The 55,770-nt window shown below is 61.7% G+C and carries 53 protein-coding genes, 2 tRNA genes and 2 pseudogenes (1 of these 57 only partly in view); 27 read left to right on the forward strand and 30 right to left on the reverse strand.

Annotation, left to right across the window (positions count from 1 at the left end; genetic code table 11):
* Positions 1–55: 55 nt before the first annotated feature.
* On the reverse strand, positions 56–1,705 hold the full coding sequence (locus H0482_RS09330; protein ID WP_193729791.1) for a DUF6119 family protein: 1,650 nt from the start codon (positions 1,703–1,705) through the stop codon (positions 56–58).
* 137 nt (positions 1,706–1,842) lie between these two features.
* On the opposite strand from H0482_RS09330, the gene H0482_RS09335 reads away from it, so the two are divergent.
* The 4 genes from H0482_RS09335 (at position 1,843) to H0482_RS09350 (ending at position 8,779) form a co-directional block, all read left to right on the forward strand.
* Positions 1,843–4,209, forward strand: coding sequence for a DEAD/DEAH box helicase family protein (locus tag H0482_RS09335; protein WP_330998249.1), 2,367 nt, complete (start codon positions 1,843–1,845; stop codon positions 4,207–4,209).
* Between the two features lie 177 nt (positions 4,210–4,386).
* Positions 4,387–6,996, forward strand: a complete 2,610-nt coding sequence (locus tag H0482_RS09340; RefSeq protein ID WP_193729792.1) for an N-6 DNA methylase — start codon at positions 4,387–4,389, stop codon at positions 6,994–6,996.
* Positions 6,996–7,742, forward strand: coding sequence for a hypothetical protein (locus tag H0482_RS09345; RefSeq protein ID WP_193729793.1), 747 nt, complete (start codon positions 6,996–6,998; stop codon positions 7,740–7,742). Before H0482_RS09340 ends, H0482_RS09345 begins: the two co-directional genes overlap by 1 nt.
* The gene (locus tag H0482_RS09350; protein WP_193729794.1) at positions 7,739–8,779 is read left to right on the forward strand and encodes a PDDEXK family nuclease; all 1,041 of its coding nucleotides are present in this window, start codon (positions 7,739–7,741) and stop codon (positions 8,777–8,779) included. Before H0482_RS09345 ends, H0482_RS09350 begins: the two co-directional genes overlap by 4 nt.
* 211 nt (positions 8,780–8,990) lie before the next feature.
* Here the strand turns inward: H0482_RS09350 and H0482_RS09355 are convergent, their stop codons facing one another.
* Together H0482_RS09355 and H0482_RS09360 are read right to left on the reverse strand one after the other, a co-directional pair.
* Entirely contained in the window at positions 8,991–10,685 is a 1,695-nt protein-coding gene (locus H0482_RS09355; protein WP_193729795.1) for a DUF6538 domain-containing protein, read from the reverse strand.
* A gap of 67 nt (positions 10,686–10,752) precedes the next feature.
* Positions 10,753–10,842 (reverse strand) — tRNA-Ser (locus tag H0482_RS09360).
* 239 nt (positions 10,843–11,081) lie between these two features.
* Here H0482_RS09360 and H0482_RS09365 point away from each other — a divergent pair.
* Complete coding sequence (locus H0482_RS09365; RefSeq protein ID WP_193729796.1) at positions 11,082–11,405, forward strand: hypothetical protein; 324 nt, start codon at positions 11,082–11,084, stop codon at positions 11,403–11,405.
* Between the two features lie 111 nt (positions 11,406–11,516).
* Here H0482_RS09365 and gyrB read toward each other — a convergent pair whose 3' ends face one another.
* The 6 genes from gyrB to mutM all read right to left on the reverse strand — a co-directional run bounded on the left by gyrB (position 11,517) and on the right by mutM (position 20,413).
* Positions 11,517–13,943, reverse strand: a complete 2,427-nt coding sequence (gene gyrB, locus H0482_RS09370) for a DNA topoisomerase (ATP-hydrolyzing) subunit B (RefSeq protein WP_193729797.1) — start codon at positions 13,941–13,943, stop codon at positions 11,517–11,519.
* Positions 13,944–14,042: 99 nt separating this feature from the next.
* Positions 14,043–15,158 carry a DNA replication/repair protein RecF gene (recF, locus tag H0482_RS09375; protein WP_193729798.1) on the reverse strand — a complete coding sequence of 372 codons (1,116 nt, stop codon included), beginning with the start codon at positions 15,156–15,158 and terminating at the stop codon, positions 14,043–14,045.
* 198 nt (positions 15,159–15,356) lie between these two features.
* Positions 15,357–16,478 (reverse strand): DNA polymerase III subunit beta, encoded by a 1,122-nt coding sequence (dnaN, locus tag H0482_RS09380; RefSeq protein WP_193729799.1) that lies wholly within the window; start codon positions 16,476–16,478, stop codon positions 15,357–15,359.
* A 126-nt stretch (positions 16,479–16,604) separates the two neighbouring features.
* Entirely contained in the window at positions 16,605–18,056 is a 1,452-nt protein-coding gene (dnaA, locus tag H0482_RS09385; RefSeq protein WP_193729800.1) for a chromosomal replication initiator protein DnaA, read from the reverse strand.
* Between the two features lie 897 nt (positions 18,057–18,953).
* On the reverse strand, positions 18,954–19,220 hold the full coding sequence (gene rpsT, locus H0482_RS09390) for a 30S ribosomal protein S20 (RefSeq protein ID WP_193729801.1): 267 nt from the start codon (positions 19,218–19,220) through the stop codon (positions 18,954–18,956).
* A 308-nt stretch (positions 19,221–19,528) separates the two neighbouring features.
* Positions 19,529–20,413 carry a bifunctional DNA-formamidopyrimidine glycosylase/DNA-(apurinic or apyrimidinic site) lyase gene (mutM, locus tag H0482_RS09395; protein ID WP_193729802.1) on the reverse strand — a complete coding sequence of 295 codons (885 nt, stop codon included), beginning with the start codon at positions 20,411–20,413 and terminating at the stop codon, positions 19,529–19,531.
* Between the two features lie 98 nt (positions 20,414–20,511).
* On the opposite strand from mutM, the gene ubiE reads away from it, so the two are divergent.
* The 6 genes from ubiE (at position 20,512) to H0482_RS09425 (ending at position 25,446) form a co-directional block, all read left to right on the forward strand.
* Positions 20,512–21,276 carry a bifunctional demethylmenaquinone methyltransferase/2-methoxy-6-polyprenyl-1,4-benzoquinol methylase UbiE gene (ubiE, locus tag H0482_RS09400; RefSeq protein WP_193729803.1) on the forward strand — a complete coding sequence of 255 codons (765 nt, stop codon included), beginning with the start codon at positions 20,512–20,514 and terminating at the stop codon, positions 21,274–21,276.
* A gap of 3 nt (positions 21,277–21,279) precedes the next feature.
* The gene (gene ubiB, locus H0482_RS09405; RefSeq protein WP_193729804.1) at positions 21,280–22,833 is read left to right on the forward strand and encodes a 2-polyprenylphenol 6-hydroxylase; all 1,554 of its coding nucleotides are present in this window, start codon (positions 21,280–21,282) and stop codon (positions 22,831–22,833) included.
* Positions 22,834–22,922: 89 nt separating this feature from the next.
* Entirely contained in the window at positions 22,923–23,522 is a 600-nt protein-coding gene (locus tag H0482_RS09410) for a hypothetical protein (RefSeq protein ID WP_193729805.1), read from the forward strand.
* Positions 23,522–23,983, forward strand: a complete 462-nt coding sequence (gene dut / locus H0482_RS09415) for a dUTP diphosphatase (RefSeq protein WP_193729806.1) — start codon at positions 23,522–23,524, stop codon at positions 23,981–23,983. The genes H0482_RS09410 and dut overlap by 1 nt, the downstream gene beginning before the upstream one ends.
* Positions 23,934–24,725: a DUF2259 domain-containing protein gene (locus H0482_RS09420; RefSeq protein ID WP_193729807.1), complete on the forward strand. Its 792-nt coding sequence runs from the start codon at positions 23,934–23,936 to the stop codon at positions 24,723–24,725. The genes dut and H0482_RS09420 overlap by 50 nt, the downstream gene beginning before the upstream one ends.
* On the forward strand, positions 24,715–25,446 hold the full coding sequence (locus H0482_RS09425) for a HesA/MoeB/ThiF family protein (RefSeq protein ID WP_230989556.1): 732 nt from the start codon (positions 24,715–24,717) through the stop codon (positions 25,444–25,446). The genes H0482_RS09420 and H0482_RS09425 overlap by 11 nt, the downstream gene beginning before the upstream one ends.
* Before the next feature lie 98 nt (positions 25,447–25,544).
* Here the strand turns inward: H0482_RS09425 and fabB are convergent, their stop codons facing one another.
* Both fabB and fabA read right to left on the reverse strand, forming a co-directional pair.
* Positions 25,545–26,771 (reverse strand): beta-ketoacyl-ACP synthase I, encoded by a 1,227-nt coding sequence (fabB, locus tag H0482_RS09430; protein WP_193729809.1) that lies wholly within the window; start codon positions 26,769–26,771, stop codon positions 25,545–25,547.
* Positions 26,772–26,878: 107 nt separating this feature from the next.
* Complete coding sequence (fabA, locus tag H0482_RS09435) at positions 26,879–27,385, reverse strand: 3-hydroxyacyl-[acyl-carrier-protein] dehydratase FabA (protein WP_193729810.1); 507 nt, start codon at positions 27,383–27,385, stop codon at positions 26,879–26,881.
* A 172-nt stretch (positions 27,386–27,557) separates the two neighbouring features.
* Here fabA and irrA point away from each other — a divergent pair, with 172 nt between their 5' ends.
* The 6 genes from irrA (at position 27,558) to H0482_RS09465 (ending at position 31,427) form a co-directional block, all read left to right on the forward strand.
* Entirely contained in the window at positions 27,558–28,004 is a 447-nt protein-coding gene (gene irrA, locus H0482_RS09440) for an iron response transcriptional regulator IrrA (RefSeq protein WP_193729811.1), read from the forward strand.
* Positions 28,005–28,114: 110 nt separating this feature from the next.
* Positions 28,115–28,948, forward strand: a complete 834-nt coding sequence (locus H0482_RS09445; RefSeq protein ID WP_193729812.1) for an arylamine N-acetyltransferase family protein — start codon at positions 28,115–28,117, stop codon at positions 28,946–28,948.
* 3 nt (positions 28,949–28,951) lie between these two features.
* On the forward strand, positions 28,952–29,551 hold the full coding sequence (locus tag H0482_RS09450; protein WP_193729813.1) for a YdeI/OmpD-associated family protein: 600 nt from the start codon (positions 28,952–28,954) through the stop codon (positions 29,549–29,551).
* Positions 29,548–30,090, forward strand: a complete 543-nt coding sequence (locus H0482_RS09455) for a DUF1697 domain-containing protein (protein ID WP_193729814.1) — start codon at positions 29,548–29,550, stop codon at positions 30,088–30,090. The genes H0482_RS09450 and H0482_RS09455 overlap by 4 nt, the downstream gene beginning before the upstream one ends.
* Positions 30,087–30,983: a ribokinase gene (locus H0482_RS09460; protein ID WP_193729815.1), complete on the forward strand. Its 897-nt coding sequence runs from the start codon at positions 30,087–30,089 to the stop codon at positions 30,981–30,983. The genes H0482_RS09455 and H0482_RS09460 overlap by 4 nt, the downstream gene beginning before the upstream one ends.
* Positions 30,984–31,061: 78 nt before the next feature.
* Positions 31,062–31,427, forward strand: coding sequence for a YciI family protein (locus H0482_RS09465; RefSeq protein WP_193729816.1), 366 nt, complete (start codon positions 31,062–31,064; stop codon positions 31,425–31,427).
* Positions 31,428–31,476: 49 nt separating this feature from the next.
* Here the strand turns inward: H0482_RS09465 and infC are convergent, their stop codons facing one another.
* Positions 31,477–32,013 carry a translation initiation factor IF-3 gene (gene infC, locus H0482_RS09470; RefSeq protein ID WP_193730022.1) on the reverse strand — a complete coding sequence of 179 codons (537 nt, stop codon included), beginning with the start codon at positions 32,011–32,013 and terminating at the stop codon, positions 31,477–31,479.
* A gap of 154 nt (positions 32,014–32,167) precedes the next feature.
* On the opposite strand from infC, the gene H0482_RS09475 reads away from it, so the two are divergent.
* On the forward strand, positions 32,168–32,938 hold the full coding sequence (locus tag H0482_RS09475) for an alpha/beta hydrolase (RefSeq protein WP_193729817.1): 771 nt from the start codon (positions 32,168–32,170) through the stop codon (positions 32,936–32,938).
* A gap of 41 nt (positions 32,939–32,979) precedes the next feature.
* On the opposite strand, the gene H0482_RS09480 is transcribed toward H0482_RS09475, so the two are convergent.
* The 4 genes from H0482_RS09480 to H0482_RS09495 all read right to left on the reverse strand — a co-directional run bounded on the left by H0482_RS09480 (position 32,980) and on the right by H0482_RS09495 (position 36,427).
* Positions 32,980–33,636 carry a GNAT family N-acetyltransferase gene (locus H0482_RS09480; RefSeq protein ID WP_193729818.1) on the reverse strand — a complete coding sequence of 219 codons (657 nt, stop codon included), beginning with the start codon at positions 33,634–33,636 and terminating at the stop codon, positions 32,980–32,982.
* Positions 33,633–34,505 carry an SDR family oxidoreductase gene (locus H0482_RS09485; protein WP_193729819.1) on the reverse strand — a complete coding sequence of 291 codons (873 nt, stop codon included), beginning with the start codon at positions 34,503–34,505 and terminating at the stop codon, positions 33,633–33,635. Before H0482_RS09485 ends, H0482_RS09480 begins: the two co-directional genes overlap by 4 nt.
* Positions 34,505–35,632, reverse strand: coding sequence for a tRNA epoxyqueuosine(34) reductase QueG (gene queG / locus H0482_RS09490; protein WP_193729820.1), 1,128 nt, complete (start codon positions 35,630–35,632; stop codon positions 34,505–34,507). Before queG ends, H0482_RS09485 begins: the two co-directional genes overlap by 1 nt.
* A 114-nt stretch (positions 35,633–35,746) precedes the next feature.
* A complete protein-coding gene (locus tag H0482_RS09495; protein ID WP_193729821.1) occupies positions 35,747–36,427 on the reverse strand; it encodes a glutathione S-transferase family protein in 681 nt (226 codons plus the stop codon).
* 111 nt (positions 36,428–36,538) lie between these two features.
* Here H0482_RS09495 and H0482_RS09500 point away from each other — a divergent pair, with 111 nt between their 5' ends.
* Positions 36,539–37,351 carry an undecaprenyl-diphosphate phosphatase gene (locus tag H0482_RS09500; RefSeq protein WP_193729822.1) on the forward strand — a complete coding sequence of 271 codons (813 nt, stop codon included), beginning with the start codon at positions 36,539–36,541 and terminating at the stop codon, positions 37,349–37,351.
* A 110-nt stretch (positions 37,352–37,461) separates the two neighbouring features.
* Here the strand turns inward: H0482_RS09500 and H0482_RS09505 are convergent, their stop codons facing one another.
* Complete coding sequence (locus H0482_RS09505) at positions 37,462–38,094, reverse strand: LolA family protein (protein ID WP_193729823.1); 633 nt, start codon at positions 38,092–38,094, stop codon at positions 37,462–37,464.
* Positions 38,095–38,197: 103 nt separating this feature from the next.
* Between H0482_RS09505 and H0482_RS09510 the strand changes: the two genes are divergently transcribed.
* Positions 38,198–38,500 (forward strand): hypothetical protein, encoded by a 303-nt coding sequence (locus tag H0482_RS09510; RefSeq protein WP_193729824.1) that lies wholly within the window; start codon positions 38,198–38,200, stop codon positions 38,498–38,500.
* A gap of 44 nt (positions 38,501–38,544) precedes the next feature.
* On the opposite strand, the gene H0482_RS09515 is transcribed toward H0482_RS09510, so the two are convergent.
* The 3 genes from H0482_RS09515 to H0482_RS16560 form a co-directional block, all read right to left on the reverse strand.
* Complete coding sequence (locus H0482_RS09515) at positions 38,545–41,271, reverse strand: DNA translocase FtsK (protein WP_230989569.1); 2,727 nt, start codon at positions 41,269–41,271, stop codon at positions 38,545–38,547.
* A gap of 137 nt (positions 41,272–41,408) precedes the next feature.
* On the reverse strand, positions 41,409–42,755 hold the full coding sequence (locus H0482_RS09520; protein WP_193729825.1) for an ammonium transporter: 1,347 nt from the start codon (positions 42,753–42,755) through the stop codon (positions 41,409–41,411).
* Between the two features lie 25 nt (positions 42,756–42,780).
* Entirely contained in the window at positions 42,781–43,119 is a 339-nt protein-coding gene (locus H0482_RS16560; protein ID WP_193729826.1) for a P-II family nitrogen regulator, read from the reverse strand.
* Between the two features lie 2 nt (positions 43,120–43,121).
* On the opposite strand from H0482_RS16560, the gene H0482_RS09530 reads away from it, so the two are divergent.
* The gene (locus tag H0482_RS09530) at positions 43,122–43,319 is read left to right on the forward strand and encodes a hypothetical protein (protein WP_193729827.1); all 198 of its coding nucleotides are present in this window, start codon (positions 43,122–43,124) and stop codon (positions 43,317–43,319) included.
* Positions 43,320–43,399: 80 nt separating this feature from the next.
* Positions 43,400–44,620, forward strand: a complete 1,221-nt coding sequence (locus H0482_RS09535; protein WP_193729828.1) for an FAD-dependent monooxygenase — start codon at positions 43,400–43,402, stop codon at positions 44,618–44,620.
* Here H0482_RS09535 and H0482_RS09540 read toward each other — a convergent pair.
* The 3 genes from H0482_RS09540 to H0482_RS09550 are packed head-to-tail and all read right to left on the reverse strand — an operon-like array spanning position 44,617 to position 46,467.
* Positions 44,617–44,850 carry a Trm112 family protein gene (locus tag H0482_RS09540; protein WP_193729829.1) on the reverse strand — a complete coding sequence of 78 codons (234 nt, stop codon included), beginning with the start codon at positions 44,848–44,850 and terminating at the stop codon, positions 44,617–44,619. The genes H0482_RS09535 and H0482_RS09540 overlap by 4 nt on opposite strands.
* Complete coding sequence (locus H0482_RS09545; RefSeq protein ID WP_193729830.1) at positions 44,850–45,509, reverse strand: LON peptidase substrate-binding domain-containing protein; 660 nt, start codon at positions 45,507–45,509, stop codon at positions 44,850–44,852. The genes H0482_RS09540 and H0482_RS09545 overlap by 1 nt, the downstream gene beginning before the upstream one ends.
* A gap of 16 nt (positions 45,510–45,525) precedes the next feature.
* On the reverse strand, positions 45,526–46,467 hold the full coding sequence (locus tag H0482_RS09550; protein ID WP_193729831.1) for a thioredoxin family protein: 942 nt from the start codon (positions 46,465–46,467) through the stop codon (positions 45,526–45,528).
* Between the two features lie 194 nt (positions 46,468–46,661).
* Here H0482_RS09550 and H0482_RS09555 point away from each other — a divergent pair.
* The 4 genes and pseudogenes from H0482_RS09555 to H0482_RS09570 all read left to right on the forward strand — a co-directional run bounded on the left by H0482_RS09555 (position 46,662) and on the right by H0482_RS09570 (position 48,697).
* Positions 46,662–46,736, forward strand: a tRNA-Gly gene (locus H0482_RS09555).
* A gap of 431 nt (positions 46,737–47,167) precedes the next feature.
* Positions 47,168–47,497, forward strand: a complete 330-nt coding sequence (locus H0482_RS09560; protein ID WP_193729832.1) for a DNA polymerase Y subunit UmuC family protein — start codon at positions 47,168–47,170, stop codon at positions 47,495–47,497.
* Positions 47,498–47,541: 44 nt separating this feature from the next.
* Positions 47,542–47,688 (forward strand): annotated as a pseudogene (locus tag H0482_RS09565) (IS3 family transposase); the annotation flags it as partial.
* 35 nt (positions 47,689–47,723) lie between these two features.
* Positions 47,724–48,697 (forward strand): annotated as a pseudogene (locus H0482_RS09570) (IS3 family transposase).
* Positions 48,698–48,787: 90 nt separating this feature from the next.
* Here the strand turns inward: H0482_RS09570 and H0482_RS09575 are convergent.
* From H0482_RS09575 to H0482_RS09600, 7 genes are all read right to left on the reverse strand, one after another.
* On the reverse strand, positions 48,788–49,534 hold the full coding sequence (locus H0482_RS09575) for an SDR family NAD(P)-dependent oxidoreductase (RefSeq protein WP_193729833.1): 747 nt from the start codon (positions 49,532–49,534) through the stop codon (positions 48,788–48,790).
* A 65-nt stretch (positions 49,535–49,599) separates the two neighbouring features.
* Entirely contained in the window at positions 49,600–50,652 is a 1,053-nt protein-coding gene (locus tag H0482_RS09580; RefSeq protein ID WP_193729834.1) for an Ldh family oxidoreductase, read from the reverse strand.
* The gene (locus tag H0482_RS09585) at positions 50,652–51,713 is read right to left on the reverse strand and encodes an Ldh family oxidoreductase (RefSeq protein WP_330998250.1); all 1,062 of its coding nucleotides are present in this window, start codon (positions 51,711–51,713) and stop codon (positions 50,652–50,654) included. The genes H0482_RS09580 and H0482_RS09585 overlap by 1 nt, the downstream gene beginning before the upstream one ends.
* Positions 51,714–51,715: 2 nt before the next feature.
* Complete coding sequence (locus H0482_RS16565; protein WP_330998251.1) at positions 51,716–52,723, reverse strand: dihydrodipicolinate synthase family protein; 1,008 nt, start codon at positions 52,721–52,723, stop codon at positions 51,716–51,718.
* Positions 52,683–53,678, reverse strand: a complete 996-nt coding sequence (locus H0482_RS09590; protein WP_193729836.1) for a GntR family transcriptional regulator — start codon at positions 53,676–53,678, stop codon at positions 52,683–52,685. Before H0482_RS09590 ends, H0482_RS16565 begins: the two co-directional genes overlap by 41 nt.
* 29 nt (positions 53,679–53,707) lie before the next feature.
* Entirely contained in the window at positions 53,708–54,901 is a 1,194-nt protein-coding gene (locus H0482_RS09595) for a UxaA family hydrolase (protein WP_193729837.1), read from the reverse strand.
* Between the two features lie 15 nt (positions 54,902–54,916).
* Entirely contained in the window at positions 54,917–55,204 is a 288-nt protein-coding gene (locus H0482_RS09600; protein ID WP_193729838.1) for a UxaA family hydrolase, read from the reverse strand.
* Positions 55,205–55,378: 174 nt separating this feature from the next.
* Here H0482_RS09600 and dctP point away from each other — a divergent pair, with 174 nt between their 5' ends.
* Positions 55,379–55,770, forward strand: partial view of a TRAP transporter substrate-binding protein DctP gene (gene dctP / locus H0482_RS09605; protein WP_193729839.1) — the 5' portion only. The gene runs 604 nt beyond the window's last position; the window shows 392 of its 996 coding nt (coding positions 1–392); the start codon lies at positions 55,379–55,381; the stop codon falls past the right edge of the window.

Here is a 55,770-nt window from a genome sequence, read left to right on the forward strand (position 1 = left end):
AACGACAAACCATCCAGCATCGGCGCTTGCAGCACCGCAAGCTCGCCGCATAACATCAACCCAAAGACGAGGCCGATACTCCGCTAATCCAAGACCCAAACTGCGCCAAATGATCTGACGACGGACAACGGCGAACATCTAGGTCTTGCATGGCACGCATCAAACTGATCCGAGAAAACAAGGGGAGGTTGCCCGAATTCAGATTGGCGTCCCTATGCGTTATGACGCCGAAGACAACCTTGAAGCGTAGCGCATCGATTGGCACCAGATAATCGGCGAGATTGTTTGCGCCGATCCGTTCCGTGACAAGCTGCCGAAGCTTATTCCTCGACACTTCCTCAAGTTGAACAAGATCAATAGAGTTGACGCCTTGGTTGAACAGGTGGCTGAGCGACGAAGATCGGGTCGAGATTTTTATATGGTAGAGCGTCGCCGTTGGCTCTGCATCTCCAGGAAGCACGCCGACCTCGTAGAGGTCGCACGGCTCGATTTCAGTGCTGCCCATTGGACGGATGTCGGTGCGGTCTAAACAAATGTATCGACCATTCCAGCCCGGAACAGCTTCATTGTAAGCGCCCTCGCTGTAGGCGCGCTTCCCGTCCTTTTCCTCGTCGTGATCGTATGGGCAAAGTGGATTTGCTTCGCAACGAGCATCCAGATAGTTGCGTAGACGGTCTACGAACGCCTTCTCGGCCCTGTACCATTCACCTTCGCAAAGGTGATAGATGACGTCCTCCCCGTTCGGCTCAACGTCGAAGATGACCGACCTATAGATGCTGTATGTGGGACCAGCGGTGCCATCGCTGTCGGTCAGCATGACCCGCATCTGCTTTAGGTCTTCTAGGTCTAGCTCGGCCGGATCATGTGCTGGCTGGACATACTCATAAAACGCACCCAATGCGATGTCCGGATAAATGTCGCTCCGTCCGGCTCCCAGAAACATGCAGCAGGTGTTTCCACGATAATCCACGATGTCTGGTATCGTGAGTTCGACGTCTGCGCTTTGGACCCGAACCGCTGCCACCAAGAACGCATCGAGTTCTGCTATTTTGGAAGGGTCACGGACTGGCGCAATATTCTGGATATTCGGAAAGGCAGTCTTGTAGTCTTCGCTATCATAGAGGCCGAGTAGAGAAGCGCAAAGCTCAGGGAGCTGTGCCGAGGGTAGTTTTAGATTGATCTTGAGGGCGATTGAACCCGTAGCATTCTTAAAGAGTTCGGCGTGCTCCGCCTTCACCGCTCCGGTCAAACTGCGGATAATCTCGCTGTTACCGTCAAAGTCGAGGAAGGTCAGCTCCGTTGAGATTGGCACCTGTGTTCTCTTCCTAAGTGAGGGCCCAGGCGCCACCATGTCGGCACTTTTCAGCTTCGCTGGATCGATGCTGTTGAGGGATACCCTCAAGCCAAAATCATAAACATAGGCATGATCCTTCAGGTGGTGGGCAACATGGCCGAACGCGAGTACGAAATTCCGCTCGCCAACTGGCAAGAATAGCAGCGCGCCTTTGAAAACCTGGGTGAGGGGTTGCTCGACCTGAAAGTACTGACGCCACCACGGGGTGGTTGGCTCATCATCAAGTACAAACAGCGTCGCCCCCTCTGGCAGGTTGCCCGCATTCGCGACAGGCAAATCTTCCTTGAGAGTATTCTCAGCGTCGAAGCCAACTTTAAGTAGGTAAATCGAAAATGGGCGTGACTTCGCCATTGCTTGCCCCCCGGTCGCAATGTTTCTTTGGGTGCATTCCCCGAATACGGACAGCCATTAGGCGCATAAAGTTATGGCCAGGCAAGTGTTTACTCTGCTAGCTCTGACCCATGATGTCGACAGGGGGTAGTGCCGCCGTGAAAGAAGCGACAGCGCGGATCAAGATCAACAAGATGTTGGAGGAGGTTGGTTGGCGGTTTTTCGCGGACGCCAACGGGCCGGCCAACGTCGTCCTCGAGCCCAATGTGAAAGTCGCTTATTCTGACATCGATGCGCTAGGTGCCGACTTTGAGAAGCTGGCTGATGGCTTCATTGATTTCCTTCTTCTGGACCAAGACGGAAAGCCGCTGATTGTTCTAGAGGCCAAGTCGGAGAGCAAAAACCCACTGCTCGGCAAGGAGCAGGCACGGAAATATGCCCGATCACAGAATGCTCGCTTTATCATCCTCAGCAACGGCAATATCCACTACCTCTGGGACCTTGAGCAGGACAGTCCCGTCGTTATCTCCAAGTTTCCCGGGCCGGGCGAGATCAAGAACCACTATGCTTTTGAGCCCAACGCTGAGCGGCTGTCTGCGGAGCCCGTGGATCGCGATTTCATCGTTCTCACCCAGATGCCAAGCTACGCCAGCGAGGCCGCATGGAAGAATGAGCAAGAGCGTTCGGCCTTCATCGAGAAAGCGAAGCTTCGCTTTCTGCGCGACTACCAAAAGCGCGCCGTCACGCGCGTGCAGGAAGCTGTAAGGGAGGGCTCAACTCGTTTCCTATTCGAAATGGCGACTGGCACCGGCAAGACCCTCACCTCAGCCGCTGTGATCAAGCTGTTCCTAAAGACCCGAAATGCGAAGCGCGTTCTGTTTCTGGTTGACCGGTTGGAGCTCGAGGTCCAGGCCGATAAAGCGTTCAAAGAGCTGCTCAGGAACGACTTCACGTCCATCATCTACAAGGAGCAGCGCGATGATTGGCGCAAGGCGGACATCGTCGTGACGACTGTTCAGTCGCTGCTCTTCAATGACAAGTATCGCCGCTTCTTCGCGCCAACCGACTTCGATCTGGTCATTTCCGACGAGGCTCATCGCTCAATTGGCGGTAATGCCCGTGCCGTGTTCGAGTATTTCATCGGGTACAAGCTCGGATTGACCGCCACACCGAAGGATTTTCTGAAGCAATCGAAATCTCACAACCCCACGCGCGATCCTCGCGAGACCGAGCGCCGAATGATGCTCGATACCTACCGCACCTTTGGCTGCGAAACTGGAGAGCCAACCTTCCGCTACTCGCTGCTGGACGGGGTAAAGGACGGCTTCCTAATCAATCCGTACGTCGTTGATGCACGGACATCCGTGACCACTCAGCTCCTTTCGGATCGGGGCTTCGTCATTGATGTTGCAGATGATGATGGAAACACGGGCCAAGAGACTTTCGCCGTCAGAGATTTTGAGAAACGCTTTTTTGCCGAGGCAACTAACGGCGCATTTTGTCAGACCCTGCTGAAGAACGGATTGCGCGACCCAATTTCGGGCGAGTTTGGCAAGACCATCGTGTTCGCGGTAAGCCAGAATCACGCTGCCAAGCTCACTCAGATACTCAATGAAATGGCTGATCAGCTGTGGCCAGGCAAATACCAGTCGGATTTCGCCATGCAGGTCACCAGTCAGGTCCCCGATGCCCAGCGCATGACAATCAACTTTGCCAACAACAATCTGGGCGGGCACAGTGCGTTCACGGCGGACTATCGCACCAGCAAGGCGAGAGTCTGCGTCACTGTGGGAATGATGACCACCGGCTATGACTGCCCCGACATTCTCAACCTTGCGCTGATGCGACCTATTTTTTCGCCGTCCGACTTTGTCCAGATGAAGGGTCGAGGAACGCGGGGTCACAACTTTGCTGACCAGGTGGTTGACCCGACGAAAAAAACCTCGCTCGGCCGGGTGGCCAAGAAGGAGTTTCGTCTCTTCGACTTCTTCGCCAGCTGCGAGTATTTCGAAGAGAAGTTCCAATACGACGAAGAGCTGAAGCTCCCCCAAATCGCCGCAGCACCATTGGGGATTGGCGGCGATCAAGGCAGCGTCGCCACCGGTCGGAGCACCTTCGAGTTCACCGAGCCGGATCAGGTCGTCTATCAGGTCGAGCAGCAGGTTGGCCCGCAAGGGATGCGCGTCGATCGCGAGCTCTTCCAGAAGTTCGAGCAGATTGCCCGGTCTGACCAGCAACTGTCCGACTTCGTAGATCAGCAGAATTGGGACGCAGCAGCCCGTCGCGTGATCGAAGAGCTATTCGACAAACCAAACGACTACTTTAACCTCGAACGGTTGCGCCAAGCTGCCGGTGTGGATCGTCGCATTTCGATAAGAGAATTGCTGGAGAAGGCCTTTGGGCACATCTCGAAATTCAAGTCGAAAGATGAGCTAATCGAAGACGAGTTCCGCAAGTTCGTACTCGACCAAAAGCCAGAAGAAGCAGACCGCCTCAGGCAAATTCGCTATTTCTTCGAGGCCTAAATCCGCGATCCGAAAGTGCGGGCGTTGATTGACGCAGGGCATTTTGGCGACCTGAACGTCAACCCAACCTTCACGACCCGCGACCTAAAGGAAGTGCCTGTGCCATGGCGCAAGCGCATCCCCGAATACATCAAGGACTATGTGTCCCTGAACCCCTTCCTTTGACGAAAGACTGATATGCTCGACACCGACACCAAACGTCGCATCGACACTTGCCGTGATATCCTCGTCGGTAAGGTGCCCGACCCGAAAAGCCAGGTCGAGCAGATCACCATCGCCCTCATCTACAAGTTCATGGACGACATGGACCTTGAGGCCGAAGAGTTGGGCGGCGAACGCCGCTTCTTTACGAAGGAGTTCGAGCGTTTCCGCTGGGCGAAACTGGTAGCCCCCGGTGTTTCTGGCCAGGACATGCTAAACACCTATGCCGAAGCGCTGACCAACATGGTGCAGAACGAGCACCTACCCAAACTCTTCCGCGACATATTCCGCAACGCGTATCTGCCTTACCGCGACCCCGAGACGCTGCGCGCCTTCCTGCGCGAGATAGATACCTTCAGCTATGATCACAGCGAACGGCTGGGTGATGCCTTCGAATACCTGCTTTCGGTTCTGGGCAGCCAAGGCGACGCGGGTCAGTTCCGCACGCCGCGCCACATCATCGATTTCATGGTCGAGATCATCGACCCGAAGAAGAACGAGGTCATCCTGGACCCGGCCTGCGGGACGGCGGGCTTCCTAATCTCGGCCTACAAGCACATCCTGAAACGGAACTCGACCGGGGTAGGCAATGGAAACGGTACCAGCACCGAGGGCGACGCCGCCGAACAGGCGCTGGAAAGCCCGATGCGCTATTCGGGCGATTTGTTACAGCCCGAAGACCGGGCCCACCTTGCCCGCAATATCAAAGGCTATGACATCTCTCCCGACATGGTTCGCCTGTCGCTGGTCAACCTTTACCTGCATGGCTTTGCCGACCCGAAGGTCGAGGAATACGACACTCTGACCAGCGAAGACAAATGGACCGAGATGGCTGACGTCGTTCTCGCCAACCCGCCCTTTATGTCGCCAAAAGGCGGGATCAAGCCGCACACCCGCTTCCAAGTTCAATCCAAGCGCAGCGAAGTGCTGTTTGTCGACTATATCGCCGAACACCTGACCCCGAACGGCCGCGCCGCCATTGTCGTGCCCGAGGGGATCATCTTTCAGAGCCAAAGCGCCTATGTGGCCCTACGCAAGATGCTGGTCGAAAACCACCTCGCTGCTGTCATCTCGCTGCCCGCGGGCGTTTTCAACCCATATTCAGGCGTCAAGACTTCGATCCTTATCCTTGATCGCGCATTAGCCAAGGCGAGTAAGCACGTTGCTTTCTTCAAGATTGAAAAGGATGGATTCAGCTTGGGCGCGCAGCGGAAGGCCGAGAAAGGCTCTCAACTGCCGCAGGTGAAGGCTGAGCTTGGGGCTTGGTTGCTGGCCGCGCGGGCTGGTGCCGGTGAGGGGTTGGAAAGCAACCTCGGAAGCGCGGTGGAGCGGGCACGTCTCGCAGAAGGCGGGGATTACAACCTGAGCGTCGAGCGCTATCGAGCGGCAGAGGCAGGCCAAATTTCAAGGTGGCCGATAGTAAAACTTGGTGAACATTGTGAATTTCGCACCGGCGGAACGCCAGCGTCAACGGTTGCAGAATACTACACGGATGGCCAGGTGCCTTGGCTGGTATCTGGGGACATTCACAAGCGCGAAATCTTTGACTGCGAAAGGCGCATCACCCAAGCTGGCGTGGACAACTCAAACGCACGACCCCTTCGGCGCAATTCAGTTTTGATTGCGCTCAACGGGCAAGGGAAGACCCGAGCAACAGTTGCGCTTTTGCGAATGGACGGCGCAACATGCAACCAGTCCCTTGTCGCAATGTATCCCCTCAACGACGAAAACCTGGTCCCAGAGTTCCTGTTCTGGACGTTGCGTTCGAAGTATCAAGAAATCCGAGACATCACCGGGGACAACCAACGAAGCGGTCTAAACATCCCCATTCTGAAAAGCATCGAAATTCCTCTGCCGCCGGTTGACGTGCAGCGCGAGATTGTGGCTGAGGTCGAGAGGTATCAGCGCGTCATCGACGGTGCCCGCGCCGTTCTAGACAATTATCGCCCCCACATCCCCGTTGACCCTGAATGGCCGATGGTGGAACTCGCGGCGGTGTTTGACGCGCTTGAAGGCGGGGTCAGCGTAAATTCCGAGAACCGGGCGAAGCTACCAGGCGAGGTGGGAGTGCTGAAAACCAGCGCCGTTACGTCGGGAGTATTCAACCCAGATGAGCACAAAGCTGTATTGCCAGAAGAAGTGGACCGGGTGAAATGCAGCCCTCGAAAGGGCGCGATCATCATAAGCCGCATGAATACTGAGGCCCTCGTTGGGGCAAGCGCGTATGTTGACGATGACTATCCCGACCTGTTTCTGCCGGATCGCCTGTGGCAGACGGTCATTTCCCGAAGGGATGTCAGTGCTAAATACATTCAAACGGTCATTTCTTCCGATGAATATCGAGCACGAATTTCCTCGATCTGCGGTGGAACCAGCGGAAGTATGAAGAATGTCGCAAAGTCGCAACTTCTGAAAATCAAGGTTCCACTTCCCGACTACGATATTCAACAGAGCATTCTTATCGATATCGAAGCCGAACAGGAAATTGTTCGCGGCAATCGCGATCTAGAGGCCCGCTTTCAAAAAAAGATCGACGCCGCAATTGCCCGTGTCTGGGGTGAGGCCAGTAGTGATGGAGCAGACTGATGGACGAGGCTCTGGAACTGGGCACTTATCTGCCTCAGTCATTTGCAAATACCAATGAGCAAGCCTATCTTGATTTTCTCTGGTCTGCGTTTCAGACGAACTACGAAGCGGGGCGCTACGAATTCGCGAGCCTCGCCTTTCATCTGCTTTACATGAGCTTTGTTAGCTTCTCGATCTGGCAAATTCGACTCGCTCGGCCTTTGCCCTTCGCAATGGCGATGGTCGGATTCGATAAGAGTGAGAGCGCGCTGATGGCATGCGAAAGCCCTTTCAAGTTCTACGACCAGCTAAAAGAGAGCCAGATTTTTCGGTTTCTGAAACTCATTGGCTGTTCCAACCAGCAAGTGGGTGAGTTCGCAAAATTCGTTAAGCGCCGCAATAAGATAGCGCATCCGACCGGAACGGTCTTCTTCAATGATCAAGCTGAAATAGATGCTGAGATTGCGGACATGATGAAGGAGGTTCGCAACATCGAGGCTCATATGCAGCCGGTGATCGCGGAGCTCTACGAAGCCTTTCTGCGGGGCGAAAGCGCCGATCCTGAGTCGCGTCAGTACTCTGATTTGGCAGACGAAGTTCGAGTCAACCTTGTCCATGTGAACTACATGTCCAGCGCTGACATCGCATATTGTCGTGATTTCGACCTGTCCGCACTGGAGGGGCAGCCATTGCACGACGAGATGCTGCTTTTGCATGACGCCTTGGTGGCCATCTATCCACCGGACGAGATGGGGGAAGCAGCGTGACATCCTTATACGGTATCGTTGGCAACCAGCTTCTTCCCGCGAAGCGGCGGGCGCTCACCAGGGAAAGCTTGATCGAGGACTGGCTCGCCGGTGATCCCACCCTTGCCGGGCTCGACGCGATGATTGTCGGACGACAGGTGCCTACCGACCACGGGAAGTTCATCGATCTACTCGCTATGGATGCCTCGGGGGCGCTCATCATCATCGAGCTGAAAAAAGACCGGACGCCGCGCGAGATCGTCGCCCAGGTTTTGGACTACGCTTCATGGGTCCGCACGCTCACCACTCCCGAAATTTACGAACGCGCAGAGAAGTACCTCAATCAGCGCTTGGCGACAGCGTTCCGCGAGAAGTTCGGCGAACCGATACCGGATCAATTGAACGCCACACATTCCATGTTGATCGTTGCTAGCGAGCTCGACCCGGCGTCTAAGCGGATCGTGGAATACCTGTCTGAGGAACATGGCGTTGCGATCAACACTGTGTTTTTCAACGTTTTCGAGGCAAACGGGCAAGAGTGGCTGACAACGGATTTCCTGCTTGATCAGGAAGAGGTCGAAGAGCGCTCCGAACGCAAGGTTCGCGCTCCGTGGTCCGGCTACTTTTTTGCCAATGCTGGTCTCAACGAAAGCAGGACTTGGGAAGACTATCGCAAGTATGGCTTCATAGCGGCGGGCGGCGGAGAATTCTATTCAGGCCGCTTGGGCCAGCTGAGCGTCGGCGACGAGCTTTTCCTCTTTGACAAAGGAAATGGCTACCTGGGCCATGGTGTCGTTACCGAAGAAAAGACCCCAGCCGCTGACTTTCAGACGCCGGATGGTCCACTGCTCGAACAACCACTGCTTGGCCGCAACTTGGGACACGACGCCGACAATCCGGAGCTCGCCGAATATGTTGTGGGAATCGACTGGAAACACACCATCGAGCGCCCCCAGGGGAAGTGGTTCAAAGGCGCCTTCGCCAACCAGAACATTGTCTGCAAGCTTCGAGATCAGGCAACCGTGGATTTCCTGAAGTCGGAGTTTGGGCTGGAGTAGAAGAGCGCAGGGGTTTGCATATCGACTGCGGATGCTGCTTGGGGCTAGATCGCCCATCTGTGTTTTCTGGATTGCCATCGCCTTGGCCCTCGACGTCTTTGCGATTGGCGGTACCTCATCAGACCCGCTGGTTTTGATCAACTCACGCCACTGCGACGTGCCGCTTACTGGTCCTGAAGAGCGGGCTGCTGCCCAGTGCCGGTTACCACGCTCAGGCCCTTGCCAAAGCGTCGAAATCGAGCCCCATGAAGATGCTCGGGTCGAAGCCATCTGGGAATGGCAGATTGGCGAGCAGCGGCGCATCGGTCGGATCGACAACGAGGTCGCCATAGTCCTCATGGGTGTCACGGCGGGAATGGCCGGCCTGCACGCGGCGGGAGTATTCGGTGACCCCCGCCTCCCGCATCCGGGTCGTGCACTGGTGCCGGAACCCGTGATAGGAGCCACCCGTCTCGGCTTCCTTGAGCAACTTATTCGCGGCCTTCTGCATCGCGTCTTCAGGGTCGTCGCATTGGTTCATGCGCTCGAAGATGAAACCCGGTTGCCGCATGGCCCAATCAACAAAGCCGATCTCATCGAAAAACCGATGCATGATGAAGCCGTCTAGCGAAGCCGCCGTCTTATAGCCATTGTTCTCCAACGCCCCGTCTTCGTCACGAAAGTGCTGATCGAGGCTCGCCACCACATAGTCGCCCACACGCCGGATGTTGGGTCCCTGCAATCGCGTAAGCAGCCCGATGCGCCGCCCGGTCCAGAAGCCAAGCGGCAGGATCAGCGCCTTGTGCAACTCGCCCGATTCCACCCCGAGATGGAACGCCTTCGCCACCTTTGCTATGGCAGGTGCCTTGCGACGCTTCGGCTCCGCGAAGATTGACGGATAGAAAAGCCGTGCACCCGCAAAAGGATCGGTGACGCCCGCGTTGGCAGCGGCAAGCGCCGTGATCGCCTTGATGTCGGCGAGATAATGGCCGCTGACCGTGTTGCGCGCCATGACTCCATATTGGTGCTTGTCGTTCATCGCGAGGATTTCCAATGCGGTCTTACCCTCGAACGCTTTCACGTCGTCGCGCTCAGGCGGCCAATATTGCAACTGGTTGAGATAGGCTTGGAGATCGGGAGCGCCATAGTCACTGATGGGCTTATCTCCCATCAACGAGGCGAACAGTTCGGCGCGTCCACGAATCGAATGAATATCGCCACTTTCTTTGCCGCCATTGGCGGCAATTCTGGTGTCGAGATAGGTTTTGGTCGCAGCACGGAAAGTCGGGACCGAGGACGACGCACCATCAACGGTGGCGGCGATGGCGTTGGCCTGCCGTTCCAAGGCCGTGGTCAGGCGCTCCATCGCCATAGCCAGAGGCCCCACGTCGGATGGCCCCGCCCCTGCCGCACTCTCCCCACGCATCTTATCAATGGCACTCTGGCGCAGTCGGTCGGCGTTTTCCGCCACGTAGCGCGATGTCGGCTCTTCCTTGTTGATTAGGATCAGGTCCCGCAAACCATCGATATAGGGGTCAGGTGCAGGATCGGATTTCGCCGCCATATCCAGCGACAATTCGAGCCCCCGAAAGAACCCCGTCCATTCGGCCATTGCCACAGGGGTAAGGTCAAACACCGATTGGTCTTCGACCTGCATCTCTTCGGCCATGCCACGCACCTTACTGGAAACACTCTCAGCCGCAGCCGCGAGCAGTCGAGCCCTTCGGTTCGCCTCGCGGATTGGCAACGCGCCTATTGAACAACGGAAAAAATGGATTCGCACATGTTTCTTGATGTCGGCGGGGACACGGACCTGAAACCGCCAGCCGGATCCATGCCGGGTCAGGTAGCGGGTCGATCGCTCGGTGGAGAGTCTGGGTACATTCGTGGGTACAATCATGGGTACGACGCTCGACGGAATGGCCATCGCCGAACGTCAAAAACCCAATCGTATCAGGATGTTACAGCAGATCGCACAGAGTTGCGAAATGCGGTGGCGGAGAGAGAGGGATTCGAACCCTCGAGACGGTTCCCCGCCTACACACTTTCCAGGCGTGCGCCTTCGACCACTCGGCCATCTCTCCGCATCGCCTGAATCGGACCCGGAGGGCAGAAACACAGCCCTGGACGGCCGTTGCGAGCGTGGCGCAATATACCCATGATCGGGGCGGGCGCAAGGGATCACTTCGATCACTGCACGATTGTTTTTCGCACACGGAATAGCGTCTTGTGACAATCGGCTTTGGCGTGGCAAAAGGGGCTGGCACCGTGAACATGAGCCGGGGGCGGATCGGCTTGACCTCGGCAAGTACAGGGACAGTGTATGCGGCTCGTCTTCAGACTATTGGGAACCTGGCTGATCGGCGTGGCGCTGATATTTCTTGTCATCGACGGGACAAAATCACTGGCCGCCAACGAAATTATCTTTGTCAGCCTGGAGCAGGCCTGGTCTCAATTGCACCCGCCCAGCCTTGAGGCGTTCGGCAGCTTTCTCGACAGCCGGTTCTTTGCCGATCTGCTGCGACCCATGCTGGCGGCGCTGCTGAGCTTTCCCGCCTTTGCCGTTCTGGCGGCGCCCGGCATCGCCCTGGCACTGGCCGGGCGTCGGCCGCGCCGCGACGGCTTCCTGCGCCAGGAGCAGATCTAGCGGTCGTGAAGGCGAGCCCGTCCCGACCGACTTTCAAGCGATTTCGTAGGACGACAGCGCCCGTGACGCCGGCCGAGACCGTGGCCTGAGCCACGGCCCCGTTCGAGTGCGTCAGACGTCGAGATTGCTCACATTGAGCGCATTGTCCTGGATGAAGTCGCGGCGGGGCTCGACCAGATCGCCCATGAGGGCGGTGAAGATCTGGTCGGCTTCGTCGGTCTGGTCGATTTCGACGCGCAGCAGGGTGCGGGCATTGGGATCGAGCGTGGTTTCCCAGAGCTGCTCGGCATTCATCTCGCCCAGCCCCTTATAGCGTTGCAATGACAGCCCCTTGCGGCCGGCATCGGTCACCGCCTTGAACAGGGTGGAGGGGCCATAGATGGGGATGGCCTCGCCCTTGCGGGTCAGTGTCGGCACGCCGCCGAACAATTCGTCGAGCCGCTCGGCCAGGGCGCGGAGCTTGCGCGCATCGGCGCTTTGCAGCAGCGCCCGGTCGATCTGATGGGTTTCGGTCACCCCGCGCACGGTGCGGGAGAAGGCCAGGGCCTCGTCCTCGGTCAATTCGCCGGTCCAGCCGCGCTCCAGTTCATCAGAAATCCGGTCCAGCCGCCCGGCGACGCGCTTCAGCGTCTCGGCGCTCTTTTCGGGGTCCGACATGCCATCGGGATCGAGCCCGCCGACAATGGCCGCCTGCTCCACCAGGTTGCGATTGTAGCGGGTGTTGAGATTGTTGATCGCCTTGGTGATGTCGCGGGCCTGCTGGAGAATGGCGAGCAGGTCGTGCCCGGCATGTTCGGCTCCGTTGCGGGTCTTGAACACGGCGTCTTCCAGCCCGCCCTCGAGCAGGTAGTCTTCCAGCGCTTCCTCGTCCTTGAGGTAAAGCTCGGAGCGGCCGCGCGTGGCTTTGTAGAGCGGGGGCTGGGCGATATAGATATGGCCGCGCTCGATCAGTTCGCGCGTCTGGCGATAGAAGAAGGTCAAGAGCAGCGTGCGGATATGGGCGCCGTCCACGTCGGCGTCGGTCATGATGATGATCTTGTGATAGCGCAGCTTGTCGGCGTTGAATTCCTCCCGGCCGATGCCGGTGCCCAAAGCGGTGATCAGCGTGCCGACCTGGTCGGACGAGATCATGCGGTCGAAACGGGCGCGCTCGACATTGAGGATCTTGCCGCGCAGCGGCAGCACCGCCTGGTTGGAGCGGTCGCGGCCCTGCTTGGCGGAGCCACCGGCCGAGTCGCCCTCGACGATGAAGATTTCCGACTTTGCCGGATCGCGCTCCTGGCAATCAGCCAGCTTGCCGGGCAGCGAGGAAATCTCCAGCGCTCCCTTGCGGCGGGTCAGTTCACGCGCCTTGCGGGCGGCCTCGCGGGCCGCGGCGGCTTCCACCACCTTGCCGACAATGGTCTTGGCCTCGTTGGGATGTTCCTCGAACCATTGGCCGAGCTTTTCGTTGACGATGTTCTCGACCACCGGGCGGACCTCGGAGGAGACCAGCTTGTCCTTGGTCTGGGAGGAGAATTTGGGATCGGGCACCTTGACCGAGAGCACACAGGTCAGCCCCTCGCGGGTGTCATCGCCCGAAAGCGTCACCTTTTCCTTCTTGGTGATGCCCGAGCTTTCCGCGTAGGAGGTGACTTGGCGCGTCAGCGCCCCGCGCAGGCCGGCCAGATGGGTGCCGCCATCGCGCTGGGGAATGTTGTTGGTGAAGCAGAGCACGTTTTCGTGGTAGCTGTCGTTCCATTGCAGCGCCACTTCGACGGTAATGCCGTCCTTTTCGGCGCGCATGCTGATCGGCGCCTCCAGCACCGAGGCCTTGGACTTGTCGAGATAGCGGACAAAGGCCTCGAGCCCGCCTTCATAGAACAATTCCACTTCGAGCGGCTCAGGATGGCGGCGGTCGGCGAGCAGGATGCGCACGCCCGAATTGAGGAAGGCCAGTTCGCGCAGGCGATGTTCCAGCGTCTTGAAATCGAACTCCACCATGGTAAAGGTCTGGGGGCTGGGCAGGAAGGTCACCGACGTGCCCGAGCGCCCTTGATAATCGCCCACCACGCTCAGCGGCCCGTCGGCCACGCCATGGGTGAAGCTCATCTCATGCAGCTTGCCGCCCTGGCGGATGGAGAGCTTGAGAAAGACCGAGAGCGCATTGACCACCGAGACGCCCACACCGTGCAGGCCACCGGAAACCTTGTAGGAATTCTGGTCGAACTTCCCGCCGGCATGAAGCTGGGTCATGATGACCTCGGCGGCCGAGACCCCCTCTTCCTTGTGAATGCCGGTGGGAATGCCGCGACCATTGTCGGTCACGGTGCAGGAGCCATCGGCATTGAGCGTCACGGTCACGAGATCGGCGTGACCGGCCAGGGCCTCGTCGATGGCATTGTCCACCACTTCGGTGACCATGTGGTGCAGGCCCGAACCGTCATCGGTGTCCCCGATATACATGCCCGGACGCTTGCGCACGGCATCGAGGCCCTTGAGCACCTTGATGCTGTCGGCGCCATATTCGGTCGGGGTCGGGTTTTCGCTGTCGCTCATAGGGTCCGAATCAGTCGTTAAAACTCAAATTCCGTTCTAGCGGAACAGGGGTGAATCCCCAAGAAAATTGGCCGTTTCGCCGGTATTTGCGGGGGATTTTCACCCCTGGCGAGCCAGCCGCCCGTCGCGCACGCCAATGTGCTGGGCCCGATCCTGCAAGGCCTCGAACAGCAGCGCGTCGGTGCCGGTGAGGAAGCATTGCGTTTCCAGCCCATCCAGCGCCTGAAACAAGGCGCTTCTGCGGTCGGGATCGAGATGGGCGGCGATCTCGTCGAGCAGCAGGAACGGGGTGATGCCGCACCGCAGGCGGACCAGCCGCGCATGCGCCAGGACGAGCCCGATCAGCAGCGCTTTCTGCTCACCGGTCGAGCCCAGGGCCGCCGGCATGCCCTTCTGGGCATGGACGACTTCGAGATCGACGCGATGCGGTCCTGATGTGGTGCGTCCGGCGGCGCGATCAAGGCCGCGCGCTGCATGCCAGCGCTGCGCCAAGAGGGCCTCGAGTTCGGCCGAGACCGTCGGCACCGGCTCCGCCTCCAGCAGCGGCGTCAGCGCCAATTGGGCAGCGGGGAAATTGGTGTCATCAAGGCTCTCGGCGATCAGCGCCTGCAAATGCTGCAGGCTATCGCTGCGATTGAGATGGACCGCCGCGCCCAATTCGGCCATTTGCGCCTCGAGGGCGGAGAGCCAGCGCGCATCGCCCCCCTCCTCGAGCAGCCGGTTGCGCTGGCGCATGGCCTTGTCGAAATCGGATACGGCGGCGGAATGGGCCGGGATCAGCGTCGTCACCAGCCGGTCGAGAAAGCGCCGCCGGTCGCCGGCCGGCCCGGAGAACAGGCCGTCCATGGCCGGAGTGAGCCAGAGCACGCGCAGGTAATCGCTCATCGCCTCGATGGAGCGGGCATTGGCGCCATTGATGCGCACCCGCCGCCCGCCATCGGGCAGGGCGCCGGTTCCGATATCGGCGGGGCCGTTTTCGGTCTCGATACTGGCGGCAACGGCCCATGGGAGGTCCGAGCCCAGCGATTGCAGATTATCGAAACTCGCCCCGCGCAAACCGCGCCCGGGCGAGAGCACGGAGATGGCTTCAAGCAGATTGGTCTTGCCCGAGCCATTGGGGCCGGTCAGCACCACGTGGCGGGCATCGAGGTCGAGCGCCGCCGAGGCATAATTGCGGAAAGCGGTGAGGCGGAGGCGGGAGATGTGGCGGATCATGAGCAGAATTTCTCACCCCCGCCGCTCGCCACCCTCGGGCTCGACCCGAGGGTTCTTTCGGCTGTGGCAAACGCCTTCAAGTCAGGTCCGAAGGTGACGGTCCTGGATCGGGAAGGCCAGCCGCCTTGCGAGCATAGCTCTCCGGGCCTAGCCGTCTTAAATCGCTCCACTGGAGCGATTTTCCCTGCGGGACGCCGCCTAGACCCGCATCGGCATCAGCACATAAAGCGCATTGGCGTCGCCCTCTTCCTTGACCAGGGTCGGGGAATTGGCGTCGTTGAACAGGAAGACGGCGTTTTCCGAGCGGATCTGGCCGATAATGTCGAGCAGATAGCGGGCATTGAAGCCGATCTCGAAGGCGTCAATATCGAAATCCACCGCCACTTCCTCGCTGGCCGTGCCGTGATCGGGATTGGTGACCGAGAGTTCGAGCAGGCCATTGCTGGCGGCGAGCTTGACCGCCTTGCCGCCGCGGTCCGAGGCAATGGTGGACACGCGGTCCACGGCGATGGCGAAGCCGGCGCGATCGACCAGCATCTGCTTGTCGTTGTTCTTGGGGGTCACCCGGTCGTAATCGGGGAAAGTGCCCTCGATCAGCTTGGAGAGCAGCACCACGGTGCCGACGGTGAAGCGGATCTTGGTGTCGGACACCTCGACCCTGACCGTGCCATCGACGCCGTCGAGCAGTTTCTGGACTTCGCCCACGGTCTTTTTCGGCACGATGATGCCGTTCATGCCCTCGGCGCCGGCGGGGGCGGCGATCTCGGCCCGGGCCATGCGGTGACCATCGGTGGCCACGGCGCGGAACAGGCTGCCATTGGCGGAATTTTCCACGGCATGGAAATAGATGCCGTTGAGATAATAGCGCGTCTCCTCATTGGAGATGGCGAATTGGGTGCGCTCGATCAATTCGCGCAGCGCGGCGGCCTCGATGTCGAATTCATGGGCGAAAGCGCCCGACTTGAGATCGGGGAAACTGTCGGGAGAAAGACAGGCGAGGTTGAACCGCGAGCGCCCGGAGGTCAGCACCATGTTCTCGCCGCCATCGGTCTCGAGCTTGACCTCGGCCCCGTCGGCGAGCTTGCGCACGATTTCATAGAGCGTATGGGCGGGCACCGTGGTCGATCCGGGAATGGACACCATGGCGGGCACGCTCTCGGTCACCTCGATATCGAGGTCGGTGGCGCGCAATTCGACCCGGTCGTCAGCGGCCTTGAACAGCACGTTGGCCAGGATCGGATAGGTGTTGCGGCGCTCCACCACCCGATGCACATGGCCCAGCGATTTGAGCAGATGATTGCGTTCGAGCGTGACTTTCATATTCCCAACCTACCCTGGCACCTGGAGCCGTCCACAAGACGACAAACCCCGACGAAGCGGGGCTTGGACATTTGCAAGACGGAACCGAAAAGGCAAGGGCAGGCGGCACTTTGCCGCCGTTTATCCCTATTCTTCGAGCATGCGCTTGAGCAGTTCGATCTCCTGGCCCAGCTCGATATCGTCCTTGATCATCTGCTCGACCTTGCGCACCGAATGCAGCACGGTGGTGTGGTCGCGGCCGCCGAAGCGCCGGCCGATTTCGGGCAGGGAGCGGGCGGTGAGCGCCTTGGCCAGATACATGGCGATCTGGCGGGGACGCACCACGTCGCGGCTGCGGCGGGCCGAAAGCAATTCGTTGCGCGGCACCTTGTAATGGCGGGACACGGCTTTGAGAATATCCTCGATGCGGACGCGCTTGGCGTCGCGGGCGCGGATCAGGTCGGCCAGGGTCTTTTCGGCCAGCGGCACGGTGATGAGTTCGCCGGTCAGCTGGTTGGCGGCGACGAGGCGGTTGACCGCGCCATCGAGATCGCGGCCATGGCTGACCACGGCGCGGGCGATATAATCGATCACCGCATTGGGAAATTGCATGCCGAAACGGGCATTCACCTGCTCGGCGCGGCGCTGCACGATGTCGCGGCGCAGGTCGAGATCGAAAGTGGAGATCGGCACGACCAGCCCGCCCGACAGGCGCGAGCGCACCCGCTCGTCCAGCATTTCCAGATCGCGCGGCGGCGCGTCGGCGGCCACCACGACCTGCTTGGCTCCGGTCAGCAGCGTGCCCAGGGTATGGCCGAATTCGGTGGCGGATTTTCCTTGCAGGAATTGCATGTCGTCGATCAGCAGCAGATCGACCCGGCGCAGCCATTCCTTGAAGCCGAGCGCGCTCTGGCGCTGCACGGCGGTGATGAAATGGTACATGAAATGGTCGGCCGTCAGATAGACGATGTTCTTGGACGGGTCGGCCTGGGAAACCTGATGGGCGATGGCGTTGAGCAGGTGCGACTTGCCCAGGCCCACGGTGGAATGAATATAGACCGGATTGAAGGTCACCGCATTGTTGATCGCCGCATTGGCGATCTGGCGGGCGACGCCGAAGGCCATTTCATTGGCGGTGCCGGCGACGAAGCTGTCAAAGGTCATGCGCGGATCGATGGCGCTGCCCGAAAGCGCGTCACCCCTGGCATTATCGCGCACAAGGCGCGGCGCAGCGGGCATGGACGGGGCTGGAGCGGCGGCGGTCTCGGCAAGCTGGGAAGCGGGCGCCTCAGCGGCCGCCTCGGCAACGGGCGCAATGCGCGGACGGGCCTGGCCATTGACCCGCATGGTCACCTGCAGGCGCGCCATGTCGGGCAGATCGTGGCGGAATGCTTCCAGAATGCGTTCCGAATAATGCGATTGCACCCAGGAACAGAGGAAACGGGTGGGGGCGGACAGATGGACGAGATCGTCGACCAATTCCTCCAGTTCGAGCCGCGCGAACCAGGACGTGAACACGTCCTCGCCGACCGAAGCCTTGAGCCGGGCCCGCACCCGGGTCCAGAGATCGCGCTGGGTTTCGGAGGAGCCGTCGGACATGACAGGATTATCGCCTTTTGAAGAAGAAGGAAGGGAGGAGGCATCGGCCAAATCGTCTCTTCCCGCAATCGCCTGTCGCATCATTGTCTCTAGCCCCATTCTGTTGCCGCCCGGTCCGCAAAGCCCGGCAATATTACTCTTGTTGTCCCGCCCTGCCCGGCCCGTCTCGGACCCATGGACACGGCTTCGCCCCTGCGCCCGCCAGGCGGGCGCATTCATGCTGGACGGTGGTCGCTCCACCGCCTTTATTATTGACCTATCCCTTGATCCCGGCCTGACCCGGCCAGTGGTCCATCAAACGCCGCCAATCTTGATTTCGCCGGCCGCAAATCTGCGCGACCAACAAAGTCTTCATCGGCAACTACTCCCCGGCGCTGCCGCCGGTACTGCCCCAAACCCAGGTCCGCTCGCGGTCCCGGCCGGCGCTTTGTGGGGCGGTTCCGCCCCTCGTTTTCCTTGCCGGCCAAGGTACATTAGAGGCACGAATTTGGACCCGCAACACGTGAATCGTTGAAATAGGGGCTTGACTCGGAAGGAAGGAAATCCACACCCCGCGCCAGGAAAAACCACCCTCCGGCAAGGGCCTGTGACTCAAGGCAGATTCAAACCTCTAGTCCCTGCCGGCATGATGAAAAATTTATTCCACCAATGGGGTCAACCCGGAGAAACCGAGCCCCGACACCATCAGAAAAATACCAAGCAAACCTTTGCGGTCCTTAAAAAAACCGTCGCCGGCACCAAACATTCCATCAAAGAGGGAATTGTCGTGAAACGGTTACATGACAGCAGTGCGACGAAAAAGCTTGCCCTGCTACCATACAACAAAAAAGGCCCCTTTCGGAGCCTCTTTCCAGGTCTGCGGGGCCTCGTGCCGATAGCGGCGCGGCCCTCGGGCGATCAGACCGCCAGAGCCTTAACGCGGCTATTGAGGCGAGACACCTTGCGCGAGGCCAGATTGGCATGGACGATGCCCTTGCCGGCGGCGCGATGGATTTCGGGCTCGGCAGCCTTGAGCGCGGCGAAGGCGATGGCGTGATCACCGGCGGTGATCGCTTCCTCGACCTTGCGGATGAAGGTGCGCATGCGGCTACGACGCGACTTGTTGACCGCGGTGCGGGCAGCAATCTTGCGGGTGGCCTTCTTGGCTGACGGCGTATTGGCCATTTGGTCCTCTTGAGCGTCTTGCCGGCCGGTTTAGCGCCTTGGGGCGCCAATACAGGCCGGAATAAAATGAAAGCGGCGGCACGCTGCCGCCAAGTCGGTGGGTCTATAGGGGATAGGGGGGAAGGCGTCAACTGGATTCGGGACTGGATTGACGGCTTGATGCCCCAAGTCACCGCTCACAACCCGCCCCATCGTCACCATCCGGCCACCCATGGACTTGATCCGGGGACCGGGTGGTCCATACCGCGAGATGGATTGCCCGGACAAGCCGGGCAATGACCATGGGCAATGCGATGAGGCTAACGCCATCAAGGCGCCTTCTGGCAGACGGGGCAATAAAAGGTCGAGCGGCCCGATTGCACGATCCGCCGCACGATACCGGTGCAGAGCGGGGTCGGGCAGGGATCGCCTTCCCGGTCATAGACGGCGAAATTGTGCTGGAAATAGCCCGCGCCCTCGACGCTGCGAAAATCGCGGATGGTGGAGCCGCCCACCTCGATGGCGGCGATCAGCACCTCGCGGATCGCGCCGGCCAGCGCGTCCAGCGCCGCTTTGGGCGCCCCGTCGGCCCGCACCAGGCTGCGCGCCTCGATATCGGGCAGGATATGGGCGCGGTGCAGGGCTTCGGCGACATAGATATTGCCCAGCCCGGCGACGATGCGCTGGTCGAGCAGCGCCGCCTTGATCGGCGCCTTCTTGCCCCGGAAGGCGGCGGCCATGCCGGCGGCGCTGAAATCATTGCCCAGCGGCTCGGGCCCCAGCCCCTCGAGATAGGGGCTCGCCGCTAGATCGTCATAGAGGTCGATGAAACCGAAGCGGCGGGGATCGGCATAGATGAGATGGCTTTCGCCATGCTCGGGATGGCTGAGCTGCCAGATCATGTGATCGTGCTTGGGCTCGGTGCCGGGCTCGTAATAGCGCGGTGGCTTGTCGATGCCATGCTCGGCAAAGCGCCAGGAGCCGGTCATGCCCAGATGGCTGAGCAAGATCTTGCCGTTCGACATCGTCATCAGCAGATATTTGGCCCGCCGTCCCACATGGGTCACCCTCTGGCCCTCGAGCGCCGCCGCCAATCCCTGGGGGATAGGAAAGCGCAGGTCCGCCCGATTGAGCGTCACCTTGTCGATCCGCGCGCCCTTGAGCCAGGGCTCGAGCCCCCGGCGCACCGTTTCGACCTCGGGCAATTCAGGCATGACAAAACTCCTTCACCCTGCGCGGCTTTGCGCATGGGCATTTTCCGACGCCTTATATATGGTGCGCGCAATTGCTTCGACCATCGAGGTCTCCTGCCATGACCCAGCCCGGCCAAACCACCCATTTCGGCGAAAGAATTGTCGCGCTCGACGAGAAACAGGGATTGGTGGACAAGGTCTTCCATGACGTGGCCGACCGCTACGACCTGATGAATGACCTGATGAGCGCCGGCGTGCACCGGCTCTGGAAAGACGCCATGGTGGCCGAACTGGCTCCACCCAAATCCGGTTCGCGGCCCTATCGGGTGCTGGACATGGCCGGTGGCACCGGGGATATCGGCGAGCGCATCGTCAACCGCTCGCTCGGCTATGCGCAGGTCGTGGTGTCCGACATCAATGCCGACATGCTGCGGGTGGGCGCGGAGCGCGCAAAGAGCTGGCGATATCCGGGACAGGTCAGTTTCGTCGAGGCCAATGCGGAGCAATTGCCCTTCGAGAGCAATAGTTTCGACGCCTATACGATCGCCTTCGGCATCCGCAACGTGCCGCGCATCCAGAAGGCGCTGGACGAGGCGCATCGCGTCCTGCGGCGCGGCGGCAGGCTCCTGGTGCTCGAATTTTCCCAGGTCGACGTGCCGGGGTTCGACGCGGTCTACAGGCTCTATTCGGACAATGTCATCCCGCCCATGGGCAAGCTGGTGACGGGCGATGCCCAGCCCTATCAATATTTCATCGAATCCATCCGCAAATTCCCCGATCCGGCGGCTTTCTCCGCCATGATCGCCCAGGCCGGGTTCCGCCGGGTCAAGCATCAGAGCTTTACCGGCAATATCGCCACGCTGTTTTCGGGCTGGAAGTTCTGACGCATGGGTCTGGGGTCCACATTCCGGCTGATCCATGCCGGCTGGGTGCTGGCCCGCGAGGGCGCGCTCTCCATCCTGCCGGCGGAATCGCTGCCGCCGATGCTGCGGCTGGGCATATCCATGGGGCGGTTGGTGGAGCGACGCTCGGTCCGCCAGACCGGCTCCATCGAAAAGCTCAATGCGGCGCTGCACAAGCTGGGGCCCAGTTTCGTCAAATTCGGCCAGACGCTGGCGACGCGCCCCGATATCGTGGGAGCACAGGCGGCGGCGGACCTGTCGGGCCTGCAGGACCGCATGCCGCCCTTCGATCCGGCGCTGGTGCCCGCCATTCTCGATACGGCGCTGGGCGCCAAGGCAAGCCAGCTCACCGAGATCAGCGCCCCGATCGCCGCCGCATCCATCGCGCAGGTGCATCGGGCCAAGCTGCGCCAGCCGGGGGAAATGCCGAAAATCGTGGCGGTCAAGATGCTGCGGCCCGGCGTTGCCGAGCGTTTTCACGCCGATACGCAGGCGCTTTATGCCGGGGCGCGGCTGGCTGAGACCTTTTCGCCCGCCAGCCGCCGGCTACGGCCCACCGAAGTGGTGCGCACACTCGACCATTCCATGCGGCTCGAACTGGATCTGCGGCTCGAGGCCGCCGCCATTTCGGAAATGGCCGAAAACATCAAGAATGACGAAGGCTTCCGCATCCCGCAGGTGCAATGGGACCAGGTGGCCGAGAACGTTTTGACCACCACCTGGGTGGACGGCATTCCGATCCGCGACCATGACGCAATCGATGCCGCCGGCATCGACCGCAAGGCGCTTGCCGCCAAGCTGTTGCAGGGCTTTTTGCGCCACGCCATCCGCGACGGCTTCTTCCATGCCGACATGCATCCGGGCAATCTGTTCGCCGATCCGAAAAGCGGCGACGTCATCGCGGTCGATTTCGGCATTATGGGGCGCATCGGCAAGTTCGAGCGCCGCTTCCTCGCCGACATCCTCTATGGCTTCATCACCCGCGATTACCGGCTCGTGGCCCAGCGCCATTTCGACATCGGCTATGTGCCCTCCCATCAATCGGTGGACGATTTCACCCTCGCCATCCGCTCCATCGGCGAGCCGCTGCATGGCCGCCGGGCGACCGAGATTTCCATGGCCAAGGTCCTGGGCCAGCTCTTTGCCATCACCGACCTCTTTGAAATGCGCACCCGGCCCGAATTGGTGCTGCTGCAAAAATCCATGGTGCTGGTCGAAGGGGTGGCGCGTCACCTCGATCCCGAACTCGACATCTGGACCGTGGCCGAGCCGGTGGTGGGCGACTGGCTGCGGCGCGAGGAGGGCCCGCTGGGGCGGCTCGAAGACCTGGCCTCCCATGTCAGCCGGGCCGGCGAGGCGCTGGGCCGCGTGCCCGATCTCATCGCGCAGGCGCAATTGACCATGGCCGACCATCGCGCCCTGATGCAGCGCCCGCCGGACGGGCTGCTGCGCACCGCCATGCTGGCAGCGCTGGGCATGGCCGTGATCGCCCTGGCCGCCATTGCCTTTCTGGCGCTGCGCCTGGCCATTGCCGCCTGAGCAAATCCTTGAACAGGGGTTGAAGCCCTTCGATCCCGACGACATAACGTGAGCAAAGCCGGCACCTGCCAGGCATGAGGGAGACAGCAATGCGTATAGAAACTCTGGGCCGGCTGGCCGGCATGGCCATTCTGGCAATCGGGCTGAGCGCCTGTGTCGATGTCAATATCGACGTCGCCCTTACCAGCCCGACAACGGCCCGCGCCACCATGACCCAGACCATGAGCGCCGATCTCTATGCCATGGTCAAGATGAGCGAAGAGAGCGGGGAAAGCAGCGAAGCCGGTTTCTGCGACGAAGGCACGCTCAGCGAGAATAGTGATGGCAGCGCCACCTGTTCCATCGTCGAGGAAGGCCCCTTCGCCGATCTCGATCTCGGCCAGAACGAGGGCGGCGTGAGCTTTACCGATGCGGGCGGGGGCCTGGTCCGCGTCGCCCTGCCGACCGCCGACATGACCTCGGAACTGGGCGTGGACGACGAGATGGATGAAGAGACCAAGCAGATGATGCTCGCCTTCTTCGAAGGCCACAACATCACCGTCTCCTTTGCCGGCGCCGAAGTGGTGGATACCAATATGACCCGCTCGGCCGACGGCAAGAGCGCCACCCACGCGATTCCCATGCTCGATCTGATCCAGGGAACATTGGATCTTCCCGCCGAGCTTTACGCCGTCCTGCGGGCGCCCTGATGGGGGAACCCGTTATTGTCCGCCTGAAAGTGCTGCCGCATGGCGAGGGCCTGCCCCTGCCGGCGGCGGCAAGCGCGCTGGCCGCGGGAGCCGATCTGCGCGCCGCCCTCCCGGTCGGGGACAGGCTGGTTCTGGAGCCGAGCCGGCGCGCCGTCATACCCTGCGGCTTCGCCATGGCGCTGCCCCTGGGCCATGAGGCGCAGGTGCGCCCGCGCTCGGGGCTCGCCGCCCGCCATGGCATTACCGTTCTCAATTCGCCGGGCACGATCGATGCGGATTATCGCGGCGAGGTGATGGCGATCATGATCAATCTGGGCGAAGAATCGTTCATAATCGAGCGGGGCGACCGTATCGCACAGATGGTCATCGCCCCGGTGGCGCAGCCGGTTTTCGTGGTGAATGATGATCTGGATGAAACTGAACGGGGTGCGGGCGGCTTTGGCTCGACGGGACGGATTTAGAACGCCGGGGCGCGGCATCGCTATTTTTCTCGCCCGGCTCGCCGCCATCCTTTTTGGGCTCCTCGCGAGCCTGCCCGCCCATGCCGGCGACCGGGCGCTGATCGATTATATCGGCTTTTCGAAAGATTTCCGCTATTTCGCCTTCGAGGAATTCGGCATCCAGGACGGCTCCGGCTTTGCCTATGCCAATGTCTATGTCATCGACCTGACCACCGATTCCTGGGTTCTGGGCAGCCCGATCCGCATTCAGGCCGATAGCGAGGCGCGCAGTCTCGCCGAGGTCCGGGCCGAGGCGGCCGAGAGCGCGAAAAGCCATATCGAGGGCTTCGGCATCGCGGTGCCGGTCGAGATCGCCGCCTTGATCGGCGACGGCGTCCCCGACAATGACGGGCGCAGTCTGGTCTTCGGCATGCCGACCTATCTGCCGGGCCAGGTTTCAGGGCGCTATACGCTCCGGCTGTCGAGCTTTGCCGCAAGGGCCGCCAGCCCCTGCGCCGATTATTTCGGCAGCGAGCCGCTAGGCTTTGCACTCAATCTCGCCGATAGCGGCACGGATCGGCTGGTCCATCGCGATACGAACCTGCCGCGCTCGCGCGGCTGCCCCACCGACTATCGGCTGCATAGCGTGGTAACGCCGTTCATGGGCACAACCTTGTCCAATGCCATTGCCATCATTTCGGTCTATCCGGGCGGTTTCGAGGGACCGGACCGCCGGTTCCTGGCGGTGCCCCTTGGCCTCTGAGCCGCCGCTTTCGCCCGAAGAGACGCGGCGCTATGCGCGCCATCTGGTGCTCAAGGGCATGGGCGGGGCCGGGCAGCAAAAGCTCAAGGCGGCGCGGGTTCTGGTGGTGGGCGCCGGCGGGCTGGGCAGTCCATCCATCGCCTATCTCACCGCCGCCGGGATCGGGCATTTGAGCATTGCCGACCCCGATAATGTCTCGCTCTCCAATCTGCAACGGCAGATTCTGCATGACAGCGCCGGGATCGGCCGCGGCAAGGCGGAAAGCGCCGGCGATTTCGTGCAGGCCCTCAATCCGCATGTGCAGCTCCGGCTCATTGCCGAGCCCATCCTGGCGGGCAATGCCGAAACCATCCTTGCCGGCCATGATCTGGTTCTGGACGGCACCGACAATCTCGCCACCCGCAATGTCGTGGCCACCGCCGCCGAAAAGCTCGGCATGCCGCTGGTTTCGGGCGCGGTGTCGATGTTTTCGGGGCAAGTCAGCGTATTCGCGCCGCATCTGGGTGGCCCGCGCCACGCGGCGCTCTATCCCGACGATGCCAGCGCCGACGCGCTGCCCTCCTGCGAGGCGAACGGCATTCTGAGCCCCGTCACCGGCATTATCGGCGCGCTGATGGCCATGGAGGCGATCAAGCTGATCACCGGCATCGGCACGCCCTTGATCGGGCGGCTATTGATCTATGACGGCAAGGGCGGCGGCTTCACCGAACTGGCCTATTAGAGCTCTTTGGCACAAGGCAACAGAGTTGGATTGCCCGGACAAGAAGGGCCATCCAGCAACCGCGATCCAATGTGGTGGAGTGAAAAGCCCCCGACGCCTCAGGCGTCGGGATGCTTGAACACCAAAGCGGCATTGGTGCCGCCGAAGCCGAAGGAATTGGAGAGCACATAGCCCAGATCCGCGTTGTCGCGGCGCTGGCGCAGGATCGGCATATCCGCAAAAGCCGGATCGAGCGTTTCGATATTGGCGCTTTCGGCGATGAAACGATGCTTCATCATCAGGATCGAAAAGATCGATTCATGCACGCCGGTGGCGCCCTGGCTGTGGCCGGTCAGCGACTTGGTGGCCGAGATAGGCGGGCACTTGTCCTCATTGCCGAAGACGGCGCGCAGCGCTTCGATTTCCTTGAGATCGCCCACCGGGGTCGAGGTGGCGTGCGGATTGATATAGTCGATGGGCGCCTTGACGTTGCGGAGCGCCATATGCATGCAGCGCTCGGCGCCTTCTCCCGAGGGGGCCACCATGTCGACGCCGTCCGAGGTCGCGCCATAACCGACCACTTCGGCCCAGATTTTGGCGCCGCGCGCCTTGGCGTGTTCGAACTCTTCGAGCACCAATACGCCCGCGCCACCCGAGATCACGAAACCGTCGCGATTGGCGTCATAGGCGCGGCTGGCCTTTTGCGGATTGGCGTTGAAGTTCGAACTCATCGCGCCCATGGCGTCGAACAGGTCCGACAGCGTCCAGTCCAGATCCTCATGGCCGCCGGCAAACACGATGTCCTGCTTGCCCAGCATGATCTGCTCATAGGCATTGCCGATGCAATGCTTGGAGGTCGCACAGGCGGCGCTGATGGAATAATTGATGCCCTTGATGCCATACGAGGTGGCCAGGGTCGCCGAGGCGGTCGAGCCCATGGCCTTGGGCACGGCCAGCGGCCCGATGCGCTTGGGGCTGTTATTCTTGCGGGTAATGTCCGCCGCCTCGACAATGGTGCGGGTGGAGGTGCCGCCCGAGCCCATGACGATGCCGGTCATGGGATTGGAGATGTCGCCCGGCTCCAGCCCCGCATCGGCGATGGCCTGCTGCATGGCGAGATAATTCCAGGCCGCGCCCTTGCCCATGAAGCGGGTGACGCGCCGGTCAAGCACTTCGAAGGGATCGAGGCGCGGGTCGCCCTTGACCTGGCTGCGAAAGCCCAGTTCGGCATAATCCTCGGCAAAGACCACGCCCGGCCGGGCATACCGAAGGCTCTCGGTCACCTCGTCGAGGGAATTGCCGATCGAGGAAATGACACCCATGCCAGTAACGACAACCCGTCTCATTTCAGTCTCACTTCAATCATTCGATGGTTCCGCGCTTGGACTTGCATCACATCAATATAGGAGCGCCGATGCCCCAGGCTAAGACCTGGCGCCATGCGACAAATGTCTCAGGCGTCAGTGAACAGGCCGACGCGCAAATCCTTGGCTTCGTAGATCACCTGTCCGTCGGCCTTGACCCAGCCATCGGCGATCCCCAGCGTCAGGCGCGAGCGCATCACGCGCTTGAGGTCGATGCCATATTCGACGAGCTTGACGTCATCGGTCACCTGGCCCTGGAACTTGATCTCCCCGCCCAGAGCGCGGCCCTTGCCGGGCTGGCCGATCCAGGAGAGGAAAAAGCCGGTCATCTGCCAGACCGCATCCAGGCCAAGACAGCCGGGCATGACCGGGTCGCCGATGAAATGGCACTTGAAGAACCACAGGTCCGGATTGACGTCCAGTTCGGCGCGCACGAAGCCCTTGCCATGGGCGCCGCCGGTTTCCTGGATCTCGGTGATACGATCGAACATCAGCATGGGCGGAGCCGGCAGGCGGGCATCGCCCTGCCCGGGCAATTCGCCGCGGCCATGGGCCAGCAATTCCTCATATCCAAATGCGTGTTGCCGCTCAGCCATGATGGTCCCCGCTCTCGCTCAAGCCTCGTGTCGTATAGAGGTGAGGTTTGGGGGTCAAGACAGCCCAGCGGCGCGATCCGGCCTGCGGCAGCCCGGCAACTTGTGCGCCGGACCTGCCGACAGTATAAGAAAAGCAGGATTTTTGAACTTCATGACGAGCATTCCCGGCCCAATGACTGACCGCAGCCTCGCCACCCGGCCTCATCCGTCCCGCAAACCCTGCCTGACGGCGGTTCTCCGCATGGCCGGCCTCCGGCCGACACGGCAGCGCGTGGCGCTGGCGGAATTGCTGTTCGGCGGCCCGCACCGCCATGTCAGCGCCGAGCAATTGCACGGCGAGGCCAGCACGGCCAATGTCAATGTCTCACTGGCGACCATCTACAATACCCTGCATCAATTCCATGAAGCAGGGCTGTTGCGCGAAGTCGCCATCGACGCCGCGCGCTCCTATTTCGATACCGATACCTCCGACCATCATCATTTCTATGTGGAAGATGAGCAGCGGATGATCGACATCCCTCCCGACGCGGTCACCTTCAAGACCCTGCCCAAGGCCCCGGCCGGCATGGAAGTTTCCCATGTCGATGTGGTGATCCGCGTGCGCAAGGCGACGGCCTGAACATCGGCTGTCAAGCACCTCTGTGTGCAATCCGCGACCTTGCGCCGTGGTGACAAAGCCCTCGCGCTTGCCCATATTGAGGCCGGTTTCAACAGCGTAAAAGGTGGTCGATGCCCGAAAAGGTCAATCTGAACGCCTATTTCGAGCGAATCGGGTTTGCCGGTTCCATCGCCCCGACATTGGCGACCCTGGAGATGCTGCATGCGCTGCATCCCGCCGCCATTCCTTTCGAAAACCTGACCCCGCTGATGGGCGAGAGCGTGAAGCTGGATCAGCCCAGCCTCGAACGCAAGCTCCTTGCCGACAGGCGTGGCGGCTATTGCTTCGAGCACAATCTGCTGTTTAGGCGCATGCTCGAGGATCTGGATTATTCCGTCCGCCCGGTGCTGGCGCGCGGCCAGTGGACCGATCCCGAGAACCAGCGGGCCAGCCATCTGGTGCTCCTGGTGGAAATCGGCGGCCAGACCTATCTGGCTGATGTCGGCCATGGCGGCCTGACCCTTACCGCGCCGCTGCGACTGCGCGCCGGGGTGGAGCAGACGACGCCGCACGAGACATTCCGGCTGGTCGGGGGCGATCCCGAATGGCGGCTCGAAGTGCTGATCGGGGAGGATTGGCGGCCGGTCTATGCCTTCATGCCCGATGCCGCCAGCGAAGAAAACATTGCCGCGGCCAATCAGGCCATGGCCGGCGCGCCCGATTCTCCCATGGTCACCGGGCTCAAGGTCGGCCTGTCGCCCGGCGGCAGGCGGCTCAAGCTGGCGGGCGCGACCTTTACCATCCAGCCCGTGGACGGCGACAAGGAGCAGCGCCTGCTGACCAGTATCGAGGCGTTGCGCTCGGTGCTGACCGAGGATTTCGGACTGGTCCTGCCCAATGACGAGCGGCTGGAACCGGCGCTGATGCGGCTCCTGCCCGATCCGCCGGTCACGGTGGAAGCCTGAGCCATGGCGCCGGTCGCGGTTCCACAGGAGAAACTGCGCGAATTCGCCGATTTTTCGGCTTTTTACGACTGGCTCGCCGAACATCATGCCAGCGCCGACGAGATCTGGATCCGCATCTACAAGAAAAGCTCGGGCCATGCCACGATCAGCCCGGGCGAAGCTATCGATGCCGTGCTGTGCTGGGGCTGGATCGACGCCATCAAGAAAAGCTGGGATGAGATTTCCTTCGTCCAGCGCTATTGCCCGCGCCGTCCGAAATCGGTGTGGAGCCGGGTCAATCGCGACAATGTCGCCCGCCTGAAAGAAGCGGGGCTGATGACCGAACATGGCCTGGCCCATGTCGAAAGCGCCCAAAACGATGGCCGCTGGGACGCCGCCTATGCCACGACCCAGACCCCGCCCGACGATCTTCTGGCCGCCATCGCCGCCGATCCGGCGGCGCAACGGACCTATGATCGATTGACGGCGCAGAACCGTTTCGCCCTCACCTTCCGTACCATCAGCCTCAAGACCGCGGCGGGCCGGAAAAAGAAGATCGCGACATTGGTGGCCATGCTGGCGCGCGGCGAGACCATCTATCCCCAGAAGCAGGAGCGGGAATGATGGCGCGCTGGGGCGCGTTCCTGCGCGGCATCAATCTGGGCAAGCGGCAGATGAAGATGGCCGACCTCAAGGCCTGTCTGGAAACCGCCGGCTTCGAGGCGGTGAAGACCGTGCTGGCCAGCGGCAATGTCCTTGTCACTGCCGAGGGCAGCGAAGCCGAAATCCGCCAGCGCCTTGAAACTGCCATTGCCGATCAATTCGACTTCAAGGTTGGCGTGGTCCTGCGCTCGGACGTCCAATTGCAGGCCATGCTGGCGCAAAATCCCTTCGTCGCGCTCGATCCCTTCGCCGATCTCACCCGGCATGTGCTGCTCTTTGAACGGCCATTGCCGGCCAAGCTGCACATAGAGGACCGGCCGGGCGACACCGAAATCCTGCGCGTGGATATGCGCGAGCTTTACATCGCCGCCTACAAACAGCCCAATGGCCGCTATACCGAGCATGTCGAAGATGTGCTGAAACCCCTTTACGCCGTGCTCGACAAAGGCAATCTCGACACGATGCGCAACTGGAACACGATAGAAAAGATTCTGAAATGATCAGCGTTTTCGGCTCCACCAATCTCGACCAGATCGGCACCGTTTCCCGCCTGCCCAAGCCGGGCGAGACGGTGGCGGGGGGAACCTTTTCCATGGCCGCCGGCGGCAAGGGCGCCAATCAGGCGCTGGCGGCGCGCCGCGCCGGAGCCGAAGTGCGCCATGTCTCCGCCGTAGGCAATGACGCTTTCGCGGACCTCGCCACCGGCCTGCTGCGCGCGGGCGGGGTGGACCTTTCCGACCTGCGCCAGGCCGAGGCAGCCACCGGCATTGCCATGATCTTTGTCGATGCGGCGGGCGAAAACGTCATCGCCATCCTGCCCGGCGCCAATGGCACGATCGGCCCGGACGATGCCGAGCGCGGCCTTGCCGCTCTGGCCGAGGGCGACATCGTGCTGGTGCAGCAGGAAGTGCCGCAGGCGGCCACGCGACGCGCCCTCGAAATCGCCCGCCAGCGCGGCGCGCGCAGCGTGCTCAATACCGCACCCTATCTCGAAGACACCGCCGCACTGGCACCCATGGCCGACATCGTCATCGCCAATGAAACCGAATTTTCCCTGCTTTCGGGCCGCCCCATCGACGAGCTGGATGCGGCCATGGCCGATTGGGTCAAGCAGACCGGCCGCATCATCGTCGTGACCCTGGGGCCCGACGGCGCGCGCGCCGCAACCCCGGATGGCGCCATCGCCGTTCCCGCCCACAAGGTCGATCCGGTCGATACGGTTGGCGCGGGCGATACGTTTTGCGGCTATCTTGCCGCCGCGCTCGATGCCGGCCTTGATCTCGAAGCCGCCATGCGCCGCGCCGCTGTGGCCGGGAGCCTGGCCTGCCTCAAGCCCGGCGCCCAGCCCGCCATTCCTATGAAGACAGAGGTCGGCGCAATATTAGGGTCCTGACCGGATTTTCTGCGAAAACCGTGAATTTGCTTTTCGGCCCGATGGAATATGCTCTCCTCCAGCATTGGGAGGATGTCCATGCCCTACTTTCTTGCCGTCTACACGATGTCTCCGGAAAACCTGGCCCGCTTTTACGCCCTGCCCAAGGCCGAGCAGGAGCGGATCGACGCCACCGGCCTGCCGCTCTGGACGGATTGGGAGCAGCGCCATGCCAGCGCTCTCGCCAATCATGGCGGCATGGTGGGCAAGACCCTGCGCGTGACCGGGGACGGGATCGGGCCGCATAGCAACCAGTTCTGCGGCTATGTCATCGTCGAGGCCGAAACCATCGAGGCGGCGGCGCAGCTATTCCGCGACCATCCGCATTTTTCCGTCTTTCCCGGCGATGGGGTCGACATCATGCCCTTTCTGGCCGGGCCGGATCTGGGCAGCGGAGGCGCATGAAAAAAGCGGGCCTTTCGACCCGCTTCTGCATTTCATCGCTTGTGCCGCCTTACTTGGGCGCCAGCACCATGACCATCTGGCGGCCTTCGGAACGCGGCTGGCTTTCGACCTTGGCCACGGCTTCGGTCTGCTCGCGAACCTTGAGCAGCAATTGCATGCCGATGTCCTGATGGGCCATTTCGCGACCACGGAAGCGCAGGGTCACCTTGACCCGGTCGCCCTCGCCGAGGAAGCGGTGCACCGCCTTCATCTTGGTCTCGTAGTCGTGGTCATCGATGTTCGGACGCATCTGAACTTCCTTGACCTCGATCACCTTCTGCTTCTTGCGCGCTTCGGCCGCCTTTTTCTGCGCGGCATATTTGTAGCGCCCGAGATCGAGCATCTTGGCGACCGGCGGCTGCGAATTAGCGGCGATCAGGACCAGGTCGAGACCCTGTTCCTGGGCTTCGGCCAGCGCCTCGCGCGTACGCACGATGCCGCGGTTTTCCCCTTCCGCATCGATGAGCTGAACGTCGGGGCTGGTGATATCCTCGTTGGCAAGCGGCCCATCTTTCTGGGGCGCAACGGGTCTCATGGGACGGCGAATGGCAAGCTTTCCTTATTCTGTTGTGAGGAGGGGCTGAAATCGGCCCTAAAATCGTGGTAGCGGCTCAAGAAGTCAACTGGCGCGGCATGCGATTTCTTAGCTGTTGCGCTGGGGAGACGCCAATATTTCCTCGAGAGAAAGTCCCGTTGCGCCCATGAGTTCCCTTAATCGGTTTCGTCTTTCGCTCGGCACGGGCTCCGAGAGGCGCGAGATTGCCGTGGAGCAGCGGCCCGGCGGCGGGCCCGGCCTGTTCTGGCTCAATGGTTTCCGCTCGGTCATGGCGGGCGCCAAGGCCACGGCGCTCGACGCCCTCGGCGCCGAACAGGGCCTCGCCGTTACCCGCTTCGACTATTCGGGCGACGGTCTTTCGGGCGGGCGCTTCGAGGACGGCACGATCAGCCGCTGGCTGGAAGAGGCCGAGACGGTGCTTGAGCGCACGCAAGGTCCGCAAATCGTCTGCGGTTCCTCCATGGGCGGCTGGATCGCCCTGTTGCTGGCGCGGCGGCAATTGGCCAGGGGCATCCCGCTCAAGGGGCTGGTGCTGATCGCGCCGGCCATCGACGCCACGACGACGCTCATTCCTGCCCGGATGAGCGCGGCGCAGCAAAGCGATCTCGACCGCCAGGGCTTTTTCGAGCGCGACAGCCGCTATGGCGACGGTCCCTATCGCTATAGCCGGGACTTCATGACGGACGGCGCCGGCCATGCACTGTTCGGCGGGGTGATCGAAACCGGCTGCCCGGTGCATATCCTGCAGGGCGGCGAGGATCCCGACGTGCCCCCCGCCCATGCGCAGAAATTGCTGGCCCATATCCTGCACGACCCGGTCACCTTCACCCTGATTCCCGACGGCGACCACCGCCTGAGCCGGGATCAGGATCTCGACCTGCTGCGGCAGGCAGTGCTGGCGATGGCAGGGCGCTAATCGCGGACCAAAGACATGCCCGCCGACGCGCGAGACACCATTCAGGGCCGCGTGGTCATCAATTTTGTCTTCTGCCGGCCTTCGGCGTCGAAATTGTCCGGGGCCAGCCAGCGCTCATATTCGGCGCGCAGGGCGGGCCATTCGCCATCAATGATCGAGAGCCAGGCCGTATCGCGGCTTTCGCCCTTGGCAATCATGTCCTGCCGGAACACGCCTTCAAGGGTGAAGCCGAAGCGCAGGGCGGCGGCTTTGGAGGGCGCGTTGTGTGCGTTGCATTTCCATTCGAAGCGCCGATAGCCAAGATCGTCGAAGGCGTGGCGAGCGAACAGATAGAAGGCTTCGGTGGCCAGCCGCGAGCGCGCCATGGGCAGGCCCCAATGGACGCCGCCGATTTCGATGGAGCCGTGTTCGGGGCGGATGCGCATCCAGCCCTGTTGGCCCACGGCTTTGTTGCTGGCCTTGTCGATCACCGCCACATGGCGGTCGGGGCCGGCATTGGCCGCTGCGATCCGCTGCTCCATCGCCGCCACGCTTTCGGGGGCGTCGGAGAGCAGCCAGCGATAGCGCTCGGCCCCGCCGGGCAGGGTGGAAACGGCAAAAAGATCAGCCGCGTGGCGCATGTCGATCGGCTCCAGGCGCACATAGAGTCCATCGAGGATGATCGGTTGGGGCGCGGCTTTCGCTGGCTGGACGCTCATTTCTCGCTCTCCAGGATCTGCGCCAGCCCGGCGCGGTAATCGGGATATAAAAGCTCGATGCCCAGCGCCCGTTTGATGGCGCCATTGGAGACCCGCTTGTTGTCGCGGTAAAAGCTCTTCTGCATCGGGGTCATGGCCGTGGTCTCGAAGGGCAGGTCCGGCGGCACCTCCATGCCGATCAGGCCCGCCGCATGGGCGATGACGTCCTGGGGCGGCGCCGGCTCGTCATCGGCAAGATTGAAGGTGCCATCAAGCCGCTTTTCGGCCGCCAGCAGCGTGACGCGGGCAATATCATCGACATGGATGCGGTTGAACACCTGGCCGGGCTTGATGATCCGCCGCGCACTGCCCTCGCGCAATTTATCGAAGCTGGACCGGCCGGGCCCATAAATGCCCGCCAGTCGCAGGATCGCCAGCCTGACGCCGCGCCGGGCGGCATAATCGCGCCATTGCTGCTCGGCGATGACCCGATAGTCGGAGCGCATATTGCGCGGCACGAGGGGCGCGGATTCATCGATCCAGTCACCGCCGAAATCGCCATAGACTCCGACGGTGGAATAATAGCAGAGCCATTGCAGGTCGGGGGCGGCATCGAGGTCGGCGGCATGATGGCGCAGCACCGGATCGCCCTCGGCATCGGGCGCGGCCGAGAGGATGACGTGACTGGTTCCCGATTGCAGCGCCGGCCCGACCTCGGGGCCCGGCTGCGTGCCGTCGAAAACCAGCGCGCGATGATAACAATCCGTTAACGCATTGGCCTTGTCGCGGGTTCTCACCGTTCCCGATATGTCAGCGAATTGCCCGCTCTCGTGCATGATCCGGGCGGCGCGCTGCGAGGAAAAACCGAGACCGAAGAAAAATGCCTGCATCACACTGCGCCATCCCATTCCGCCCGGACGGTCTCGTCTTGTTCGAGCGCCAGGCGCGCCTGTCTTATCGTATCGGCCCGGTCCGGGTCGAGCCGCCGCAGCGCCCAGATCGCCGCGCCCCGCACCAGTGGCGAAGCATCGTCAAGCCGCTTCTCGACGGCGTCGATATAGGCGCAATTGTCCGAATTGCCGATGCAGATCAAGACATTGCGCAGGAAACGGGCATGGCCGATCCGCTTGACCGGCGATCCTGAAAACAGATCACGGAAGGCCGCATCGTCCAATCGCACCAGGTCCGCCAGGGATGGTCGCTCGAATTCGGGCCGGCTGCGCAGCCTCGCCTCCCGGCTCACCGAGGCGAATTTGTTCCAGGGACAGACGGCCAGGCAATCGTCACAGCCATAGACCCGATTGCCCATGGGGCGGCGGAACTCACGCGGAATTTGATCTTTATGTTCAACGGAATAATAGGCGAGGCATTTTCGGGCATCGAGCCGGAACGGGGCGGGAAAGGCATTGGTGGGGCAGATATCGAGGCAGCGGGTGCAGGAGCCGCAATTGTCCTTGCCCGGCGCATCGGGCGGCAGGTCCAGCGTGGTGAGAATGGCCCCCAGAAACAGCCAGGAGCCGAACTGGCGGCTGACCAATACCGAATGTTTGCCCTGCCAGCCCAGGCCCGCCGCCTCGGCCAGAGGCTTTTCCATCAGCGGCGCGGTATCGACGAAGACCTTGACCCCTGCCCCGCTCCGCCGCGCCAACAGGCCCGCCAATTCCTTGAGCCGGCCCTTGATGATGTCGTGATAATCGCGATTGCGGGCATAGGCGGAAATATTGCCGATATCACTCTCGGCCAGAAGCGTCATCGGATCGGCTTCGGGGCCATAATTGATCCCAAGCAGAATGACCGAGCGAGCCTCGTCCCAGAGCCGGCGCGGATCGCCGCGCCGCGCCTCGGTTTCCGCCATCCAGACCATATCGGCATGCCAGCCCGCGGCCAGCGCATGGGAGAGTTTTTCCGGCAGGTCGGGGCGGGAATCGGCGCGGGCAATGCCAAAGGCATCAAAACCCAAGGCCTCGGCGCGGGTCTTGAGTTCGGCAATGAGCTTTTCTGCGGCGTCTGTCGCCATGAACGAAATCCATCCGCGCTCGTCATTGCCCGGCGCGGCCGGGCAATCCATCTGCCTATCCTAGCATGGACCTGCCGGACAAGCCGGGCGGTGACGACACCCTGACACCGCGTGTCAGAAATCGAGATCGGCATAGCCCTTGGACGGCGGCATGGCGACGACGCGGTCGTTGAGCAGGGTGCGAAAGGCCGGGCGGGACTTGATGGCCGAATACCAGTCGCGCGTCTCCACCGGCACTTTCGACCAATCGATGTCGCCCATGTAGTCCAGCGTCGAAAAATGCGCGGCGAGGGCGAAGTCGGCAAGGCTGAGTTCGTCGCCGCCCAGCCAGTTGCGGCTGGCCAGCAGCCAGTTGAAATAGAGCAGGTGTTCGCCCAGATTGGCCTTGGCGGCGCGCAGCACCGACGGCTCGGGCGTGGCGCCGCGAATATCGCGCTTGGCGATCTTTTCCTCGACCAGATAGCGCGTCACTTCGTCATTGAGCTTGATCAATACCCATTCGACCAGACGCCACATTTCCGAGCGCGCCAGCGGATCGGCCGGAAACAACCCGCCCACCGCGTCGGGCGTATAAAAATCCTCCACCGCATGGATATTGGCCATGATGCCGATAATGGCGTCTTCGCTGTCGGTGAACAGAATGGGCAGGGTCGCGGCTGGATTGAGTTCGAGCAGGGCCTCCTCGCGCAGCCAGGGTTTGATCTCCTCCAGGTCCAGCGGCACGCCATATTCGGCGCACATCAGCCGGATGAGGCGCGAAGCGGGATCAAGAGGATGATGAACGAGGGTGGGCATGAACAAGCTCTGTTTGAGGAGAGGCCGGCCTTGCTCTCCCCGTCTTGGCGCTGTGGGCGAACACAGCTATGAGAATTGCAAACCGGCCTGTGAAACGAGTTAGGGGATCAGATGAACGCCGATCAAGGTCTTTTTGTGCCCCTGGTGCTGGGAATTGTCGAAGGGCTTACCGAATTCCTGCCGGTCAGTTCCACCGGCCATCTGCTTCTGGCCGGACACTTCTTCGGCTTGCGCCAGCCGGCGACCTTTATCGTGCTGATCCAGCTCGGGGCGATCCTGGCGGTGCTGACGATTTATTTCACCAGACTCGCCATCCTGATCCGCGATGCCTTTTCGGGGAAAGCCTATGCCTGGCATTTCGCTCTGGCGGTAATTCTGGCCAGCGTTCCGGGGGCTTTGGCCGGCGTGCTGTTCCGCGATTATATCCAGCAGGTGCTGTACGAAACCCCGCTGGTCATCTGCATATCGCTGCTGGTCGGCGGCGTCGTGCTGCTCGCGGTCGACCGCATGCCCAAGCGCGAAACCTATGACGACATCTATGATTTCCCCTGGCATCTGGCGCTGATCATCGGCCTCTTCCAGATGGTGGCGCTCATCCCGGGTGTGTCGCGCTCGGGCGCCACGGTGGTCGGGGCCATGCTGTTCGGGGCCACCAAGCGCTCGGCGGCCGAATTCACCTTCTTCATCGCCCTGCCGATCATGATCGGGGCCTTCGGCTATGATCTCTACAAAAGCCGCGAGCTGATCGACATGAGCCTGGGGCTCAATATCGCCATCGGCTTTGCCGCCTCCTTCGTGGTCGGGGCGCTGGTGGTCAAATATCTGCTCGATTTCGTCTCGCGCCACGGCTTCGCGCCCTTCGCCTGGTGGCGGATCGTGGTGGGCGGCGCGGGCCTGATCGCCATCCTCGGTTTCGGGCTTTAGATTTAGGCCTTTCCGAGCCTGCCAGCGTCACCATCCGGATCAGAGAGGCAATCTGGCCTCCAAATACAAAAAAGCCGCCCATCGGGCGGCTTCTTTTTGCGGGCTATCGCTCAGCCATTGGCCGGGTCGCGGCTCTTATAGGTCGAGGGAATGGAGAAGAAGGCGGGCGGAATCTGCACATCCTTTTGCACGTCGTAGAGCGAAAAGGTCAGCTCGGCACCCGAGGGTTCGACCAGCGTCCATTGCGCCAGATCCTTGGTGTCGATGTCAAAGATCAGCGACACCTGCACCGTGCCGGCGACGGTATTGTCGATGACCGTCACCGACAGATAGCCGTCCGACAAAGTCACATCGAGCACATTGGCATTGAGCAGGTCGATATTGCTTCCGAGGAATTGACGCAGCGGGATCGTGTCCTGCGGATAGGCGTAATAGGTTTCCTCGCGCCGGTCGAGCACGTAAAAGCCCCTGCCCTGCGAGACGATTTCCTCCCGGCTCGGCGGGGCATAGCGAAAAGTGACCTTGTCGGGGCGTTCGAGAAAGAAGGTGCCCTCGGTGCGTCCGCCATTGGTGTCGATCTGCAGGAAGCGCCCCACCATGGTGCGGATCGCCGAATTATGGGCATTGATCTCGGCAATGAGTTGCTGCTCTTCCGGGCTCAGCGCCCGATCCAGCGCCAGCGCCGGCAAGGCGGGAGCAAGAGCGGCGGCGAAACCAAGAATCAGGGCATGGCGTCGAATCATGGAATAACGTCCTCGCAAGGCATTGGTTCAGCGTAACCTAGGCAGCAATTACGGCAACAGGTGGAAAGTTCCCGTCCCCTTTGTCATCTGGAGATTTATCAGGATGAAATCAATCGCACCCGCACTGCTTCTCGCCGCTTTGGCCAGTGCCCCGGCGCTGGCGGCGCTGCCGCCCCATTATCAGCGGCAGGCCGAATTCGTGGCGGCCCTTGGCGCGGCGGTCGAGGTTTTGGGCATTTCCAGCCCCGTGGATTCCATCATCCTGAGCGAACCCGACAGGTTCGAGGTCAAGGCGGGCAATTGCACCCTTATCGTCACCATCGTCGATGCCGAGGACAAAGGCGCTGCGGGCATGGTCGGCCCGCGGCAATTCCGGGCCGAGGCGGGCGAAAAGCACTGCCAATAGCTTTCTGGCTCAGGCGCGAAGCCGGCGCCTGAGCCAGTCAAGGTTCAATAGCCATCGGCATTGTTGCCGACGAGGATTTCGCGCTTGCCCGCATGATTGGCGGCGCTGATCACCCCTTCGCGCTCCATGCGCTCGATCAGGGTCGCGGCCTTGTTATAGCCGACGCCGAGACGGCGCTGCACATAGGAGGTCGAGGCTTTCTTGTCGGTCAGAACGATATGGACGGCCTTGTCGTAAAGCTCGTCGCCCGAGCCGCCGCCGCTTTCACTCGTGGCGTCGCCGCCGAACTCGCCGCCTTCCTCATCTTCCTCGGTGATATTGTCGAGATAGTCGGGCGTGCCCTGGCTCTTGAGGTGAGTGACCACGGCCTCGACCTCGGCGTCGGAGACGAAGGCGCCGTGCAGGCGCTTGGTGCGGCCGCCCGAGGCCATGTAGAGCATGTCGCCATTGCCCAGCAGCTGTTCGGCCCCCTGCTCGCCCAGAATGGTGCGGCTGTCGATCTTGGAGGTCACCATGAAGGAGATGCGGGTGGGGAAATTGGCCTTGATCGTGCCGGTGATGACGTCCACGGACGGGCGCTGGGTGGCGGTGACGATATGGATGCCGGCGGCGCGGGCCATCTGGGCCAGGCGCTGGATGGCGCCTTCGATGTCCTTGCCCGCGACCATCATCAGGTCGGCCATTTCGTCGACGATGATGACGATATAGGGCAAGGGCTTGAGATCGAATTCCTCGCTCTCATAGATCGCCTCGCCGGTTTCGCGGTCGAAGCCGGTCTGCACGGTGCGGGTAATGGTGCGCCCTTCGCTGGCCGCCTCGGAGACGCGCTGGTTGAAGCCATCGATATTGCGCACACCGATCTTGCTCATCTTGCGATAGCGGTCTTCCATCTCGCGGACCGCCCATTTGAGCGCCACCACCGCCTTTTGCGGATCGGTGACCACCGGGGTCAGCAGATGGGGAATGCCGTCATAGATCGAGAGTTCGAGCATTTTCGGATCGATCATGATCATGCGGCACTGCTCGGGCGTCATCTGATAGAGCAGGGAGAGAATGAAGGTATTGATGCCCACCGACTTGCCCGAGCCGGTCGTGCCGGCGATCAGCAGATGCGGCATGCGGGCGAGGTCGGCGATCACCGGCTCGCCGCCAATGGTCTTGCCCAGGCAGATCGGCAGCTTGCCCTTCATCTTCTCGAAATCGGACGAGGCCAGCATTTCGCGGAAATAGACGGTCTCGCGGCTGTGATTGGGCAATTCGATGCCGATGGCATTGCGGCCCGGCACCACCGCGACGCGGGCGGAAATGGCGCTCATCGAGCGGGCAATGTCGTCGGCCAGCGAAATGACGCGCGATGACTTGATGCCCGGGGCCGGTTCGAGTTCGAACAGGGTGACGACCGGACCCGGCCGGACATTGATGATGTCGCCCTTGACCCCGAAATCCTGCAATACCGCTTCGAGCTGGCGCGCCATGTCCTCGAGCCGGGCCGGCGCATGCTCGGGCAAGGGACCAGCGCGCTTGGGCTCGGCCAGCAGGCTGAGCGCGGGCAGTTCGAACCCATGCGGCTCGTCCAGAAGCGAACCCTGGGCCTCGCGGAACACGCGTTGACCCTGCACCGGACGGGGCGCGGGCGCCGCCACCGGAACGCGCGGGGCCGCCGGATCGATGGGATGGAAGCGAGAATCGCCGCGCTGGGTGCGCGAGGGCACGGGCGCATCGGGCACGAAGGGCACGGCGTCGTCATCCGGCTCGTCGGGATAGTCGATGGCGGCATCATCGTAATCGGGCTGCGCCAGGATGCGGGCGCTCGGCTCGAAACTCGGCTCGACAATAGGTTCAAAGCTCGGCTCGACCGGTTGGCGCGGCGCATGGATATGGCGCTGCGGCGCGACGATGACCGGCTCGCGCTGCCCCATGTCCTCGGGAGCGCCATCCATGGCGGGCTCGGCGGCATGGGCGAAATCGTCCATGACTTCGGCGGCGCGGCGTTCTTCATGGGCGACGCGGGCGCGCCGGAAGGCGGTGCGCAGCGAATAGCCCATATGCACGATGGCGCCCATGGCCACTTCGACGACCGGATTGGGCTCGCGCTCGTCATCGGCCTCCGCCCTGCGGGCGGTGCCCGGCTTGGGCGCACGGGTCGGCACGGTCGCGCCCAGGCCCATGGCAATCCAGAACAGCGCCAGGGCCGGCGCGGACAGAATGATGGCAAAGAGCACGGAGGTGACCGGCTGCGGCTCGGACCCGGCAATCATGCCTGCGAGGAAGGTGAAGAGGCTCCCGGCCAGCCCGCCGAGCCCGGTGGGCAGGGGCCAGCTTTCGGGCATGGCGATGAAGGAGAAAACCCCCGAAAAGAGCAGGACCGCGCCCAGCCAGGCGGCAAGGCGCATGCCCATGCTTGTGACGGCATGGCGGCGCACCATGGCCCAGCCCCACAAGGCCAGCGGCACCACCATGACCAGACTGGCGAGCCCCAGAAACTGGAAGCAGAGATCGGCAATCACCGCGCCGGGAAAACCCAGCCAATTGGCGGCGACCTTATTGGTGGCCAGCGACAGCGAGGGATCGTCCACCGACCAGGAGGCCAGCGACACCAGGATCAGGGCGCACAAGGCCAGAACCAGCAGGCCCGCGAGGCGCAACGGAATATGAATGGCGATGGCCGGCGGCGGCTTCGGGGCGCTGGCGCTCCGGCCGGAAGAAGTTTTCCCGCGCCGCGTCGGGGCGGGACGGACATCGTCGATCATGGGAACGGGATGGCTGGGCATGGACACGCATTACTCTTTGCCGGCCCGCAAACCGAGGATGGGCCGATATGGCCTCATGCTAACCCTGTGTGGTTAATCGCATGCTAACCATCGAGAAAGGGCCCGGATGGCGGCGCCCCGCCACCCGGAAATTCGACTCAATTATAGGCGCGCTCGCCATGGGTGGAGAGATCGAGCCCGTCGCTTTCTCCGGTATCGGAGACGCGCAGGCCACCGAACAAAGCCTTGACCACCAGAAGGGCGACAAGGGTCACCAGCGCCGACCAGACAATAGCGACAATGACCGCCAGTATCTGAGTCACCAACTGCCCGCCCATGGCATAGCCGTCGCCGCCAAAGCCCCCCAGAATCGGATCGGCGACGATCGCCGTGCCGATGGCGCCGATAATGCCGCCAATGCCATGAATGCCGAAGACATCGAGCGAATCGTCATATTTGAGCCAGGGCTTGAGGCTGAGTACGGCCCAGAGACAGACAAGCCCGGCAAGAGCGCCCAGCCCGAAGGCGCCCAACGTACCGGCAAAGCCGGCGGCCGGGGTGATGGCGACGAGCCCGGCAACGGCGCCGGAAAAGGCCCCCAGCGCCGAGGCATGGCCGCGAGTGAGCTTTTCGGCCAGGGTCCAGGCGAGAGCGGCGGCGGCCGGCGCGGTGATCGTATTGAGAAAGGCCTGGGCGGCAATGCCATTGGCGGCAAGGGCCGAGCCGGCGTTGAAACCGAACCAGCCGACCCAGAGCAGGCTCGCCCCGATAAAGACGAAGACCAGGTTATGCGGCGGGATCGGCTCCTTCATGAAGCCGAGGCGCGGTCCCAGCACGATGGCGGCGACCAGAGCGGCAATTCCCGAATTGATATGCACCACGGTGCCGCCGGCGAAATCGAGCGCCCCCATCTGGAAGAACAATCCGGCCTCCGACCACACCATATGGGCAATGGGCAAATAGGAGAAGGTGAACCAGAGGGCGAGGAACGCCATGACCGCGCCGAATTTCATCCGCTCGGCAATACCGCCGACAATGAGGGTGGCGGTAATACAGGCGAACGTGAGTTGAAACACCACGAACACCAGTTCGGGAATGGTGCCGAACACCGCATCCGGGCCGGTCGCGCCGAGGAACAGATTGGAAAAATCGCCGATAAAGGCCGAAAATCCACCGGTTCCAGACCCGGCAAAGGCCAGCGAATAGCCATAGCTCACCCAGAGCAGGGCGATCAGCGCAAAGCCGGCAAAGACCTGGGTGAGGATGGAAAGAATGTTCTTGGACCGCACCAGCCCGCCATAAAACAGGGCGAGGCCGGGAATGGTCATGAGGATGACCAGCAGGGTCGAGACCAGCATCCAGGCGGTGTCGCCGGCGTCGATGGCAGCGACCGCCTCGAGGGCGGACGGCATTTCGGCGGCAATGTCCTGACCAAGCGCCGGCAGGGTCGACAACAGGGCGGCCAGGGCGGCGCTTCCCAGGATTTTGGACGTCTTTATTGACATGATGTGAGTTCCTCGTGGAAGCGGCCTAGAGCGCCGCGGCGCCGGTTTCGCCGGTACGGATGCGGGTGACGGCAACCAGGTCGAGTATGAAGATCTTGCCGTCGCCGATGCGGCCGGTCTGGGCCGCGTCGCGGATGGCGATACCCACCGCGTCCGCCAGTTCGTCATCGGTGGCGATCTCGATCTTGAGCTTGGGCAGGAAATGCACGGCATATTCGGTGCCGCGATAAATCTCCGAATGGCCCTTCTGGCGGCCATAGCCCTTCACCTCGGTCACGGTCATGCCGTGAATGTCGAGCACGTTCAGCGCCTGACGGACCTCTTCCAGCCGTGATGGTTTGATGATGGCGATGATCAGTTTCATGAATGCCCCTTTCTGCCTGCGCCAATGCGACAGGATCAGGGACTCAAGCGCCGTGCCAAAGCGCCGTGAAACGCATCAATCCTTTGAAATTAAAAGACTTAATCACCAATCAACGGCGACCCAAGGTTTCCAGCGGCATGGCTCCAGGCAAGAAACCGCCTAAAAATAGCGCAACAACATCAATGTTGCTTATTTTTTAGACGCCACATTGCTGCGGCAAGCCTGCACTTGCTTTCGGCTTGTCGGGGACAGAAAAGAAACCAAATGACGGAGCGTGAAAATGAGCCAGCCCCAGTCCCTTCGCTATGACGTCATCATCGTAGGCGGCGGCCCGGTCGGGCTGACCCTGGCTTTGGCGCTGGGGCGTTCGGCCCCGGGGATACGCCTGGCGCTGGTGGACCGGCGACCGCTCAGCGTGCCGCGCGACAATAGGGCTTCGGCCATTGCCGCCGGCATGCGCCATATATTCGAGGCGTTGGGCGTCTGGCCGGATATGGAGAAGCAGGCGCAACCCATTGCTGCCATGCGCATCACCGATTCGGGCCATGGCGATCTGGCGCGGCCGCTCTTTCTGCAATTTGACGGCGAAATCGCGCCGGGCGAGGCCTTTGCCCACATGGTGCCCAATCAGGCCAGCGCCGCGGCCCTGATCAAAGCCAGTACGGGCCTGTTCGATCTTGTGGCACCGGCGACGATCAGCAATTGGTCCGGCGCCGGCGCCTTGGCGCGGCTGGACCTTGAAGACGGACGGACGCTGACAGCGCCGCTCATCATTGCCGCCGATGGCGCTCAATCGGGCCTGCGCCAGCGCGCCGGCATTGCCACCTGGAGCCATGATTACCGGCAGACCGGCCTGGTGGCGACGATTGCGCACGAATTGCCTCATGAGGGCATTGCCTATGAGCATTTCCGCCCTTCCGGCCCCTTTGCCAGCCTGCCCCTGCCCGGCAATCGCTCCTCGCTGGTCTGGTCGGAAGCCAGCGACGCCGCTCCGCGCTTCCTCGCCATGGAGCCCGAGGCGCTGGCGCTCGAAATCGAAGCGGTGATGGGATCGAGCCTCGGGGCGGTCACGCTGGAAGATCAATTGGCCGGCTTTCCGCTGCGCCTGCAATTGGCGCGCGGCTTTATCGGTCCGCGCCTGGCGCTGGTGGGCGATGCCGCCCATGTGGTGCATCCCATTGCCGGTCAGGGCCTCAATCTGGGCCTCAAGGACGTGGCGGCGCTGGCCGAAGTGGTGGTGGACGCCATGCGGCTGGGGCTCGACCATGGCGAGGAAACGGTTCTGGAGCGCTACCAGGCCTGGCGGCGCCTCGACACCGCCTCCATGGCGGCGGTGACCGACGGCATGAACCGGCTGTTTTCCAATGACGCGGCCCCCTTGCGGGCACTGCGCGATTTCGGCCTGGGACTGGTGGATCGCGCCCTGCCGGTCAAGTCGGCCCTGATCCGGGCTGCGGCGGGCACGTCCGGCCCGCGCCTCTTGAGCGGGCTACCGATTTAGCGCAGGCCACGCGACAATCGCGCCAATTCCTCAGGATCGATTGAGCGCGCCTCATCGAGACTCAAGAGCGGCACGCCCCGCACGATGGGAAAGGCGAGGCGCGCGGCGACCGAAATCAATTCGCTGCGGTCTGCCGACAGGGTCAGCCGGGTCTTGGTCAGCGGACAGACCAGCATTTCGAGCATGCGCGGATCGAGCCGGAAGCGTTTTTCCTCGGCCGGGTCAGCCATCAATTGAGCGGCGCAGCGGAGCCGCGCGCCATTTCATATTCGGTGATGGCGATCAGCGTCTCGGCCCGCGCCTCCAGCGAGGGCGCTTCCAGCAGAGCCTGCTTTTCGGCAGCGCCATGCGGGGAGACCATGCAGCAGAAATTGACCAGATCCGCGGTGCCGGTACTCTCGATCTCTTCCCAATTGAGCTCGATATTGGCGAATTCGGCATAGTCGCGCATCATCTTGACGAAGCGGGCGCGATCCACCGCCTCCTCCCCGAAATCACGGGTGAAATCGGAGGCAAAGTCCGCGGCGCTGATTTCGGCCTGCCGGAACGGGCTACCCACCGCCAGTTCGCGCACTATTTTAAAGCGCGTCACCCCCTCAAGGATGATGAAATAGCGCCCGTCGCCGCTTTCCTCGAAATGGGTCAGCCGCCCCAGACAGCCGACATCCTCGAGCGGCGCCTGCCCCTTGGGGCTTTCTTCGCTGGTATCCTGGGGCTGGATCAGCCCGACCAGCCTCTCCCCGCCCAGCACCGCGTCGATCATCTCGATAAAGCGCGGCTCGAAAATATTGAGCGGACGATGGGCAAAGGGGAGCAGCAGCGCCCCGCTCAGGGGAAAGAGCGGCACCGAAACCGGCAGGTCGGAAGGCTGGGCGGGACGCCTGGGCATGAACGAAGTTCCCCGCTCAGGAAAACAGCGCGGTGGAGAGCAGTCGCCGGCCCTTGAGCGTGGCCGGGTCTTTCGGACCCCAGGCCTCGAACAGCTCCAGCAGCTTCTTGCGGGCGCCGTCCTCGTTCCAGGTCCGATCCTTCCTCAGGATCGTCACCAGCGCCTCGGCGGCCTCGATCTTCTTGCCCTCGGCATTGAGCACGATGGCCAGGTCGAACCGGGCCTGGTGATTGTCCGGATCGGCAGCAAGGGCCGTTTCCAGCGCCGATGCTTCGGAAAGACCCGAGGCTTCCTCCTTGAGGCGGATGGCATTGATCAGCGCCGCATAGGCGTCGCTGCCGCGCTTGTCCTCGGGCAACAGGTCAAGAACCGCCTGGGCCTGATCGGCCTCTCCGGCGCCCATATAGAGGCCGGCCAGCCCGATAATGGCTTCTTCATGGTCCGGCACGCGCTGCATGATCATGTCATAGATCTGCGCCGCCTGTCCCAATTCGCCCGCGTCGCGCGCCGCCTCGGCCATTTTGAGGGCCTCGGCGATCTGGCTTTCCAGCGAATCGGCTGGCGGCTGCGGCGCTCCGGCGGCAGCGATGACCTTTTCGGCGAAACGGCGCACCTCGCCCTCCGGCATGGCGCCCATGAAGCCATCGACCGGACGGCCGCCGGCAAAGGCGAAGACGGCGGGAATGGATTGCACGCCCAATTGTCCGGCAATCTGGGGATGCTCGTCGATATTGATCTTGACCAGCCGGATCTGACCGGCCTTTTCGGTCACCACCTTTTCGATGGCCGGACCGAGCTGGCGGCAGGGTCCGCACCAGGGAGCCCAGAAATCGACCAGCACCGGCACCTCGCGGGAGGCATCGATGACATCGGCCTTGAAGCCGGCATCGCTGCCATCGCGCACCAGATCCGCTGCATTGGGCGCTGCTGCGGGGACGCCATCGAGAGAAACAGTCATAGCAAACAGCTTTCAATCAGGTTCAGGGCTTGCAATACGGGCCTTTTTGCCCCCAGCGGCGGGCCGGTGGCAAGCCCTCTTTCCCACAGGCCGGCGAGAAGATGACGGTCACGCAAAAAACTGGGTTGCAATCGGTCCAGCGATTAGGCATATAGCGCCCGTCGCCGCCACTACAAGGGCCGGAGACATGGAGCGCGGGTGTAGCTCAGGGGTAGAGCATAACCTTGCCAAGGTTAGGGTCGTGGGTTCGAATCCCATCGCCCGCTCCAAAAACCCTCTTGTTAGATCAAGAGGTTACGATCAAAAGGCCGGGCCAAGCGCTCGGCCTTTCGTTTTTCTGGGCAGCACCGGGGCAACACTTGAGCGACACGCTGTCGTCGCCAAAATATGGCGGAAACCAAGCGTTTTCGACATACCGTCCGACGTGACCGAAGAACCTCGACTTATTGTTGGCGCTGGCGACCTGCGGTCGACGACGCCAACAATGACTGCATTCCCACGTGCGTCGGCATCGGCTCGACGAAGAGCCTGGCTCAGCTCGCCAACAAGGCAGCCAAAGAAGGTGTCGGCCGGCGTACTAGACCTCATAGACCCTGCTGATCCGGCTCGCGTTATGGCCGATTTCCCGGTGGGTGACCTCTGGGCGTTGGTCGCGCCAGCCATTTGAAGCCTGGCGCCTCGGCATACGGTTGGCAGTCAGTTGCTCTACATGGAGGCGAAACTGGCGCGTCAGATCATGACAATTGCCGGAGAGCGCATCATCCACGAACTCAATGGCCGCCCATGCATTGGTCTCGAAACGGTGGCCCCACGGCGTAAGGGATGCGCCGTCATTCGATCGCCCGGCCGGCGGTTGGAGGCGAAGGTCGAGATGGAGCAGGCAGTCGGCGGCTACGCCACCCGCTTGGGCGAGAAGATTCGGTGCCGTGGCTTGGCGACCGACTTCATACACACGTCCCAGTTCAACGACGACGACGGGCCCCAGCGCAACGTCTCCATGACCGTGGACATCCCGGAGGCCTCCAAATGACACCTTGACGCTGATCAAGGCCGCCAGGCGTGCCGTGGACGCGCTTACTGCACCACACCGACCAGGGTAGCCAACATACATCCGAGCAGTTCCAGCGGCTGATGGCTGACCATGGCATCACCTGCTCGATGAGCCGGTCTGGCAATGTCTGGGATAGCGCAGCGATGGAGAGTGGACTTGCTTCGGGAAAGTGGAGAATTCCCTATGAAGGATGAGGAACTCGACGATGGTACAGAGACGATTTACGACCGAGTTTGAAGCTGAGGCTGTTCGTCTGGTGCAGACGAGCGGGCGCACGCGGCGCGAGGTCGCGGCCGATTTGGGGATCGGGCTTTCGACGCTGGTGCGCTGGATCGGCCGCAGCCGGGACCGGTTGATCGATAAGCCGCCCAAGCCCGGTACGGAAGATGTGGCGGCCAAGTTGGAACGGCTGCGCCGGGAGAATGAAATTCTTCGGCAAGAGCGCGACATCCTCAAGAAGGCCACCGCTTTTTTCGCCAAGGAGGGAAGTCGATGAGGTTCATCTTCATCGATGCGAAGAAGGCAGAGTTCCCCATCAGCCGCATGTGCAAGCTGCTTGGCGTCAGCGCGAGCGGGTTCGACGCCTGGAAGGATCGCCCGGCCTGTCAGCGCCAAGGGCAGGATATGGTGCTGCTTGCCCATATTCGATCAGCATTCAAGCTCTCCAATGGCACTTGTGGCAGCCCACGCATGACGCGGAAGTTGCGGGATAATGGTCATCCTGTCGGTCGCCGGCGCACGGCCCGACTGATGCGTGAGAATGATCTCGTCGCCCGCCGCATTGTCGGCTGGGCCACCAGCGGCCGATTGCGTCGCGCTCTGCCTTTGTCGGCCCTCAAAAAGGCGCTGGTTATCCGCCAGCCAGAGGCCGGCCTGATCCATCACTCGGACCGCGGCAGCCAATATTGTGCTGTGGACTATCAAGGCGATCTGCGCCGACACGGCATCCGCATCTCAATGTCGGGAAAGAGAAATTGCTACGATAACGCCATGGTCGAGGCCTTCTTCAAAACCATCAAATCCGAGTTGGTCTGGCGCACACGCTTCCAGACAAGACAAGATGCCGAGCAGGCCATTGCTCGCTACATCGACGGCTTCTACAACCCTGTGAGGCGACACTCCGCCCTCGGCTATCAAAGCCCGGTACAGTTCGAGAACCGGACGCGACAAACGAGCTAATGCCTCTCCACTGAAGCGGGGAAAGTCCATTTGGCATATCAGCGGGGACAAAGTGAAAGCCCCCGCTCTGCATCGGTCGGGTGGAAGCCGTCAGTATGTTGTGCGTCCACCGGAGAGGTCGAACACCGACGCGGTGGTGAAGCTGTTGTCTTTGCTGACCAGCCAGGCCGCCATTGCTGCAGCTTCGTCGACTTCAAGGAACCGCCCGCGGGGAATGCGCACCAGCATGTAGTTGATGAATTCTTCTGTCAGCGTCTCAAGGATGCGTGTCTTGGCCGTGGCTGGGGTGATTGCATTGACCGCAATGTCGTATTTGGCCAGCTCCTTGCCCAGGGACTTGGTGAGCCCGATCACCCCGGCCTTGGCGGCGGAATAGGCAGACAGGTTGGGATTGCCCTCCTTGCCCGCGACTGAGGAGATGTTGACGATCCGGCCATAATTGGCTGCCTTCATCGACGGGATCACCACTTTATTGACGTAGAATGTGCCGTTCAAATTGATCTCGACAACCTTGCGCCATTCGTCCGGATCATAGTCTTCCAGCGACGCATTGTTGCCCGCAATACCCGCCGAATTGACCAGAATGGATACGCGCCCGACCTCAGTCTCGACTTCGGCATGCGCCTGGGTAAGCCCCGGGAGATCAGTAATATCCACGGTCTTGCTCGAGGCGCCCGCGCCGAGCGCCACCACGGCCTTGTCCAGCGCGACGGCATCCCGATCCCACAGGCTGACCTTGGCGCCGGACGCCAGAAACCGGTGTGCCATGGCAAAGCCCAGCCCCTGGGCGCCGCCGGTGATCACGGCCACCTGGCCGTTCAAGTCAATATTATTCATGGCTGTTCCAATGTGAAGAAATCATACAAACTGTGTTGGGAAGTAAAAAGAGAAAAATCGTCTTCTTACAGTGGGTTAGGTACTTTTAAGCTGAAGCGCTCGCCAACTTTCTCCAACTGTGCTGGAATCTCAGGGTGCAGGTTGACACCCAGGGATTGGGCCGCCCGCTTTCTGGCCAGACCTGCCTCCCCGGGAACGCGAACCGGTTTGGCCGGATCGGCCGGGGTCGACGCATGACAGGCGTCGACCATGTAGCCACTCTCTTCGGTGAAGGCGTCCAGTCCGCCAAAGGCGCTCGGATCGATAACCTGCACCATCACCGATGCCCCGATTTTGCCGGCGGCGGGCTGCGACCGACCATAGCCGGACAGCGCACTGGTCATCGCCTCGACCCAGAGGCCGAGCGCAAAGCCTTTGTGGCCGGCGTCCATGCCACCAAGCGCCTGTACCGAGCCGCCGCCGTCACCCAGCGGAATCGCGGCATCGTCGGTCGGCTTGCCGGTCTTGTCGAGCAACCACGCATGCGGCAGTTTCTGTCCGGCTCGCGCATGGCGCGCCACCACGCCGGCAGCGGTTACCGACATCGACACATCGAGCGCCACCAACCCGTCGCGCGTGGGCCAGCCGGCGGCGATGGGGTTGGGTGTCATGACCGAAGCCGAGCCGCCAAAGGGCGCGACAGAACGAGCATTGGGATCAGACGACATGATGATCGCCACCAGGCCCTGCTGAACCACCGGCTGGAGATAGGCAGCAAGGGCGGCGATATGGTGGCTCTTCTGGATGGTGACCGTGCACATGCCATATTGGCGGGCGCGTTCCGACGCGAGCACCAGCGCCTGGGTAACCAGCCAGGGCCCAGGCAGGCGCTTGCCGTTCCAGGCGATGGCGGCACCGCGATCAGACAGAGTATCCGGGTCCCCGGTCGCGGCCATTGCCCCGCTCGCCAGTTCATCGGCATACAGCTCCAGCAGCGCGAGACCGTGCGTGCTGTGCCCCAGCAAATCCCCTTCCACAAGCACCTGTGCCATGACCTTTGCACGGCCAGAGGCCAGGCCGGTCTTTTCGAAGACTTCAGCAGCAAAATCGGTGAGTGCGGCTACGGAATATCGGCTCATCATCCAACCTCGTGATGCGACGCGCCGGGTCGGTCAACGCCAAATTTCGTTAGCCATGGCTGCAGGGTGGCGAGCAGGCTCAGGGGTAGTTGCAGCCCGTCGGCATCAACCTGCCGTCGGCGCCCGAGCGCGCGTTCTCCGGGCATGCGCACTGAGGCGCCACCGGGCACGGGTTGGCTGGCGTGGCTGGCATCAACCAGACCTTGCATCTCATCGAGGAACATCTCCCGACCGGCAAAGTGGGCTGGATTGATCAACTGCACAAAGACACCTTCGCCGAACATTTGGTTCGCGGTGGTGCGGCCATAGCCGCTGAGGGCCAAGGCCAGTGCCTCCACCATGATGCCCAAGCCAAAGCCCTTATAGCCAAGATCGGTCCCGCCCAGCGGCAACAGCGTTCCCTTTGGCGTGGCCGACAGCACCGCCGGGTTATCGCTGGCTTGCCCCTGATTATCCAGCAGCCACGGCCCCGGCAATCTATGGCCTTGAGCGGCATAGCCCATCGCTCCAGCATTGCTGATGGTCGAGGTGCAGAGATCAATCAGGATGGGGTCGCCTCGCGTGGGAATACCGCAGGCCATGGGGTTGGAGGTCAGCACAGGCTCAATGCCGCCAAACGGCGCGACCGAGCGGACAGAGGGATCAGTAGTGGCCATGAGGCAGATGAGATCGTGCCGTGTAGCCGCCTCCAGATAGACCTGCAGCGCGCCGATATGGAAGCACTCGGCAATACTTGAGGTCACCACAGGATGGTGCTGCGCCCGGCGCGCCAGCTCGTCGATTGCCGCAGTCAGCACATAGGCTCCTGGGAGGCGATTGGCCTTCCAGTGAAATGTCGTCGCTGAATCGGACAGCACCTCTGGCGCGCCGCTCAACGCCATGCTGCCGGTTTCAATTTGTGTCAGATAGGGCGCCAGCAGCGCCAGGCCATGGGTGCGATGCCCCAGCCGGTCGGCGGCAACCAGCACATTTGCCACCGATGCCGCCAGTTGCTGTTCAAGACCTGCTGCCTCGAGCAACGTAGCAGCAAACGCCTCGGCGTCGCCAACCGAAATGAGCACGCTCAACGGATCAATCCAGGATCGAGGTCAGGAAAGAGTGCGCTCACCGACTGGCGGAGCGAAGCGAGGCCAAATTCGGTCGGCAGGATGCCCGGCGCACGAATGGTGGTATCGGTGATGCCGAAACGTGCCGCAGCGAGCGCTTTGCCGTAGCATAGAAAGTTTTCCAGCGACTGGATCACGAAGACCACCATCGGCAGCAACTGGCGATAAAGCGCCTCGGCCTCGGCTTGCCGGGCCGGATCAGCCGATGTGGCGTGATCAAAAATGCGCTTCTGGATATCGGCGCTTTCGCTGCCCGGTATCATGCCTGCGCATCCGGCACGGATGTTGTCGGTCAACTCCAGACCCGCCCGGCCATTGAACACGGCCAGTTTTCCCTCGGTTTCCTCAATGGCGCGCCGGATGAGCAGCGCCGGACCTTCGCCTTTCAATACGCGGAAATTGGCGTGACGCCGCGCCAATTCGACAATGGCAGCGTTGCTGACGCCGATGCCGGTGTATTCGGGAGCATTTTGGATGCCGAACGGCACGCTGACGGCGTCGGCAACGCCGCTGAAAAAGCGGATATATTCCGCCTCGCCGACGCCCCGCACCTGAGGCGGTTGCAGCACAATCCAGGCGGCCCCAGCATCCTGCGCATAGCGCGCAAAGTCTCGCTGCCCGTGAATGCTGTTTTCCGCGATGGTGACACAGAGCGGCACGCGCCCGGCCACATCCTCCGCAACCCAATCGACAACTTTACGGCGCTCGTCGGTGCTGAGCTTGTTGACCTCGGTGCCCAATCCAAGCAGCGCGATGCCGTCAACGCCAAAGCCGATGCAGCCTTCTACCTGCTTGCGCATGGCTGCGCGATCAAGCGCGCCATCGGGGCCGAAAAAGGCGAACTGCATCGGGTACACACCGGAAAATACTGGCCCGGTGGATTGGGGCGAACTGGCCATGAAGAACTCGTGTTCGGAAGAAAGATTAGGAGGTGGGCGTGAGATAGGGCGGGTACCGGTCGGCATCGAGCGGCGGTAGTTTCTCGAGACGTGGAATATTGACCTTCGACGCCTGCTCAAGGTGATAGCGCAGCGCTTCGCCCGCTCGGTCAAAATTGCCTTCAAGCAAGCTGTTCATGACATTGAGATGCTGCGGCAGCGTGCCGTGGGTCACTTCGATGTCGTGATAGCGCTCGATGGTGTAGCTGGTCGAAATCAGCGGGCGTTGGCTCTCATTGATGATCTTGACCAACTGAGCATTGGGGCAACGGTGCACGATATCGAAATGCAGGTCGCGTTCAATCTGGTCAATGAGCGCGAGATCGGCGTGTATTCCCCGCTGCATCGCTGTCACAAGGCGCTCCCAGCATTGGCGCAGAAAGCCCTGATCAATCGTCGGTGCCGCCAGTCGCAGCGCCTCGGGCTCCAGCAATTGGCGGATGCTGTAATGCTCGGCGGCCCGCTGTGCCGTCAGCCGCTCGACATACCAGCGCGCATGGCGGTCTTGCCTCACCAGGCCAACATGTTCCAGTTGGTTGAGCACCACGCTGGCGACGGTTCTGCTGGTCCCGTAAAAACTGGCCATCGCGGTCTGATTGACATGAAAGCGGCCAAACGCTGCGCAGGAGGACAGGACTTTTTCGACGTCGGGATAGATTCGCTCGGCGCCACCGGAAAAACCGAAATCATCGGTTTCCGGCACTTGGAGACCAGCATCGACCAGGTCAAGTCGCAGTGGCTCTGGCGCCTTATTGCCATAGCTGACCAGCATGCCTCTGCCCGCGTGGGTAACGACGCGCTGCTGCGCCAGCAATTGCTCGAGGGCAGAGCGAACCGGTGTGCGGCTGACCGAGAGCGCACGCGAAATTGCCGCTTCCCCCAACACCAGCCCTTCGGGAAGGGCACGAGCATCCAGATGCGTGCGCAGCAAGTCGTAAACGACCTGTGTCAGCTGCTGGGGCTCTTCGCGTTCCTCGTCCATGCTGGCGCCTTTCTCTACTCGACCAGCGCTCAGGCGACATTAGGCAGACAGGACGGACCCAGCGCTTCAAAGTGCTTATAGGTCAGATGAAATTCCTGATGCCCCAAATCCTCCGAGCGCGTCGGGATCCCTGATGCCGTCTGCTCGATCACCGCAACAATTTCGCGAGCGATATCGTCAAGATCGGCCTCGCCACGTAGCACCTTGCCGGCATTGACATCCATGTCATCACTCAGGCGATCATAGGTTTCGGGATTGGCGCATATTTTTACCACAGGAGCGATGGCCGAGCCGGTCACCGAACCACGGCCGGTGGTGAACAGGATGATGTGGCACCCGCAGGCCACCAATTCCACGATGCTGGCCGTGTCATTGATATTGGGCATGCCATATTTAACCGTGCCGTCGCTGACCATATCCATCAGATAAAGACCACGGCCTGTGGGGACCACGCCCGGCGTGACCAGCCCGCTGATCGGGCGGTTGCCGGACTTGGCATAGGCGCCGACCGATTTTTCTTCAATCGTCGATAATCCACCCGTGACGTTGCCACCGCCAAAGCTCGAATGGCCCATTTGGTCATAATAGCTGAGTGCCTTGGTCATGACGCGTGTGATTTCGGAGCCCAGTTCCGGGGTGACCGCGCGTGCAGCCATATGATCTTCACAACCGAACAGCTCACCCAATTCTTCGAACAGCACGGTTCCGCCGGCATCGACCAGAAGGTCGGAGGCGCGACCCACAGCCGGATTGGCAGTGAGAATGCTGGTGCCGTCTGAGCCGCCGCACTCGGTGCCGATGACCAGATCGCTAAGATAGACCGGTACGCGCGGCGTCTGCTGCATTTCGTTCAGCGCGCCGCGCACCCATTCGCGCCCAAGCTCGACCGTCGCGCGGGTGCCCCCGACGCGCTGAATGACCAAGCGCTTCACTGGCCGACCACTATTGTGGATGATTTCCTGCAGCTCGGCGCCACGGAACATTTCGCAGCCCAGCGACGCCAGTAGCACGCCGCCCACATTGGGATGGGTACATAGGGCTGCCAGCATGTCCTGCGCATATTCATTGTCGAAGCAGCCGGGGAAGCCAATGACCTGAACCCCATCTTCGACGAAGGGGGCGGCAATCACCTTGGCAACGTGATGTGCGCATTCCACGAGATAAACGACGAGGAGATGGTTGCGGATGCCTTTGCGGCCGTCCTGCCTCAGATAACCCTGCATTGTGATCGCCGCTCCTTAGTGGTCGGTAATGTACCGACTGGCAACATTATGGATGTGGACGTGTTCGCCAGGCGTGATCGCGTGCCGCGCTACCCCGACTGGCACGCCGCATTTGACTATGCTCTCGCCCGCAGCAATCGGGGCCAACGCGATTTTGTGGCCTGACGGCACCGACTGGGCGCAGGTCATTTGCCGACCTCCGACCAGCACGGCCTCGCCAATCATGAAATCACGCAACACCACCGCGACGTTGTCTTCGGGGGCAATGAGAATAGCTACTGGGGCATTCGAAAACTGGCTCATAAACGCATCTTGTATGCAAAGTGCATTAATGAGTCAATGTTGATTTCGACTGCAGGTGGAGTTGCGTTGATTAAATTGCATTTGGCAATCTAAAATCGTTGACACAAAAATGTCGGCGTGCAGGATGCGGCTTGGAGTCGGCGTTCGACCGCTGGCCGCAATGGGAGGAAATAGATGTTCGCATTTCGTGCACTGGCCGCGACAGGCATTGCGTTGGCAGGGCTATCACTCGGGGCCGCAACGCCGTCCCTTGCGCAGCAGAATTTACGCATTTCGCTGCAATATCCGGGCAACGATATGATGGTTCCCCATATCCGTAATTTCGCTGAGAAGGTGGCCGAACGAACCGACGGCCAGATCACGTCGGAAATATTCACCGATTTCACACTGTTCAAGCAGGGGCAGGAGCTGCCGGCGATCCAGCGCGGCAATCTGGACATCGCGGTGCTCAATACCGGAGACATCGAACAACAGATCGCCGAATACACGATCTTCAGCTCGGGCTTCCTGTTCCGCGACCACGCCCATTTTCGCGCCGTGTTCGACGGCGAAATCGGTCAGGAATT

It is taken from the genome of Devosia faecipullorum (assembly GCF_015158295.1).
GTDB lineage: Bacteria > Pseudomonadota > Alphaproteobacteria > Rhizobiales > Devosiaceae > Devosia > Devosia faecipullorum.

What these genes read in the sequence shown, in the direction of transcription:
- H0482_RS09330 (WP_193729791.1), bottom strand. Translation starts at nt 1,705, where the DNA reads ATGGCGAAGTCACGCCCATTTTCGATTTACCTACTTAAAGTTGGCTTC.
- H0482_RS09340 (WP_193729792.1), top strand. Translation starts at nt 4,387, where the DNA reads ATGCTCGACACCGACACCAAACGTCGCATCGACACTTGCCGTGATATC.
- H0482_RS09345 (WP_193729793.1), top strand. Translation starts at nt 6,996, where the DNA reads ATGGACGAGGCTCTGGAACTGGGCACTTATCTGCCTCAGTCATTTGCA.
- H0482_RS09355 (WP_193729795.1), bottom strand. Translation starts at nt 10,685, where the DNA reads ATGGCCATTCCGTCGAGCGTCGTACCCATGATTGTACCCACGAATGTA.
- H0482_RS09365 (WP_193729796.1), top strand. Translation starts at nt 11,082, where the DNA reads ATGCGGCTCGTCTTCAGACTATTGGGAACCTGGCTGATCGGCGTGGCG.
- gyrB (WP_193729797.1), bottom strand. Translation starts at nt 13,943, where the DNA reads ATGAGCGACAGCGAAAACCCGACCCCGACCGAATATGGCGCCGACAGC.
- recF (WP_193729798.1), bottom strand. Translation starts at nt 15,158, where the DNA reads ATGATCCGCCACATCTCCCGCCTCCGCCTCACCGCTTTCCGCAATTAT.
- dnaN (WP_193729799.1), bottom strand. Translation starts at nt 16,478, where the DNA reads ATGAAAGTCACGCTCGAACGCAATCATCTGCTCAAATCGCTGGGCCAT.
- dnaA (WP_193729800.1), bottom strand. Translation starts at nt 18,056, where the DNA reads ATGTCCGACGGCTCCTCCGAAACCCAGCGCGATCTCTGGACCCGGGTG.
- rpsT (WP_193729801.1), bottom strand. Translation starts at nt 19,220, where the DNA reads ATGGCCAATACGCCGTCAGCCAAGAAGGCCACCCGCAAGATTGCTGCC.
- mutM (WP_193729802.1), bottom strand. Translation starts at nt 20,413, where the DNA reads ATGCCTGAATTGCCCGAGGTCGAAACGGTGCGCCGGGGGCTCGAGCCC.
- ubiE (WP_193729803.1), top strand. Translation starts at nt 20,512, where the DNA reads ATGACCCAGCCCGGCCAAACCACCCATTTCGGCGAAAGAATTGTCGCG.
- ubiB (WP_193729804.1), top strand. Translation starts at nt 21,280, where the DNA reads ATGGGTCTGGGGTCCACATTCCGGCTGATCCATGCCGGCTGGGTGCTG.
- H0482_RS09410 (WP_193729805.1), top strand. Translation starts at nt 22,923, where the DNA reads ATGCGTATAGAAACTCTGGGCCGGCTGGCCGGCATGGCCATTCTGGCA.
- dut (WP_193729806.1), top strand. Translation starts at nt 23,522, where the DNA reads ATGGGGGAACCCGTTATTGTCCGCCTGAAAGTGCTGCCGCATGGCGAG.
- H0482_RS09420 (WP_193729807.1), top strand. Translation starts at nt 23,934, where the DNA reads ATGAAACTGAACGGGGTGCGGGCGGCTTTGGCTCGACGGGACGGATTT.
- fabB (WP_193729809.1), bottom strand. Translation starts at nt 26,771, where the DNA reads ATGAGACGGGTTGTCGTTACTGGCATGGGTGTCATTTCCTCGATCGGC.
- fabA (WP_193729810.1), bottom strand. Translation starts at nt 27,385, where the DNA reads ATGGCTGAGCGGCAACACGCATTTGGATATGAGGAATTGCTGGCCCAT.
- irrA (WP_193729811.1), top strand. Translation starts at nt 27,558, where the DNA reads ATGACTGACCGCAGCCTCGCCACCCGGCCTCATCCGTCCCGCAAACCC.
- H0482_RS09445 (WP_193729812.1), top strand. Translation starts at nt 28,115, where the DNA reads ATGCCCGAAAAGGTCAATCTGAACGCCTATTTCGAGCGAATCGGGTTT.
- H0482_RS09450 (WP_193729813.1), top strand. Translation starts at nt 28,952, where the DNA reads ATGGCGCCGGTCGCGGTTCCACAGGAGAAACTGCGCGAATTCGCCGAT.
- H0482_RS09455 (WP_193729814.1), top strand. Translation starts at nt 29,548, where the DNA reads ATGATGGCGCGCTGGGGCGCGTTCCTGCGCGGCATCAATCTGGGCAAG.
- H0482_RS09460 (WP_193729815.1), top strand. Translation starts at nt 30,087, where the DNA reads ATGATCAGCGTTTTCGGCTCCACCAATCTCGACCAGATCGGCACCGTT.
- H0482_RS09465 (WP_193729816.1), top strand. Translation starts at nt 31,062, where the DNA reads ATGCCCTACTTTCTTGCCGTCTACACGATGTCTCCGGAAAACCTGGCC.
- H0482_RS09475 (WP_193729817.1), top strand. Translation starts at nt 32,168, where the DNA reads ATGAGTTCCCTTAATCGGTTTCGTCTTTCGCTCGGCACGGGCTCCGAG.
- H0482_RS09480 (WP_193729818.1), bottom strand. Translation starts at nt 33,636, where the DNA reads ATGAGCGTCCAGCCAGCGAAAGCCGCGCCCCAACCGATCATCCTCGAT.
- H0482_RS09485 (WP_193729819.1), bottom strand. Translation starts at nt 34,505, where the DNA reads ATGCAGGCATTTTTCTTCGGTCTCGGTTTTTCCTCGCAGCGCGCCGCC.
- queG (WP_193729820.1), bottom strand. Translation starts at nt 35,632, where the DNA reads ATGGCGACAGACGCCGCAGAAAAGCTCATTGCCGAACTCAAGACCCGC.
- H0482_RS09495 (WP_193729821.1), bottom strand. Translation starts at nt 36,427, where the DNA reads ATGCCCACCCTCGTTCATCATCCTCTTGATCCCGCTTCGCGCCTCATC.
- H0482_RS09500 (WP_193729822.1), top strand. Translation starts at nt 36,539, where the DNA reads ATGAACGCCGATCAAGGTCTTTTTGTGCCCCTGGTGCTGGGAATTGTC.
- H0482_RS09505 (WP_193729823.1), bottom strand. Translation starts at nt 38,094, where the DNA reads ATGATTCGACGCCATGCCCTGATTCTTGGTTTCGCCGCCGCTCTTGCT.
- H0482_RS09510 (WP_193729824.1), top strand. Translation starts at nt 38,198, where the DNA reads ATGAAATCAATCGCACCCGCACTGCTTCTCGCCGCTTTGGCCAGTGCC.
- H0482_RS09515 (WP_230989569.1), bottom strand. Translation starts at nt 41,271, where the DNA reads ATGCCCAGCCATCCCGTTCCCATGATCGACGATGTCCGTCCCGCCCCG.
- H0482_RS09520 (WP_193729825.1), bottom strand. Translation starts at nt 42,755, where the DNA reads ATGTCAATAAAGACGTCCAAAATCCTGGGAAGCGCCGCCCTGGCCGCC.
- H0482_RS16560 (WP_193729826.1), bottom strand. Translation starts at nt 43,119, where the DNA reads ATGAAACTGATCATCGCCATCATCAAACCATCACGGCTGGAAGAGGTC.
- H0482_RS09530 (WP_193729827.1), top strand. Translation starts at nt 43,122, where the DNA reads ATGCCCCTTTCTGCCTGCGCCAATGCGACAGGATCAGGGACTCAAGCG.
- H0482_RS09535 (WP_193729828.1), top strand. Translation starts at nt 43,400, where the DNA reads ATGAGCCAGCCCCAGTCCCTTCGCTATGACGTCATCATCGTAGGCGGC.
- H0482_RS09540 (WP_193729829.1), bottom strand. Translation starts at nt 44,850, where the DNA reads ATGGCTGACCCGGCCGAGGAAAAACGCTTCCGGCTCGATCCGCGCATG.
- H0482_RS09545 (WP_193729830.1), bottom strand. Translation starts at nt 45,509, where the DNA reads ATGCCCAGGCGTCCCGCCCAGCCTTCCGACCTGCCGGTTTCGGTGCCG.
- H0482_RS09550 (WP_193729831.1), bottom strand. Translation starts at nt 46,467, where the DNA reads ATGACTGTTTCTCTCGATGGCGTCCCCGCAGCAGCGCCCAATGCAGCG.
- H0482_RS09575 (WP_193729833.1), bottom strand. Translation starts at nt 49,534, where the DNA reads ATGAATAATATTGACTTGAACGGCCAGGTGGCCGTGATCACCGGCGGC.
- H0482_RS09580 (WP_193729834.1), bottom strand. Translation starts at nt 50,652, where the DNA reads ATGAGCCGATATTCCGTAGCCGCACTCACCGATTTTGCTGCTGAAGTC.
- H0482_RS16565 (WP_330998251.1), bottom strand. Translation starts at nt 52,723, where the DNA reads ATGCCGACCGGTACCCGCCCTATCTCACGCCCACCTCCTAATCTTTCT.
- H0482_RS09590 (WP_193729836.1), bottom strand. Translation starts at nt 53,678, where the DNA reads ATGGACGAGGAACGCGAAGAGCCCCAGCAGCTGACACAGGTCGTTTAC.
- H0482_RS09595 (WP_193729837.1), bottom strand. Translation starts at nt 54,901, where the DNA reads ATGCAGGGTTATCTGAGGCAGGACGGCCGCAAAGGCATCCGCAACCAT.
- H0482_RS09600 (WP_193729838.1), bottom strand. Translation starts at nt 55,204, where the DNA reads ATGAGCCAGTTTTCGAATGCCCCAGTAGCTATTCTCATTGCCCCCGAA.